This window comes from Enterococcus casseliflavus (assembly GCF_029215545.1).
GTDB classification, from domain to species: domain Bacteria; phylum Bacillota; class Bacilli; order Lactobacillales; family Enterococcaceae; genus Enterococcus_D; species Enterococcus_D casseliflavus.
This window is the reverse complement of the sequence record NZ_CP119393.1, coordinates 2,881,811-2,939,481: the sequence shown is the minus strand read 5'-3', so window position 1 is coordinate 2,939,481 and position 57,671 is coordinate 2,881,811. Positions and strand designations below refer to the sequence as shown.

Here is a 57,671-nt window from a genome sequence, read left to right as displayed (position 1 = left end):
TGCGGCGATCAATGAATTAACTGCTTCAGATCAAGCAGTACTGGCAAACTATGGGGTCAATCAGGTCATTGATTTTCGCTCCATCGCTGAAGCCAATGCACAGCCTGATCGACCGATCGCCACAGCAAAGCAGCTTTTTTTACCTATTTTTAAAGAAGACGAAACGATGGTTTCCTTGTCGCCAGAAAGCTTGAAGCAACGCTTGGAAGATGGGGAAGATGCCGAAGAGCAGATGAAAAAAGTCTACCGTCACTTTGTTGAAAGCGACTATGCCCGCCAACAATATCGGCAGTTCTTTGATCATGTGATCGCTAATGCGGAAGGCGAAGGTGCAACCTTGTTCCACTGTACCGCTGGCAAAGATCGCACAGGCTTTGGCGCCTTTTTATTGCTGCATGTGTTGGCGGTGGCACCAACGACGATCAAAGAAGATTATTTAGCGACCAATCGCTATTTAGCCCCAATGCTAAAAGAAAAATTTGCCCCAATGACCCAGCATTTGCCGCAAGAGCTGTTAACAGCGATCACGGTTTTGATGAGTGCCAAAGAGAGTTTTCTTGATGAAAGCTTGGCTGCGATCGATCAGCATTTCGGTTCGGTCGATCAGTATCTCCTGCAGGGACTAGGGGTGACGAAAGAAGAGCAAGCGTATTTGAATGCCCAACTGACTGAGTAAAGAAAGGGAGATCCGTATGGAGGAAGCATTGTTCGCAGCAATCGGGATGACCGGCTCGCTGACGCCCATCAGTGGTGGGGATGTCAATCAAACGTATCGTTTCACTACAGCAGAAAATCGCTATTTTTTAAAAACTCATCCTCATGTTTCATCGGTGTTCTTTCAAGCAGAGATCAACGGCTTAGCTGAATTAGCCCCTTTCGTGCGGGTGCCAAAAATCGAACGTCTCGGTCAGACTGAAGAGAGGGCATTTTTATTGATGGAATGGATCGATGGTGGGGAAGGACAGCAGCGACGCTTAGGTCAAAGCTTGGCTCGGCTTCATCAGCAGACGCAGGAGTCTTTTGGGTTTTACGAAGACAATTACATCGGCTTTTTGCCGCAAGTCAATCCGAAAACCACCGATTGGCTTGATTTTTACACAGTCTGCCGTTTGGATGTGCAAGTCGAACTAGCGAAGCTAGGTAACCGCTGGCATGCCAAACGGGAAGCTGCTTATCTGCGTTTGAAAGAATTTTTGCATGAGAATTGGCGTGATCGCAGCGTCACACCTGCTTTATTACACGGTGATTTTTGGCGGGGGAATGTGCTGTTCGATCAGCAAGGAGAACCAGTGTTTCTTGATCCAGCAGTCGCTTATGGGGATCGAGAAATGGATATTGCGATGTCCCAGCTCTTCGGTGGTTTTCGTCAGGAATTTTTGGAAGGCTATCAAGAAGTCTATCCATTAGATGAGGATTGGCAAGAGCGACTGCCAGTGTATCAATTGTATTATTTATTGGTCCATTTGAATCAGTTTGGCGAAAGCTATGGACCAAGTGTCGATGAACTATTGAGTCGTTTTTAGGAGGCAATTAGAACTATGGCAGCAAAGTATCAAACCACACATGAAGTGGCGTATTATGAATGTGATGTCAACCAAACGATGACGTTTCCAGCCATGCTAGGCATCGCCATCAAGACATCAGAGGAACAAAGTGCGGCGTTAAACCGCGGACCAGAAGTCATCGCTAGTTATGGCTTGACCTGGATCATCACCAGCTATCACATAACGGTGACTCGTTTGCCGCGCGTAGGAGAGCAGATTCAAGTGGCGACCCAGGCAAGAGAATACAATAAGTTTTTCTGCTACCGTTACTTTTGGTTATTGGCAGAAGATGGAACGGAACTGGTCAAAATCGAGGCGGTTTTTGCGTTGATGGACCCTGAGACGCGCAAAGTCAGCAGTGTACCAGATGAGATCGTGGCGCCTTTTGGCAGTGAAAAAATCAAGCGAATCAAACGCTATCCGAAGATCACCCCTATCACGCAAGGACAATTTTTGCCGTATCGGGTGCGTTTCTACGATATTGATAGCAATCAGCATGTCAACAATGCCATGTATTTCAATTGGCTGATGGACGTCTTAGGCTATGAGTTTTTAACAAAACATGAAGTGACACAAGTGACGATCCGTTTTGATCGGGAAGTGGCTTACGGCCATTTGATCGAAAGCCATTTTCAAATCAATGAAAAGACAGTCGATGAAGCCGGCGAGGCTGTGCCACTGCAAACGATCCACGAGATCAAGATCGGTGAGGATACTTACTGCGAAGCCATCTTTACTTGGCGAGAAAAATAAAACAACCCTTTTGCCTCCATTAGCGGAATGGCAAAAGGGTTTTTGTTTGGTTAATTCTCCATGAAATCAGGCAGTTCATCCATGGTCAACCCACGGTTTTTTGCTATTAGCAATTTGATGCGGGCTTTTTGGCTATTGATGCTATTGCAGAAAATCACCCCAAGAGCTTGCAATTCGATCCCGCCGCCTAAGTAGTCATAGACCGGCTCGGCAACGCCGTTGAAGCAGCGAGAAACTAAGACGACTGGAATGTTTCTAGCGATCAGTTTTTTCAAAGGCTCTATGGTTTGCGGCGGCAGATTGCCAGCGCCTAAAGCTTCGATCACTAGTCCATCGATCAGCGAGTCGGCTAAAGCATCGAACAATTCCCCAGTCATTCCCGCATAGGCTTTGACGATCGGAAACAGACCATCGACACGATCAACATCCAAATGGCGGTTATTTAACAGCTCTTGCATGAACAAGATACGGTGCTTTGTGACTAAGCCGATCGGACCTAATGTCGGGGTGCGGAACGTCGCAATATTGGTGGTGTGGGTCTTCGTAACATAACGTGCGGAATGGATCTCATCGTTCATCACGACTAAGACGCCTTTTCCTAAGGCATCAGGTGATTTCGCCACCCGAATCGCACTTTCAAAGTTATAAAGCCCGTCACTGCCGATTTCATTACTTGAGCGCATGGCGCCAGTCACCACGATCGGTAACTGACCGCCGATCGTGGTATCTAAAAAGAAGGCTGTTTCTTCCAGCGTATCGGTTCCGTGAGTGATCACGACCCCATCGACACCGCTTAAATGCGCCAGCTGGATACGTTCTTTCAACTGCAGCATTTCTTTTGGGGTCATATGAGGACTGGGAATATTAAAAATGTCTTCGACGATCAATTCAACATCGTCGTCAATGTGGATCGGTGCATCCATCAGCGGATTGCTGACATCAGGGCTGACGCCGCCTGTCAGGGTGTCTTCTTTCATGGCGATGGTGCCGCCAGTGTGCAACACGAGAATTCGTTTCATTTTTTCATCACCTGCAATGATTTATTTACTCTTAACTCAAAACTATTGTATACTATTAAAATAAGAAAACAAGGAGCGATGGGAAAAAATGATTCGAATTGGTTGTACCACATTTAGTGAACATGGCAGTCTCGTGCAAAGAAAAAACTCGAAATTATTTGAGTATGCCCGTTATTTTCCGTTAGTTGAGCTGGATACCACCTATCATTTTTTGCCAAAAGAAAAAGACGTGCGCAACTGGTTGACCCAGATTCCCGAAAATTTCCGCTTTGTGTTGAAAGTCCATCAAAGTGTGACCACCCAAGGGGATTTGCCAGATCAGTTGACCATGACCGAAGCACTGCAGCTTTATAAAGAAGCGATCGCGCCAATGGTAGAAGCAGGCAAACTCTTTTGCCTATTGGCGCAGTTTCCCAACAGCTTTAAATGTACGAAAGAAAATGTCGCCTATTTAGACCAAGTGCGAGAATGGTTTGCGGGCTACCCAGTGGCGATCGAGCTGAGAGACAGCAGCTGGTATCAGCCGAAACTGTATCCTGGAATGATCGATTATATGAAGCGAAAACAGTTTTCCTTAGTAGTTGTTGATCAGCCGAAAAAGCTATTGACCACCATTCCCCTTGATCCAACCGTGACCAATTCCGCGTTTGTTTTGTGCCGTTTTCACGGACGCAACGACAGCGGCTGGACAGCGACAGGACCAGATGCCAAAAATCTGCGGACCTTGTATCGCTATGACCAAGCCGAACTAACGGAGTTAAAACACGCAGTCCAAGCCATCGAAGCCAATGCCAAAGAAGTCGCAGTGGTCTTCAATAATAATGCCGGTCGTGATGCCGCTGACAATGCTCGCGCATTGATCGATGCGCTGCAGATCGATTACGAAGCATTAAATCCTAATCAGTTGAAATTATTTTGAGGAGTCATATGATAAAAGCAATTTTTTTTGATATTGATGGCACGCTGATTGCCAGCAACGGCAAGGCGCTTGCCAGTACCCGTGAAGCCATCAAACAAGCCCAAGCCAATGGCGTCCTCTGCGGCATTGCCACCGGACGTGGTCCGGTTGATTTAGAGAAGGTGATCGATTACTTGCTGTTAGACATGTTTATCACCTATAACGGCCAATATGTCTACACGAAGGAAAACTTGATTTATGCCAAACCTTTTCCAAAACAAACGCTGGAAGCGATCGTAGAATACGCAGATGAAAATTACCGCCAAGTCATGTTTGGCGGAGAAACCCAAGTGGCTGGCAGCTTAACGATCCGCTTAAGCCAATCACCCGTCATGCAGCGCTACTTGCGCTATGTACCGAAAAAATTTCCCGTCGGCTTTTTAAAGAAAGTCTTGCAGCGCTTTAGTCCCAATCGCAACGCCAAGCGCTATGAATCGTTGGACATTTTACGAGAGCCCATCTATCAGTGCATTATGCTGAGCCCTGAATCAGAGCGCGAAAAATTACGGTCCAAGCTGCCGCAATGTGATTTTAAGCGATCCAATGCTTATTCTGTTGACATCGTGCCGAAAAACGGTTCGAAAATCAAAGGCATCAAAGAGTTTTTGGCCTATGAAGGGATCGCGATGGAAGAAGCGATGGCATTTGGGGATCATTTTAATGATGTGGAAATGTTAGAAGGCGTGGGGATCGGGGTTGCGATGGGCAATGCCCAGCCCATCACTAAAGCCAGTGCTGACTTTGTGACGGATACCAACGATCATGACGGCATCAAGAAAGCCTTGATCCATTTTGGCATCATTGCCGAGGATGCCCAAGCCAGGGAATAAAAAAATAGGCAAGTAGCCAATCTATGAAGCAACGTAGAAGACAGCGCAGAACCATAAAACAGAACCATGAGAAAAAGCAGAAAGAAGCGAGCAAAATGAGTCCATTTGAAATGACGGAAGAGTTTCATAAAACCTTTGATCCAACGCGACCGCCATATCCACAAGCTTTTTCAGCGGAAAAAGCCCAGTTTCGTGCTGGTTTTAAAATTGAAGAATTAGTTGAGTTCCTTTATGCTGCCAGCAACAATGACGAAGAGACCTTTCAAGCAGGTCTGGAGCATTTGCATCAAGCGATCGATCAAGCCCAAGCCAAGCTGGCTGCCAAACAACAGCCTGTCAGTGATTCCCTAGTAGAACAAGTCGATGCGCTCTGTGATCTGCTGTATTTTACCTATGGCTCTTTTTCACTGGTAGGGGTCGATCCAGCGCCGATCCTGGCTATCGTTCATGACGCCAACATGGGGAAACTTTTTCCAGATGGGCAGCCCCATTATGATCCTGAGACCCACAAAGTCATGAAGCCTAGCGATTGGGAAGAACGGTTTGCTCCTGAACCGCGAATCAAGGCAGAAATCAAACGCCAATTGGCACAAAAACAAGCGCAAGCCCAAGAATCGTCAGAATAATAAAGAAACGTGCCAGTTGCCCGTTCCGATTGCTTATCAGCAAAAGGAGTGATGCAACTGGCACGTTTGGTTTAATCAAAGAAAGTGTAGTAAAGGGTTCTGACAGCGGCTTTTTCTTGTTCTTTGTGGATGCCGAACATGATGCTGACCTCAGAGGACCCTTGGTTGATCATCTCTAAGTTGATATTTTTCCGCGCAAGGGCAGCGGTACTGTCGGCAGTGATCCCGACCCGCTGACGCATCCCTTCACCAACGACGACGACCATGGATAGATCGTGGGTCATTCGCAGTTCATCGGGATCGATCTCGTAGGCGATCTTGCGCAGCAGTTCTTCTTCCAATACTGGATTCAACTGGTTGGAGCGCATAATGATCGAGATATCATCGATTCCTGAAGGCATGTGTTCATAATTTAAATCAAATTCCCGGAAAATCTCTAAGACCCGTAACGTGAACCCAACTTCGCGGTTCATCAAGTATTTGCGGATATAGATCATACAAAAGCCTTCGTCACTGGCAACGCCGATCACCGGCTGATCCAAATTGTCTCTTTGGTTGGTGATCAAGGTGCCGGGATGACTTGGGTTATTGGTGTTTTTGATCACCACGGGAATTTTCGCATGGTATGAAGGCATCAACGCCTCATCGTGCAACACAGTAAAGCCGGCATAAGACAGCTCCCGCATTTCTCGGTAAGTCACTTCTTTGATGGACTCTGGATGATGAACGTAGCCTGGATGAGCAGAAAAAATCCCATCGACATCGGTAAAGTTTTCGTACAATTCTACTTGCAGACCAGCCGCCACGATGGCACCAGAAATATCAGATCCCCCTCGAGAGAAGGTACAGATTTCGCCGGCTTCTGTGTAACCAAAGAAGCCAGGAATCACTAAGATTTCAGGACTGTCGCGCCATTGTGCGATCTTAGCGTACGATTTGTTCAAGATACGGGCGTTTTGGGGTTCATCCGTCACCAGCAACCCAAGTTCTTGTGGATTCATGTAGCGAGCAGCTAACCCACGGCTTTGTAAAATCCCTGCGATCAATTTGGCGTTGTTGTCTTCGCCGCTTGCCAAGACCGTATCATAAAGATGCGGATTGTCTTGGGTAGGCAGCGTTTGAAAAGCCGCCAAAGATTGCCAGATGCGGTCTAAATGGACTTGTTCGATACCAAAAGGGGCGGCGATCGCTGTATAGCGGGCATAGATTTCTTCTATTAAATCAGTAATTTCTTCTTGGGCACACAGACGGGTACAGACTGCTAGTAAAAGATCGGTGACTTTCTGATCGTCGCTGGAACGCTTACCAGGCGCTGAGACAACAACAAACCGTCTTTTAGGATCACTTTCAATTATCGCAACAACTTTTTCGACTTGTTCGGCTGAGGCAAGGGAACTGCCTCCGAATTTCGCTACTTTCATTTGACATTACTCCTGTTCAAGCTTTTTACTAGAGTACAGTTTCAATAGGGAGAAATCAAGCGGTTTCTTGAAAAAAATCGGAAAAATCAGAAAAAAAGTCACTTGTTGATGTAAATTTCACGATTTGTTTTCATTATCGATGGAAAAGCCGTGAATGATTTTATTCAATGCGAAAAAAGTCGATCTTTTTTGCCTCAATCTAATGCTTGATTTTTTTCTTTATGCTATAATCTAGCGTAGATGCTTTTTTATAAAGGGACTGTCTGTCCTTTTTATACTCAACGAACTTATCAATCAATCTGCTGATCAGCAGATTTTAGACGAAACATGTATATTTGAAAATTGGAGGAACCACAAAATGGGAACTAATATCATCTTTGGAATTGTCATTGCCATCATCATTATCGCAGCGGTCTTGTATGCAATTGGCTTTTTCATGCGGAAGAAAAACCAAGAAAAGCTAAATGACTTGGAAAAACGCAAAGAAAATCTGTTTGACTTACCGGTGATCGAAGAAGTCGATGAAGTAAAAAGAATGCACTTGGTTGGTCAAAGTCAAAACACCTTCCGTGAGTGGAACCAACAATGGACAGATATCTCCACAAAATCTTTTGCTGAACTTGAGAGTCAAATCTTTGAAGTGGAAGAACTAAACGAACGCATCCGCTTTTTCAAAGCAAAAGGGGCGATTGTTCAAGCGGAAGCGACCATGGATGAGATGGAACGCCAAGTAGAAGAGATTCGCGCCGGCTTGAAAGAATTACGAGAAAGTGAAGAACGAAATTCACTGGAAGTCCAAAAAGCGTTGGACGTTTACGAAGACTTGAAGAAGAAGCTACGGGATCAAGGCGAAGAATTCGGTCCTGCTTACAATGAGCTGCAAAAACAAATCAAAAACATTGAAATTGAGTTCACCCAATTTGTTACCTTAAATACTTCAGGCGATCCTGTGGAAGCACGGGAAGTGTTAGACCAAGCAGAAAAACACACCTATGAAGTAGAAGACTTAATGAAACGGATCCCAGCGGCCTACGAAGAATTAAACCGTACCTTCCCAGATCAGTTGAAAGAAATCCAAGATGGCTACAAAAAATTATTAGAACAAAAATATGTGTTCCCAGAAGCAAACTTCCAAGAAGAAATCAACCGTGTGAAAAAACGAGTTGAAAACTCCATGAACGATCTAGCGAAAACAGAAGTCGCTTCCGTTGAAGTGGCAAGTCGTGATACTGCAAGTGATATCGATGCCTTGTATACGGTGATGGAACGTGAGATCAATGCCAAGAAATATGTCATGAAAAATCGCCAAATCATTGAAGACTATATTGACCACGCAACGAAGAACAACCGTCAGTTGTTGATCGAGTTGGATCATACGGCACAAAGCTATACATTGAATCATAATGAATTAGGTCGCGTCCGTGGTTTCCAAACGGAAGTCGACGAATTGGCTCGTCGCAATAACGAGTACCTACCACAATTAGAAAAGCACGAAATTCCTTATTCAGAAGTGCAAAGCTTCTACAAAGATGCCTACAAGATTTTGGATGATGTGGAAAGCCAGCAAGTCGAAATCGATGATTCCCTTGCGGAATTACGTCGTGGCGAAAAAGTTGCGCAAGAAAAAGTGGAAAGCTTCGAATTCCGTCTACGCAACTTGAAGCGGTTTGTTGAGAAGCAACGCTTACCTGGTTTGCCAGGTGAGTACTTAGAATTCTTCTTCGTGGCAACAGATCGGGTGGAAGAACTAGGCAAAGAATTGAACAAGATTCGCATCAACATGCAAGAAATCAATAAATTGGTTTCTGTCTGTGAAGAAGATCTTGATCTTTTAGATGAACAAACGAAAGACTTGGTGGATGCTGCGGCATTGACTGAGCAAATGATGCAATATGCCAACCGCTATCGTCATTCTCATCCAGATATCAAGGCAGCAATCGACAAATCACTTTACTTGTTCAGTAAAGAATATCGCTATCAAGATGCGCTAGATGAAATCGGCACAGCGTTGGAACGAGTAGAACCAGGTGCCTTCAAACGGATCGAAAACTTCTACTTCAATAACCGCGACTTAGTATAATACGAAAGCCAGCAGTGAAAAACTGACTGGCTTTTTTCATGGAAAGAATGGCTCGCTGCATGATTAACGCTTACGAAGGAAGGGAAAGTTTCCTTTAAATAAAGCCAAAGCCAGCGAGTCACCTTGAAACTCAGCCCAAGAGCAGTTATAATGGGAAAGAATTTTTTTAGAGAAAGGGTCCTATCATTGATCTATTTTGACAACAGTGCAACAACCGCTATTTATCCACAAGCTTTAAATACATATGTCCAAGTCAGTCAGCGAATCATCGGCAATCCCTCAAGCCTGCATGATTTAGGAAATCAAGCCAATCGCCTGCTACAGCAATCACGTCAGCAGATCGCCGATCTGTTAAACGTTTCTTCCAAAGAGATCGCATTTACCAGTGGGGGGACCGAAGGAGACAACTGGGTCATCAAAGGGACTGCTTTAGCGAAAAAAGCCTATGGGAATCACCTGATTATTTCCAGTATTGAACACCCTGCCGTCAGTGAAACAGCGGCTCAATTAGCCGAATTAGGATTTGAGGTCAGTGTGGTACCTGTTGATGCGCAAGGCTTTGTCAACGTGTCAGAATTAGCAAACATGATTCGCAAAGAAACGATTTTGGTTTCGGTGATGGCGGTCAATAATGAGGTAGGATCGATTCAACCGATCCATGAGATCGCAACCGTGTTGGCGGACTACCCAACGATCCATTTCCATGTAGATGCCGTCCAAGCCATCACAAAGGTCCCGCAAGAGCAATGGTTCAATGAGCGAGTCGATTTTGCCGTGTTCTCTGCACATAAATTTCACGGACCTCGTGGCGCCGGATTTATCTATTGGAAACAAGGCCGTAAGTTGGCGCCATTGATGACTGGCGGTGGGCAAGAGCAAAACCAGCGCAGCGGTACCGAAAATGTACCAGCAATCGTTGCCATGGCAAAAGCCCTGCGTTTAGCGACGGAACACAAGGCTGAAAAGCCGAACCATGTTCAATTATTAAAAGGCTATTTGCAAGAAGCACTGGCTGGCTATGAGAAAGTCACGCTTTTTTCTGGCACTGAAGGGTTTGCGCCACATATACTTTGTTTCTCATTAAAAGGGATCAGAGGAGAAGTCTTAGTCCATGCCTTTGAAGAAAAGCAGATCTATCTTTCGACGACGAGCGCTTGTTCCTCCCGTAAAAAGATGGCCAGCAGTACGCTTCATGCGATGCACGTTCCGGAACAGTTAGCGACATCCGCTGTTCGTATCAGTTTAGATGAGAGCAATACGATGGCAGAAGTCGAGCAGTTTCTAATCGTCTTCCACCAGTTGTACCAAAAATTTTCGAAAATCAATTAAGCACGACATAGCACTATAAAATCAATCCAAATCAAAGGAGTTTTCTCGTGAATTATTCAGAAATCATGGTTCGTTACGGCGAACTGTCAACAAAGGGCAAAAATCGTCGTAGTTTTATTATGCAATTAGCTTCAAACGTCAAACGTACCTTAGCCGATTATCCCCATGTCAAAGTTCATGCCGAGCGAGATCGCATGCACTTGCTATTGAACGGTGAAAACAGCCAAGAGATCATTCCTAAGCTGCAAAAAGTCTTTGGGATTCAAAACTTTTCCCCTAGTATTCGGGTTGAAAAAGACATTGAGGTATTAAAGAAAGCCGTTCAAGACGTTATGGCAGAGATCTACACCGGTGTTGAGACCTTCAAAATCACAGCTAAGCGCAGCGATCACTCGTTTGTGCAAGATAGCAACCAGTTGAATTTGACCTTAGGTAATGCGGTGATCGACCGTTTTCCTGATATCAAAGTCCAAATGAAAAAACCAGACATCAATCTGCGGGTGGAAATACGGGTCGATGGCGCCTATCTGTCCTATGAAACGATCCAAGGAGCAGCCGGCTTACCCGTTGGCACCAGCGGTAAGGGAATGTTGATGCTTTCTGGTGGTATCGATTCGCCAGTTGCAGGCTACTTTGCCATGAAACGCGGTGTTGAGATCGAAGCAGTCCATTTTGCAAGTCCTCCTTATACGAGTGAACAAGCATTACAAAAAGCCAAAGATCTAACGAAGAAGCTTGCGCCTTATGTGGGAAGCATCCAATTTATCGAAGTTCCGTTTACGGAAATCCAAGAAGAAATCAAAAACCGTGTGCCACAAGGCTATTGGATGACCATCACCCGTCGGATGATGCTGCGTTTGACAGATGCGATTCGGGAAGCTCGTCATGGCTTGATCATCTTAAATGGTGAATCATTAGGACAAGTCGCTTCACAAACTTTGCATAGCATGGTCGCCATCAATGAAGTAACCAATACGCCAATCGTGCGCCCAGTGGCAACGATGGATAAATTGGAGATCATTGAAGTTGCCGAAGCCATTGATACCTTTGAATTGTCGGTTCAGCCGTTTGAGGATTGCTGCACAATCTTTGCACCTCCTCAACCAAAGACGCGCCCAAGACTGGATAAGGTACACCAATATGAAGAGCGTCTCGATATCGAAGGGATGATGGAACGGGCGATGGCTGGGTTGAAACTGGAAGTAATCACGGCAAATCAAGAAAAAGCAGCAACGGAATTCGCTGAATTTTTATAATAAACCCCCGATTTTAATGCTACGACCACAACTGTTTTTGAACATTTGTGGTCGTTTTTCATCGAGTGGGAGAGTTTGTGAATATTTTCTTGCTATTGAAAATGGAACATGCTACACTCAATATGTGAATCATTTAACAAGGAGGGTGGATAGGATGGAAGCATTAAGAGATAAAAAACTTCCGAAAGCGACGGCAAAACGTTTGCCAGCTTATTTACGACACTTAAAATTACTGGATGCCTCTGGTATTCAGCGAATCAAATCGAAAGAGTTTGCAGAAATCACGCAAGTTCCTTCAGCCACGATCCGCCGAGATTTTTCTCATCTAGGAGAATTGGGCAGAAGTGGCTATGGCTATGATGTTCCTTATCTGATTGAGGTATTGAGCTATATCTTAGAAACCAATGAAGAGAAAAAAATCGCCTTGATTGGTTATGGAAATTTAGGAAAAGCGTTAGCCAACAACAATTTTCGCAGAAATGAAAATCTTTCCGTGGTCGCGGTTTTTGACAATGATCCAGAAATGATTGGTCAGACCATTAGTGGGCGTTATGTCTATGGAATGGATCAATTGGCGGAAGTCGTAGCAGAAAAAGGGATCACCGTAGCGATTTCGACCGTTCCTAGTCGTTATTCACAAATGGCGATCGATGCGATCGTGGATGCTGGGATTACAGCAATCCTGAATTTTGCCCCTGATCCCGTCATCGTGCCAAAAGAAGTCAATATCCAATACATTGATTTGACAACAGAATTACAAACCTTGATCTTTTTTGATACGACTTACTCGCAAAAATCGAAAGTCTGAGCAAATCCTTTTCGTTTTTTGACAATCTTTCTTATACTGGGAGAAAATGCTATAGGAGAGATGTTATGCAAGTTACACGCAAAGAAACGGTTTATGAGATGCCCGGCAACCAACCAAAAGTAGGGGATAAAGCAGCTGATTTTCGCTTGAAAAGTTTAGAGGACAAGGAATACACACTGACTGATTTTTTAGGAAAACCAACGATCATCAGCGTGGTTCCCGATATCGTGACACGCGTCTGTGCATTGCAGACCAAGCGTTTCAACCAAGAAGCAAGTCAATTGGATGACATCCATTTTGTGACGATCTCTAACAATACAAAAGAAGAACAAGCACAATGGTGCGGCCAAGAAGGCGTCGACATGATCATGCTTCATGATCCAGCGAATACCTTCGGCGAGGCCTATCAAATCATGATCCCAGACTTCGGACATTTTGCCCGAGCAATTTTCGTTTTAGACCGTGAAGGCGTGATTCAACACGTTGAGATCGTGCCTGAGATCTCCCACGAACCGGATTATCAAGCAGCCATTGATGCGGCGAAAGCAAACCTCTGATTGACTTTCAAAAAAGTTCATTGTAGAATGTAGCAAGATGAAACAAGAATCTATGATAGCAAGACAATGTTCAAGAGGAGTATCAGTGACCCTGGCGGTCAGAGAGAAGTCGGTCGGTGCAAGACTTCCCCAGACACTGAAAAGGTAGCTTGAAGGTCTTTGATCCGAACCACGGTTTGTTTCTTGCAGACAAAGCCGCACAGTAAGATCAAGCGCGTCGTGAACGTTACCTCACGTCAAAGTGGCAGAGCAATCTGCAATTTAGGTGGTACCGCGTATCAGCGCCCTAATGCCTCGGCATTAGGGCGCTTTTTGCTGTGAATCACTATGATTGGCTTGCGGAGCAAGACAGAATAGATGATGAACAGTACTAGGCGACCAAAGGGAGCGTAGTAACCATACTAGGAATCACAATGAGTGGCCCACAAAGAGGGACAGAGCAGATGATGAACAGTACTAGGCGACCAAAGGGAGCGTAGTAACCAAACTAGGAATCATAATGAGTGGCCCACAAAGAGGGACAGAGCAGATGATGAACAGTACTAGGCGACCAAAGGGAGCGTAGTAACCATACTAGGAATCACAATGATTGGCTTGCGGAGCAAGACAGAACAGATGATGAAAAGTACTCGAAGTCACCAAAATTGGTTCACGAAGCGAGCGAGATCGTTTGCCAAAAGCCCTAAGACACAATAGAGGATCACGGAAGCGAGCCTTGACCTCTGTAAGCAACTTTTTTACGAACAACAAGCGAGGCGTCAACAAACAGCTGATAATCATCTCTACCACGGAACTAATCCTGAACGATTCAAACCTTGTCATGCTTTACCCAGCAACAGGCACCAAAAACCCGCACCAACCATTACGCTTAAAAAACGTAACTTTAGGAGGACCAACAATGACAGAAACTGAAAATCTATCCACCAAGTACAATCCCCAAGAAGTAGAAGCGGGGCGCTACCAAGATTGGTTAGAACATGACCGTTTTAAACCAAGCGGCAACAAAGAAGCAAAACCTTATTCTATCGTGATTCCACCACCAAATGTAACAGGAAAATTGCACTTAGGTCATGCCTGGGATACCACGTTACAAGACATCATCATTCGTCAAAAACGGATGCAAGGGTATGACACCTTATGGTTACCAGGTATGGACCATGCCGGGATCGCTACCCAAGCCAAAGTAGAAGAAAAGCTGCGGGAACAAGGGATCTCTCGCTATGACCTTGGTCGGGAAAAATTTGTTGAACAAGTATGGGATTGGAAAGAAGAATATGCCGGTCACATTCGGGAACAATGGGCGAAACTAGGTTTATCTCTAGACTATAGCCGTGAACGGTTCACGTTAGATGATGGATTATCCGAAGCGGTTCGCAAAGTTTTCGTGACGCTATATGAAAAAGGCTTGATCTATCGTGGCGAGTACATCATCAACTGGGATCCGCAAGCCCGCACGGCATTATCTGATATTGAAGTGATCCACAAAGACATCGAAGGTGCTTTTTACCATATGTCTTACGAATTAGCAGATGGCAGCGGTGTGGTGGAGATCGCAACGACTCGTCCAGAAACGATGCTGGGGGATACAGCAGTCGCGGTTCATCCAGAAGATGAACGTTATCAAGTTTTGATTGGTAAAAAAGTGATTTTGCCTTTGGTCAATAAAGAGATCCCAATCATCGCAGATGAGTACGTGGACCAAGAATTTGGAACTGGGGTCGTAAAAATCACTCCTGCCCATGACCCGAATGACTTTGAGGTCGGTAACCGCCATGACCTACCACGGGTCAATGTCATGAATGATGACGGAACAATGAACGACTTAGCAGGTACTTATGCAGGCATGGATCGTTTTGCTGCTCGTAAGCAAATCGTGAAAGACTTAGAGGCGTTAGGTCGTCTGATCAAAATCGAAAAAATGGTCCATAGTGTAGGGCACTCAGAACGGACAGGCGTAATAGTCGAACCTCGTTTATCGACACAATGGTTCGTAAAAATGGAACCATTAGCAAAACAAGCCATCGACAACCAAGAAACCGACGATGCGGTGGACTTTTATCCGCCACGTTTCAACCAAACATTCTTACGTTGGATGGAAAATGTCCATGACTGGGTGATCTCTCGTCAGTTGTGGTGGGGCCATCAAATCCCAGCTTGGTACCACAAAGAAACGGGAGAAATGTATGTAGGACTTGAAGCGCCAGCAGATGCCGAAAATTGGCAACAAGATCCAGACGTATTGGATACCTGGTTTAGTTCTGCTTTATGGCCGTTTTCAACAATGGGGTGGCCAGATGAAACCAATGAAGATTTCCAACGCTACTTCCCAACCAATACATTAGTGACTGGCTATGACATTATCGCATTTTGGGTAAGCCGTATGATCTTCCAAAGCTTGGAATTTACTGGCAAACGACCATTTGAAAATGTCTTGATCCACGGATTGATCCGTGATGAACAAGGTCGCAAAATGAGTAAGTCGCTTGGAAATGGGATCGATCCGATGGAAGTCATTGAACAATACGGTGCCGATGCATTGCGTTGGTTCTTATCAAATGGCTCTGCACCGGGACAAGACGTGCGTTTCAGCTATGAAAAAATGGATGCCGCTTGGAACTTCATCAATAAAATTTGGAATGCTTCCCGTTTCGTCTTGATGAATGTCAGCGAAATGACTGCCGAAGACATTGATTTTTCTGGTGAAAAATCAGTGGCGGATCGTTGGATCTTGACGCGCTTGAATGAAACGATTGAAAAAGTCACTGACCTTTTTGAACGCTTCGAATTTGGGGAAGCGGGTCGTCAATTATACAACTTTATCTGGGATGATTTCTGTGACTGGTACATTGAAATGTCGAAAGAAACCTTATACGGTGACAATGAAGCAGCGAAACAAGTCAATAAGAGCATCTTAGTCCATGTTCTTGATCAAATTTTACGCTTGTTGCACCCAATCATGCCATTTGTTACAGAAGAAATCTGGAGCAAACTGCCGCATACAGGGGAATCATTAGTTGTTGCTGAGTATCCACAAGTGGCACCAGAATGGACCGATGAAAAAGCGGCGCAAGGGATGGAAGTGTTGAAAGAATTGATTCGTTCGGTTCGAAACATCCGTGCAGAAGTAAACACACCACTTTCGAAACCAATCACTTTGCTGATCCAAGCAAATGAGCCTGAGATCGAAGAATTCTTGATCGCCAACAAAAACTATATCGAACGCTTTTGTAATCCAGAAGAACTAGAAATCTCTAACAGCTTACAAGCCCCTGAATTGGCGATGTCAGCTATCCTATCGGGTGCGACGATCTACTTGCCGTTAGCTGGGTTGATCAACATTGAAGAAGAAATCGCGCGTTTGGAGAAAGAACTAGCGAAGTTCACCCAAGAAGTTCAACGGGTACAAGGCAAACTGGCGAATGAACGCTTCGTTGCCAATGCACCAGAGGAAGTCGTAGCACAAGAACGCAGCAAAGAAGCCGATTATCTTGAAAAACAAAAAGCAGTCCAAGAACGGATCGAGCAATTGCGCACGATTCAATAGGAAGCGTCGACTGTCTGCAAACAAGCATCTCTTGTAGATGCTTGTTTTTGCGTAATCGATAGAAACCGTCAAACAAATTTCTCGTTTAAAGGAAAGAAATTGGGAAAGCTGTGGGATTTTTGATAAAATAAGAGCGAGGTGAAGGAGATGACAAGCGAAGAAGCAACAGCGTGGATCCATTCGCGTTTGGCATTTGGGCAAAGACCCGGATTGATGCGTGTCGAAGCATTATTAAAACGAATGGGCAATCCTGAAAAAAACATAACCATGATCCATATCGCCGGCACGAATGGCAAAGGATCAACCGTCAGCTATTTGCGCAGTCTTTTAGAAGAATCTGGGCAGCAAGTGGGGACTTTTACTTCCCCGCACATTGAAGCGTTCAATGAACGGATCGAAATCAATGGACAATTTATATCAGATGAGGATTTGGTCGCTTGGGTGGAAAAAATCCAGCCGCTGGTTGCTGAAATCGATCGTGATGAAACCTTGACGGGCATCACTCAGTTTGAGATCATTACTGCCATGGCATTAGGCTATTTTGAAGAAAAAAACGTCGATGTTGCGATAATGGAAGTTGGCCTAGGGGGACTTTTAGATAGTACCAACGTTATTTCCCCGATGTTGACAGCGATCACGACGATCGGCATGGATCATATGGATGTCTTAGGCGATACCATTGAAAAAATCGCTGCCCATAAGGCGGGGATCATTAAACCACAAATTCCCCTTGTGACTGGCAATATCGTTGAAAGTGCGCTTTCGGTGATCGATTTGAAAGCTGCAGAAGCACAGGCACCTGCGTATCATGCAGGGCAAGAGTACCGTGTGACCTATCGTCATCCTGATGAAGAGTGGGGCGAATTGTTTGATTTTGAAAATGAGCATGGCAAAATCAAAGGCTTGAAAACACCGATGTTAGGCCGCCATCAACCAGAAAATGCCGGTGTTGCGATCCAATTGTACAGTCTGTATTGCGACCTACGGCAGCTGCCATTTTCAGCTAAAGAAATTCGCAATGGGCTAAGAAAAGCCTATTGGCCCGCCCGAATGGAACGAATCAGCAGTGAACCACTGGTGATTATCGATGGCGCCCATAACGTGCATGCCATGGCTCGCTTGGTGGATACGATGAAAGAAGAGTTCAGCGACTATCGCATCCATGTGCTGTTCTCAGCCTTAGAAACCAAAAACGTCAATGAGATGCTTCAGCAATTGCTATCGATTCCCCAAGCCGAGATTTATTTAACGACCTTCGATTTTCCCAAAGCACTGCATTTGGCAGACGGCTATCAGGAACTCGATAACAAACGAATCTCGACGGTTTCTTTATGGCAGTTTGGTTTGGCAGAGTTATTAGAAAAAATGACCAATGAAGATTTGCTACTGGTGACAGGATCGTTGTATTTTGTTTCAGAAGTTCGTGAATTGTTGTTGGCAATAGGAGGAAGAAATGGCTAAGTTACGTGGTGTGATTTTCGATATGGACGGCTTGATTTTTGACACGGAGCTGCTCTATTACCAAGCAACTCAAATCGTGGCGGATCAAATGGGGATTCCCTATACAAAAGAGTTGTATTTAGCTTATGTGGGGGTCTCGGATGAAGAAGTCTGGGCAGCTTACCATGAGCGATTCGACGAAGCCTTTGGCCATCAAATGATCGAAGACTTTATCCAAGCGGCTTTTCAGCAAACACTGGAAATGTTCCAACGGGGCGAGGCTGAATTGAAGCCAGGTATCCACGAGTTATTGCATTATCTTGATGAGAAAAAGATTCCCCGAGTGTTGGCGTCTAGCAACCAGCGCAAAGTGATCGATACCTTGCTGGAAGCAGCAGGCTTAACGGCGGAATTTCCTGAGATCGTCTGCTTTGATGATGTCACACGGGCAAAACCAGATCCTGAGATTTTTGAAAAAGCCCATGCATTACTGGCGGTACCAAAAGAAGAATTGGTGATCCTTGAAGATTCGGCTAACGGTATTCATGCTGCTCATGGGGCAGGGATCCCAGTCATTATGATTCCCGATTTGATCGCGCCGACGACCATCATTGAAGAAAAAGTCTTGAAAGTCTTACCATCACTAGAGGATGTCCCAGATTTTCTAGAAACCGCCTTTTCAATCTAACTGCGATTTTTTGCGCACCTGATTCATGAAATACTCTCTCCTTTGCGTATCTTTTATTAGACCGACGCAAAGGAGTTTTTTTATGATCAATGAAACAGTGATTCCCCAAAGCTCGTTTCCCCGAGAGCGTTTAGTAGAATATGGAGTGGATGCCCTTTCGAATCAAGAATTATTGGCCATTTTGCTGCGAACTGGCTCACGTCCTCTGAATGTCCTCGAATTATCGGCCAGTGTCTTGAATCGTTTTCAAGAATTGTATGAACTAAAGCAAGCGACGATCGATGAATTACAAGAAATTCGCGGCGTCGGACAAATCAAAGCCATCGAGATCAAAGCGATGGTTGAATTAGGTGTGCGAATCCAGCGCTCCGCTCAACCAAAGTATGGTAAGGTCAACTCTAGTATGGCGATCGCCCATCAGTTGATCCAAGAGTTGAAGGATTGTCGTCAAGAGCATTTACTAGGGCTATATTTGAATACGAAAAATGAGATCATTCAGAAAAAAACGATCTTCATCGGATCGTTGAATCAGTCGATCGCTCACCCACGGGAGATTTTTCATTGGGCGGTACGCTACAGTGCCGCCCGAGTGATCGTCGTCCACAACCATCCCAGCGGCAGTCCCCAAGCCTCAGAGGCAGATCTGCTGTTTACACGCCGCTTGATCAAGTGCGGAGACTTGATGGGGATCGACATATTGGATCATTTGATCATTGGCGACAATGCCTATGTCAGTTTGCGAGAAGAGGGGCTGTGGCAACAGGAAGACGTGTGAAAATAAGCCGAGTTTGCGAACATTATTAAAAATAAAGGTGAATTGTCTAATCGTCTGTCTTGCAAAAAAATACGGGCAAGTGTAAAATATTATTGTAATTTTGTTTGCTGAATAGATGTTGAAACGCACGTTAGGCCTCTATCGCACAAAGGCAATGTTACACACAATTAAGTGCTTATGCACGAGGAGGTTTTTTTAATGGAACAAGGTACAGTAAAATGGTTCAATGCTGAAAAAGGGTTTGGTTTTATCTCTCGCGAAGACGGTACAGACGTATTTGTACACTTTTCAGCGATCCAAGGTGAAGGATTCAAAACTTTAGAAGAAGGTCAAGCAGTAACTTTCGACGTGGAAGATTCTGATCGTGGACCTCAAGCAGTTAACGTAAACAAAGCGTAAGCTTTCAAACAAACTGCCAGTAAGAGCACTTTGAAATCAAAAACCCCAAAAGACCATCGATTCGATGGTCTTTTTTTTGCTTTTTATAACGGAAAGGAAAAAGGGCTCTATAATTTATGGGACTGATGAATCAGAATTAATTCTTCAGCCCCATTTTCATTTTAGGTATTAAAAAACATATCGTTCTCTAGTATGATTAAATCACCACAAAATAAACAACTGAGAGGACGATATGCTATATGAATGATTCTATCAAAAAAATGCTGAGAATAATAGAGAAAGATTTGATGATTACAGAGGTCTCTTACGAGACCCTTCAGAAGAAAAAGACGTTGGTCGTCGATGCTGTTCTCTCGCCTACTCCTCGTGCTTGTAGAAGTTGTGGTTCTACTGTGGTAGATGGAAACGGGAAAGCAATTATAGTGAAAAATGGGAAGAAGGAAACGATTGTCCGTTTTGAACAATACAATCATATGCCTTTGATTATGCGCCTAAAAAAGCAGCGCTATACCTGTAAAAACTGTCGCACCCATTGGACTGCTCAAAGTTATTTTGTCCAACCCAGACATTCAATCGCAAATCATGTTAGATATAAAATTGCTTCTTTACTGACTGAAAAAGTATCTTTATCTTTTATTGCGAAAAGCTGTCAGGTATCTTTGACCACCGTTATTCGTACATTGAAAGAGTTTAAAAGCTATTTACCAAAGCAATCTAAGAAGATTCTCCCAAGAGTATTGATGGTTGATGAATTTCGTTCGCATGCTTCCATAGAAGATAAAATGAGCTTTATTTGCGCAGATGGCGAAACAGGAAAACTAATAGATGTTTTGCCTACGCGTAAATTACCCCGATTAACAAGTTATTTCTTAGGTTGTACCAATCCGGAAGAAGTAGAATTCTTGGTGACAGACATGAACGCCGCCTACTTCCAGCTCACCAAACGTGTTCTGCCAAATGCGAAAGTAGTGATTGATCGGTTTCATATTGTCAAACACATGAATCAAGCGTTCAATGAGTTGCGTATCCGTGAAATGAATGAACTTCGTAAAGCCGGACAGAAAAGCCATGCAGAAAAACTGAAAAAGAACTGGCGCTTTTTGCTAAAAAATCGTGCAAACATCAACCATTATGAATACAAAACATGGAAAAGTTTCCGAGCACCAAAATACCCATTTCTTACTGAAGCAATGATGATTGATCGATTGCTTGAGTTTTCTCCGCCCCTAAAGGAGGCGTATCCCTTTTTTCATGAATTAGTTGAAGCCTTTCGAGACAAAGACCCTGACTTATTTTTCTCCTTATTGGCAGAACTTCCCGAAACGTTAGATGACAGCTTTCGGGAAAAGCTTCAAAACCTTCTTACCCATGAAGAAGGCATCACCAACGCAATGATCTATCCTTATTCCAATGGAAAAATAGAAGCGAAGAATACCCACATAAAGACAATGAAACGAGTATCCTACGGATTTAAATCATTCGAGAACATGAGAATTAGAATCTTTTTGATCAATCAATTAATCAATGTAAGATAACAAAAAATCTGAGCCAGAATGTGGTTCATTCTGACCCAGATTTGATTTTGCACAACTCATCAGTCCTTATTGACAAAGAGCCGGAAAAAGGGCAGTTCTCAGTAACCTGAGAACTACCCTCGCATGTGAGACTATAAATCGTCCGGCGTCATGATCATCGAAAGGATCATTGGATGACGCTCGGTTTTTTCAAATAGGAATGGCTGTAACGCCGAAGACATCGCTTCTCTTAATTTATGTTCTGTTGGGTCTGGTTGGTTCAAGACTTCCCGCAATGCACGGAAGAGGATCTGCTGTGCTTCGTTGATCATCTCGCCAGATTCCCGCATATAAACAAACCCACGAGAAAGGATATCTGGTCCAGCAAGGACTTCTTTCTTCGCCACATCGACTGTCGCGACAGCTAAGACGAGGCCTTCTTCTGAAAGAATGCGACGATCTCGTAAGACGACATTTCCGATATCACCGATACCGCTGCCGTCAACATAAACATCATTGGCATTGAAATGACCAGCCAAGCGAGCGGTATCCGCTGTTAAGGCCAACATGTCACCATTTTCCATAATGAAACAATTTTCTTTTGGTACACCGACATCTTGTGCCAACTGGGTGTGGATGTTCAGCATCCGAAATTCCCCATGGACAGGCATAAAGAATTTTGGCTTCATTAGACGCAACATCAGTTTTTGTTCTTCTTGGCCACCGTGACCAGAAGTATGGATGTTGTTCAATTTGCCATGGATCACGTTTGCGCCAGCTTCCAACAACAAGTTGATCAGCTGATTGACACTCGTGGTATTTCCTGGGATCGGTGAGCTTGAGAAAATCACGGTATCATCTGGGTGAATTTGGATTTGACGGTGAGTCCCGTTGGCAATCCGACTCAAAGCAGCCATTGGCTCTCCTTGAGAACCCGTACAAAGGATCATGGTTTCGTTTGCAGGCAAACGGTTGATCTCATGAGATTCCACAAAGGTTCCATCTGGCACCTTGATATAGCCAAGGCGCTGTCCGTTGACGATTGCATTTTCCATACTGCGTCCAAAAACGGCGATTTTACGTCCAGTCGCAACCGCCGCATCTGCAGCTTGTTGGAGACGGAAAATGTTGGAGGCAAAGCTGGCAAAAATGATCCGACCATCGATTTTTTCAAAAATCTTTTGGATCGAGCTGCCGATCGTTTTTTCTGATTTGGTAAAGGTCGGAATCTCTGCATTGGTACTATCGGAAAGGAGGCAAAGGACGCCTTCTTCACCAATTTTTGCCATTTTGTGCAAGTTTGCTGGTTCGCCCACAGGCGTAAAGTCAAACTTGAAATCGCCAGTTGCGACGATATTGCCAGAAGGCGTTTTGACAACGACACCTAAAGCATCAGGGATACTGTGGGTCGTTCGAAAGAAGCTGATGGATGTTTTACGGAAACGAATCACCGTATCTTCATTGATTTCGTGTAATTCCGCATCCCGCAATAAGCCATGCTCATCTAATTTGTTGGTGATCAAAGCAAGTGCCAAGGGTCCCGCATAGATCGGGATATTAGCTTCCCGCAACAAGTAAGGGATTCCGCCAATATGGTCTTCGTGACCATGAGTGACGATCAAGCCTTTGACTTTCGGTAAATTTTGAACGATGTAGCTATAATCGGAAATGACATAGTCGATCCCAAGCAGTTCATCTTCGGGGAATTTGATTCCCGCGTCAATTAAGATGATCTCATCTTGGAATTGAACCCCATAACAGTTTTTTCCGATTTCGCCAAGTCCACCGACGCCGAATACGCCAGTCTCATTATTTTTCAGCGAAACTTTCATCTTAAAACTCCGCTAATTTGAAATCAGCGTTTTCTTTTTCGTAAGCTAAATGTTTTTCATCTAGTTCTTGAACGAACTCGATGTTGTATGGGGTATTTTGTTCAACCAGACGGCGTGCGATCACTGCATCGTCTGCTTCAATGTACAAAGAGTGGGTTTGTTCTCTCTTTGGGTTGCGGTCTTTTGTTTCTTGGTAATAAATTTTGTAAATCATATCTTTTCTCCTTTATCTGCTTTTCGCAGTAGTCTATTTGGTTGATGAATTCGCTGCATCACAAAATCGAGGTCCGAATAAAGTGACCTGAAAAGAAGGCTTCGAGAGCCGCTGCATGCTTTTTTCAGACAATCGTTGTGAGAAAAAAGAGAAAGCCTCGTCTTTGCTTTCCAAATGTCGTCATAAAAAATTCACCGGGTTTGTAAGTCGTTCCACTACAAGTATCCCTAGTTTATCACAGAAAAACGAATAAGTATAGAAACACGTCATTTTGAAAAGGCTTACTGAAAGAAAATGAAAGGACTATCGCTGAAGTTTGCTTTTTTTCGTTGAAAGTGCATTACAATAAGAATATTCCTATGCTATAGTAGAAGTAATGAAGTAAAAAAGGAGGGGATTTTTTGAAATTAATGTGGCACTACACGATGAGAAACAAGAAACTGCTGGTTTTTAATTTCATCTGTGTTTTTGGTTTTATTTTGATTGAATTAGGTTTGCCGACGTTATTGGCAAGAATGATCGACAAAGGGATCGCCGCTGGTGATCGCGACTACATATGGAAAATGGGTGCGGCGATGATCGCGATCACCATTGTGGGGATCACGATGAACATTTTGTTAGGCTATTTCACGTCACGTATCACCACTAACATTGTGGCAGATATTCGTGACGATCTTTTTGAAAAAGTCCAAGGCTATTCACATACCGAATATGAAAAAATCGGGGTTTCATCATTGATCACCCGTGTGACCAATGATGCGTATCAAATCATGCTGTTTATGCAAAGCATCTTACGGACAGGTTTGATGACACCCATGATGTTTGTGGTCAGCTTGTACATGGTCATGCGGACAAGTACACAACTAGGGTTGTATGTTTTGGGGGCATTGCCGATATTGCTGATGGCCGTCATCGCCATTGCCAAAATCTCGGAACCCTTATCCACTAAACAACAAGCCAATCTAGATAAAATCAATGGCATCTTGCGAGAAAATCTCTCTGGTTTACGAGTGATCCGTGCCTTCGTCAATGAAAAATTTGAAGAAAAACGCTTTGGCAAAGTCAACCAAGCCTATGCTTCTAGTTCTCGCAGCTTGTTTCGCTTGATGGCAACGGCACAACCAGGCTTTTTCTTCTTATTCAATATCGTGATGATTTTGATTATTTGGACGGGAAGTATTCAAATCGATCAAGGGCAACTGCAGGTCGGTGACTTGATTGCATTTATCGAATACATCTTCCATGCGCTGTTTTCTTTCATGCTGTTTGCGACTGTCTTTACGATGTATCCACGAGCGGCGGTTTCTGCTCGTCGAATCCAAGAAGCGTTAGATGCGACTTCTGAAATCAAAGAGCCAGAACAGCCAGTGACAGAAACTAAGACGAAAGGCTTCTTGGAATTCAAAAATGTTACCTTTGCTTATCCGGGACATGCGCAAAGTCCAGTGATCCGTAATGTTAGCTTTACCGCTTCACCAGGGGAAACCGTGGCGTTTATCGGTAGTACTGGAAGTGGAAAATCAACCTTGATCCAATTGATCCCACGTTTTTACGACGTCAGTGAAGGCCAAGTCTTGGTGGATGGTGTTGACGTTCGGGATTACAGCTTAACGACGTTGCGCAACAAGATCGGGTTTATCCCTCAAAAAGCGTTGCTATTTACAGGGACGATCGCAGAAAACCTACGCTATGGGAAAGAAGATGCCACGCAAGCAGAGCTGGAACGAGCAGCCGAGATTGCGCAAGCGGCAGATTTCATTTCTCGCACACCAGATGGCTTTGATGCTCACTTGGCAGAAGGCGGAACCAACTTCTCTGGCGGACAAAAACAACGCCTAGCGATTGCCCGTGCGGTGATCCGCCAACCAGAGATCTATATTTTTGATGATAGTTTTTCTGCATTGGATTACCAAACGGATGCAAAATTGCGGGCACGCTTGAAAAAAGAAACCACAGAATCGACCGTTTTGATCGTTGCTCAACGAGTAGGAACGATCATGAATGCCGATAAGATCGTCGTCTTGAACGAAGGCGATGTGGTTGGCATCGGCACCCACAAAGAACTGCTGCAAACTTGTCCAGTATACTACGACATTGCGGCGTCACAATTATCAGAGGAGGAGTTGGCACAATGAAAGCAATCTCTTCTTTAAAACGGTTAGGTGCTTACATCAAACCGTACAAAGTACAATTTATCCTAGTCTTGCTGTTTACTGTTGCAACCGTCGGCTTCAATGCGGCAATGCCGTATGTTTCTGGATTACCGACGACAGAGATCAGCCGCAACATCGCTGCAGGCGAAGGCGTTAATTTTGATTACGTGATCCTTTGCTTGATCTGGATCGCAGTCGTCGGTGTCGGTTACTGTTTCTCACAATTGATGTCAGGGCTGCTGATCACCAACGTTGTCCAATCTGCGATGCGAGATTTGCGGCAAGACATTGAAGAAAAAATCAATCGTCTGCCCGTTTCTTACTTCGACCGCAACCAGCAAGGGAATATCCTGTCAAGGGTGACCAATGACGTGGATGCCGTCAGCGGTGCGATGCAGCAAGCCTTGATCGGGATCGTCAATGCCTTCTTAGGAATCATTATGGCGGTTTCTATGATGTTTTATATCAATACTTACATGGCATTGGTTTCATTGATCATGATCCCAGCCTCCTTATTGATTTCTCGCACAATCGTCAAAAAGTCGCAAAAAGACTTCCAAGGCATGCAAAATGCGTTAGGAGATCTGAACGGCTACGTACAAGAAAACATGACTGGATTCAGTGTCTTGAAAGTGTATGGACGGGAAAAGCAAACACTTGAAGGGTTTAAAAACGTTAACCACCAGTTGCGCTATTACGGCTTTCGTTCTGCCTTTGTGTCAGGATTGATGATGCCACTGGTGCAAATGACCGCTTACTTTACCTATATCGCAATGGCAGTCATGGGGAGCTTTTACGTGATCAGCGGCGTGATCGTTGTTGGTCAGCTGCAAGCGTTCATTCAATACATTTGGCAAGTCAGTCAGCCAATGGGGAACATTACCCAGCTGTCTTCTGTCTTGCAAAGTGCCTCAGCAGCAGCAAAACGGGTTTTTGAAATCCTAGATGAGGAAGAAGAGCCCGTCAATCAAACGGATATCCAATTGCCAGAACAAATCAGAGGCGACGTGACCTTTGAACATGTCGGCTTTGCCTATGATCCGAAAAAACCGTTGATCAAAGACTTGAACTTTGAAGTCAAAGCTGGACAAACCGTGGCGATCGTGGGACCAACAGGTGCTGGGAAAACCACTTTGATCAATTTATTGATGCGTTTTTATGATGTCAATGAAGGGGCCATCAAGATCGACGGCATCGACACGAAGAAAATGGAACGTCACGATGTTCGGTCTCTATTTGGGATGGTCTTACAAGATGCATGGTTGTACGAAGGCACGATCGGCGACAACATTCGCTTTGGGAAATTAGATGCCACCGATTATGAAGTCGTTGATGCAGCGAAAACCGCCAACGTCGATCACTTCATTCGCACGATGCCAGACGGCTACGAAATGATCATCAATTCTGAAGGGGACAATGTCTCCTTGGGACAAAAACAATTGTTGACCATCGCTCGGGCTGTCATCTCTGATCCGAAGATTTTGATTCTCGATGAAGCCACCAGTTCGGTGGATACCCGCTTAGAAGCGCTGATTCAAAAAGCAATGGATAAAGTGATGGAAGGTCGTACCAGCTTTGTGATCGCCCATCGTTTGTCAACGATTCGTGAAGCAGATCTGATCTTAGTGATGGATCAAGGGTCGATCATTGAAAAAGGCAATCACGAAACCTTGTTGGCAGCTGGCGGCTTTTATAGCCAACTGTACCAAAGTCAATTTTCAGAAGAAGCAGAGTAAGCCCAAAAGAGCGTCCAGTCAGACTGGCGCTCTTTTTGCATTGTCGCAAGGGTGGTGCTATAGTGAAAAAAGAAAGTGCAGATCCGTTTATGGATTGGAAGGAGAAGTTGATGGACAAAGAACAATCAGGGAATGAAACCCACAAAACAGTTTCGCCAGCCTCGTTGCAAGGAACACCTTGTTTTGTGGCAAAAAATGCGACGATCGTAGGAAACGTGACACTAGGAAAAGAGAGTACGGTCTGGTTTCAAGCAGTGATTCGAGGCGATGCCAATCGCATCGAAATCGGCGCGCGTACCAATATTCAAGATGGAACGATCATCCACGTTGATCACGATGCCCCGACGATCGTTGAAGACGATGTGACTGTTGGGCATCAGTGTATGCTTCATGGCTGTACCATCAAAAAAGGGGCGCTGATCGGCATGAGCTCGATTGTTTTGAATCATGCAGTGATCGGTGAAAATAGTTTGTTAGGTGCCGGTTCATTAGTGACGGAAGGAACCGTCATTCCGCCCAATGTGTTGGCATTTGGTCGTCCGGCACGAGTGATCCGCCCGTTGACAGAGGAAGAAATCGCCAAAAATCAGGCAAACATCACGCATTACGTGGAAAATGGGTATGCTTACCAACAGGGCGAATATGGTGAAGTCTGATGATGAACCAAAAGACGAAAAAAGGTGTACGAATTGCTTCGTGCACCTTTTTTTATGCAAGCTTATTTCAATTTGTTTGATTCCATGATCTCGTCGATCAAGCCGTAATCTTTGGCTTCTTGTGCGGTCATGAAGTTGTCACGATCGGTGTCGCGTTCAATCACTTCGATTGGTTGACCGGTACGTTCTGACAAGATTTTGTTCAGACGTTCGCGGGTTGCCAAAATGTGGCGGGCAGCAATTTCGATCTCAGTTGCTTGTCCTTGTGCGCCACCTAATGGTTGGTGGATCATGATCTCTGCATTTGGTAATGCAAAGCGTTTGCCTTTTTCACCAGCGGTCAATAAGAATGAACCCATAGAAGCAGCCATCCCCATAACGATGGTTTGAACATCGGCTTTGATAAAGTTCATCGTATCAAAGATCGCTAGACCAGCAGTAACGCTTCCGCCAGGCGAGTTGATGTACAAGTAGATGTCTTTTTCAGAATCTTGCGCGTCCAAGAATAAAAGCTGAGCAATGATCGAGTTTGCTAAGTCATCGGTTACTTGACCACTCAACATAATGATCCGGTCTTTTAATAGACGAGAATAGATGTCATACGCTCTTTCACCGCGAGATGATTGTTCAATGACTGTAGGAATTAAATTCATAGTGATAGTCCTCCTAAAAATCGTTATAGATATAGTTTAGCATAAAGTTTTCGCAATATCTAAGAGATAGTATACCGATTAGGTCAAGAAAGGTCAAATAAAAAGTTCGTTATCTTTTTTGCGAAACTTTCAAATATGATACAATATGAAAAAAGGAATGAGGAAGGATCGAAGAATGGCAGTAGCAATAGCAGGTTTGATCGGCGTCTTAGTGGGCGCATTGTTAGTAACCATCATTTTTAATTTACGCATTCGGTATGAGGAGCAAAAAGAAAAACAACGCCGTTTGTTGGAGCATAAAGTCAAAGAAATCGAAACGTTGGTTTTATTGAATCAAAAAATCAGTGAGATTCTACAAAAACGGGTCATGCTGATGGATGAGTATGTCAGCTTTGATGCCTTTGACGACTGTTATATCACCATCGATGATTTTGCCTATCTACAATCTTTTGCGGCGCAAAATAGTTTTTATCTACCGAATTTTTTCTTGGAAGAATTTTTCAAAAAAATCGGGACACGTCGGGTGATTTTGTCGCCAGAGGAAACCGTTAAGATCGGTGGGTATACGTATAAAGGCGGTCGGATCATTATGGAAAATTTCCTTGATCAATTGGTTGAAATGGTCAATGAACGTAAAAACCAAATGAAAAATATGACGAGCGAACCGTTGACCTATTTTTCAAAAACGATTTGATTCTTCTGGTCAGTCGGTCGCCTTGGTTAAGGTAACCAAACCAGAGTATCGACGATTGCACTTTTTCAACTGATCACACACACTCTTACTGCGATCATAGTAAGGGTGTTTTTCTTTGACCGAAACAAAGCGTTATTATTCATTAAGAGTATCGAAACAAACAGAGGCTTTTTGGTTCTAGGAGATTCCATGGTAAAATAAAGAGTGAGAATGGAGTGAAAGAATGATGGTACAAATCGTTGCCCACCGCGGGAGTAGCGGCAACCGACCTGAAAACACGCTACCAGCATTTGCGGAAGCGGTGCGGGTCAAAGCTGATATCATTGAGTTAGATGTACATCTATCAAAAGATGGCGGCTTGATCGTCATGCATGATGAAACGGTTGATCGAACGACCAACGGCAAAGGTCGGATCTGTGACCTGACGGTTGTTGAACTAAAAGACCTCAATGCTGGCAGCTGGTTTTCTGAGGAATTCCAAGCCGCCAAAATCCCCACGCTAAAAGAAGTGTTGGATTTACTTGCAGCGAAGAATTATCGTGGCATTTTGACGATCGAATTAAAAACCGATCATTATGAGTATGAAGGAATCGAAGCCAAAGTATCCGACTTAATGAATAGTCAAGAATGGCCCTTTACTCATTGGTATTGTTCCTTCAATATCGAGACCTTGGATCGGATGCATGCGATCGAACCGGATGCGACCCTTGATTTTATTATGGGACGCGGGGAAGACAAACCACCGTTGGCGCTCAGCCGACCGTATATCGAAGGAATTCATCCTGCCTATCGCTGGGTTCAAGAGACAGCAACGGTCTTAACTGATTTTCCGATCGCGATCCGTCCGTGGACTGTCAACGAAGAAGCGGCGATTCGCACCTGCTTGGCTCTGGGGTTGACGGGGATCATCACCGATTTTCCAGAAAAAGCTCGGGCAATTGTGCAACAGGTCCGCGAGGAAACAAAAGGATGAAAAAAGTCTTAGTAATTGTGGGACCGACCGCAGTTGGCAAAACCGCCTTGAGTATCCAGTTAGCCCAAAAATACCAAGGGGAGATCATCAGCGGGGATTCCATGCAAATTTACCGTCAGTTAGATATCGGTACCGCCAAAGTGACGAAGGAAGAAATGGCAGGGATTCCTCATCATTTGATCGATATTCGTGCAATGACGGAAGCATACTCTGCCGCTGATTTCCAGCAAATGGGGCGTGAAGCCATCGAGACGATCCAGCAGCAAGGAAAGCTGCCGATCGTTGTAGGGGGAACAGGGCTATACATCCAAGCGCTGCTGTATGACTTTCGTTTAGGGGCAGAAGAAGGCGACCCAACGATTCGTCAGCGTTACGAACAAGAAGCAGCAGCCATCGGCAAAGAAGCTTTATGGCAAAAGCTGCAGGCGGTCGATCCCTTGGCAGCAGCGAAGATCCACTACAACAATGAGCGGAAAGTGATTCGTGCGTTGGAGGTTTTTGAAACGACTGGCGAAAGTATCGCTGCACCAAAAGAGACACCACAAGCTTTGTACGATTTCTTCATGATCGGGTTAACCACTGAGCGAGAAGTGTTATACCAGCGAATCAATCAGCGGGTGGACTTGATGATGGATCAAGGCTTGATCGAAGAAGCAAAAGCTGTTTTGCAGTATCCAGAAACGCAAGCCGCTAAGGGGATCGGCTACAAGGAATTTTTGCCCTATTTACAAGGGCAGGCCACATTGGAGGAGACCATTGAGCAAATCAAGCAAAACTCACGCCGCTACGCCAAGCGGCAGCTGACGTGGTTCAATAACCGAGCACAGCCCCGATGGATTGATTTAGTGAGGCAACCTGAAGAACAACGTACCCTTGAAACAGAAATCGACCAATGGTTGGAGGAGAAAAGATGAGCCAAGAACGTGTGATTCTTGTCGGAGTAGAAACGGAGAAAAACTATCTTCATTTTGATTCGTCAATGAAAGAATTGAAAAGCTTAACAAAAACCGCCAATGGTGAAGTTGTTTTTTCACTGGTGCAAAAACGGCAGCAAGTCGATCGACAAACCGTGATTGGCAAGGGGAAAGTTGCGGAATTGCAGCAGTTGGCAGAAGCACATGAAGCAGATCTAGTGATCTTCAATCATGAACTGACACCAAGGCAAAGCCAGTTGATCGGTGATGCGCTAGAAGTGCCAGTGATTGATCGCGTCCAGCTGATCCTCGATATTTTTGCGATGCGTGCCCGTTCCAAAGAAGGAAAGCTGCAAGTAGAATTGGCGCAGCTGGATTATTTGCTTCCACGTTTGATAGGGCAAGGAAAGAACATGTCTCGGCTGGGGGGCGGAATCGGAACGAGAGGGCCAGGGGAAACCAAGCTGGAGACCGATCGTCGACACATCCGCAACCGCATCACCATCATCAAACGGGAATTGAAGGAAGTGGCCGCCCATCGAGACCGGACACGCCAAAAGCGCAAAGACAGCCAAGTCTTTCAAATGGGCTTGATTGGTTATACCAATGCCGGAAAATCAACCATTTTAAATATTTTGACCAGTGCGGATACGTATGAACAAGACCAGCTGTTCGCAACACTCGATCCGTTGACGAAACGCTGGCGGATGCCGGAAGGATTTGAAGTCACCATTACCGATACGGTTGGCTTTATCCAAGAATTGCCGACCCAATTGATCGATGCGTTTCATTCCACACTGGAAGAAAGTCAAAACATGGACTTCTTGCTGCATGTCGTCGATGCCAGTTCCGAAGAACGGGTCCAGCAAGAGGAGACCGTCTTAAAATTAATGGAGGAACTTTCTTTGACCCAATTACCGATGTTGACGGTCTACAATAAGGCGGATCGCATCGACGCCGATCAGTTTGTCCCAACGCTCTTTCCCAATGTCTTGATCTCAGCAAAGAGTACCAAAGGCAAAGAACGCTTGACTCAGGCGATCAAAATGGAATTGATGCAGATCATGCAGCCTTATCATCTAGTGCTGCAAGCCGATGAAGGCAATGCGCTGAATCGTTTAAAACGGGAGTCACTAGTGTTGAGCAATGCCTTCGATGAAGCAACACAGACCTATCATATCAAAGGATTTGCGCTGGAGGATACCTATCCACTACGCAGAATGGCGCAAGAACAAGAATAAACAGAAGCGGTGCAGCTGATGCACCGTTTTTTTTGTGGTGACAAAATTATGGAAGTATAAGTGGTTTGGCTTCCTTCGAGTGCAAAACCCGAACATTTTTGTCTAAGGCACCATTTCTTCCAGAAAAAGGACTGCTTGAACATGCGATCAAATCAAGGGCCCAATGAAAAAATCAAAAAAATTTGCATTCATGTCACTTTTTCTAACATGAGGGGTTGACACGCAAAAAAAGAATTGGTATAGTTTCCATAAAGTTACGCAGCATCATTGAAACGGAGGGGAGCCAAGTTATGCGGGAAAAAGAATTGCGGCGCTCAATGTCAGTCTTTCCTATCGGAACAGTCATGAAATTGACCGATCTCACCGCCCGTCAAATTCGTTATTACGAAGAACAAGAATTGATCCACCCGGAACGCAGCGATGGCAATCGACGAATGTACTCGCTGAATGATATTGATACCTTGCTTGAGATCAAAGACTATCTTTCCGATGGACTGAACATGGCGGGAATCAAACGAGTTTATGAAATGAAAGTTGCCAAAGAAAAAGAAGCGAAGAACAAACCGCCGCTGACCGATGAAGATGTACGTCGAATTTTTTATGATGAACTCTTGGCTCAAGGTGGATTGAATCAACAACAGCCATACCAGCAAAAAGGTCCACGAATGTAGAGCACTTGTAGATCATTGCTGTGATATAAAAAAAGAATTGGGAAAAAGGAAGGGATACTATGCCAAAATTTGAAAGAACTGCCGAAGACATCAAACAAATCGTAAAGGATGAGAACGTGCGCTTTTTACGCTTGATGTTTACTGATATTTTAGGAACGAACAAGAACGTTGAAGTACCTGTAAGTCAATTAGATAAAGTACTGGAAAACAAAATGATGTTTGACGGTTCTTCTATTGAAGGATTTGTCCGTATTGAAGAAAGTGACATGTATCTGTATCCTGATTTGTCGACCTGGATGATCTTCCCTTGGGAAAGTGAACATGGCAAAGTGGCTCGCTTGATCTGTGATATCTACAATCCAGATGGCACCCCATTTGCAGGCGACCCTCGCGGCAACTTAAAACGGGCATTAGCTGACATGCAATCCCTTGGTTTTACTTCTTTCAATCTTGGACCAGAACCCGAATTTTTCCTATTCAAATTAGATGAAGCAGGCGAAATCACAACGGAATTAAACGACAAAGGCGGCTATTTCGATTTTGCCCCAACCGATCTAGGGGAAAACTGCCGTCGCGATATCGTATTAGAATTAGAAAGCCTTGGCTTTGAAGTTGAAGCGTCTCACCATGAGGTGGCACCAGGGCAACACGAGATCGACTTTAAATATGCGGATGCAGTGGAAGCATGTGACAACATCCAAACCTTCAAGCTTGTCGTGAAAACCATTGCTCGTAAACACGGCTTGCATGCGACCTTCATGCCAAAACCATTGTTCGGCATCAACGGTTCAGGCATGCACTGCAACATGTCCTTGTTCAAAGGTGATGAAAATGTCTTCTTTGATGAAGAAGGACCAATGCAATTAAGCCAAACAGCGTATCACTTCTTAGGCGGTTTGATCGAACACGCCCGTGCTTACACAGCTGTCTGCAACCCAACCGTCAACTCTTACAAACGCTTAGTGCCAGGTTACGAAGCGCCTGTATACGTGGCATGGTCAGGACGCAACCGTTCACCATTGATTCGGGTACCAGAATCAAGAGGCTTGTCAACGCGTTTGGAATTGCGTTCAGTTGACCCATCCGCTAACCCATACTTAGCAATGGCTGTTTTATTACAAGCAGGACTTGATGGCGTTAGACGTGAGTTGACACCACCACCAGCTGTCGACCGCAACATCTACATCATGAACGAAACAGAACGGGCAGAAGCACAAATCGAAGATCTGCCATCAACGATCCACAATGCCATCAAAGCATTGCGCAAAGATCAAGTGATGATCGACGCTTTAGGCAAACACATCTATGCCAACTTTGTCGAAGCAAAACGATTAGAATGGGCAGCCTTCCGCCAAACAGTCTCCGAGTGGGAAAGAGAACAATACTTGGAACTCTATTAAAATTGCAAAAAAAGCCGCTAGAGATAAACAATCTAGCGGTTTTTTATGATGAAACCAGCGTTTATCCTATTGACTCTGGTTTTTATTTATTTCCGATCGTCAATAGCTGCTTGATCAAAATTTGAGAAAAAAACCATTGCGAAGCTAGAGCGGTTTTGTCTATAAGAAGCGTAACTCCTGACCATTGGGAAAAATCAAAAAATACCAGTCGGGCGAGGACTGGTAAGAGGAAGAAAAATAGTTTTGGTATAAAGCTAGCATAGTCGGTCAAAGTAAAATGAACCTTAAAAAGTAGAAAGTTTCTTGTAAGAAGTTCTCATTCGTCAAAGGTTTCCAGCTCAGACAGTATTTTTGCGGGGACTTCTGATTGAGGGACTTCGTTGGGACCAGAAATGATGCGGGTCTTACTGATTTCTGCTTTGACTAAAGTATTTGGAGCCAATGGTTTTACATTTTCGCCCGTCAGGTCATAGGTCATGAGTTCTTTTTCACCATTTTTCTTTACGAATTCAAAGGTGTATTTGTAGGTGAAAGAGCCATCGATTTTTTCACCAGAATCGCTGTAGGTCTGTGTCTTTTCAGGGACTTTGTTGGGCGTGATAGCATAAGCCGTGATGCCGCGATACGTTGTTGCGTAGTACGTGTAGCCAAAATAGCCGGCTACGACAATAATCAAAACGCCAAGCGTTACTAGTAGTTTTTTCATGGGTGTCATTCCTTTCCATTACTAGCATCACTATAGCATGTGGCCACTAAAAGCACTCATCGAAAGGGATAACAATATTGTAAGTTTAGCATTTTTGAATAAAAATCCTGTAACTTTCTGTTTAACAATTGTGATAATGAAAAATATTTCTGAAACCTTCCTGCAATATTGTAATGTTATTCTCTTACTTGTGCCCGATAGCGGGACAAATAATCAAAAGAGAGGTTTTTTCATTTGAAAAAATTTGCATTTACAGTTGTTGCAGGATTTGGTTTATTCGTTGGCGGAACAGTTGTTTCAGCAGCAGAACAAACCCATGTTGTCAAACCAGGGGACACTCTATCTGGGATCGCTGCTACTTATCAAACAACGGTCGAAGACCTTTTAGCTTTAAATAATTCGATCGAAAATCCAAATATGATTTTTGATGGCGAAACATTGTTGGTTTCTAACGATGGCCAATCAGTAGAAAACAAAGAAACAAATACGAAAGAAAGTACAGAAAAAAGTGAATCTACAGCGACTGCTAACGTGAGTCAAACTCGTTCAAGCGTTCCTGGTGCTGGTTCTGGTGTCTTGAATCCAGTGGATGGGATCAACTACTTCAATGGTGTGAGAGAATCGTACTACTCACAAAAAGTCTTGCCAGGAGGCGGATTGAATATCCCAGGTCGCCATGTAGCATCAGACGGAACCATCCGTGATGCCGATGGGTACATCGTTGTTGCCAGCGATAATCAACCGAAAGGATCGACTGGTCAATCATCTTTAGGTGCCTATAAAGTCTATGACACAGGTGTCGGTCATAGCGGTATTGATGTTTATACAAATTGGTAAGCAAGTAGAATACGAGTAGAGACGAGCGCATTTTAGAGCTCGTCTTTTTTTGATTGGCGAGAAAAAATCGTCATCTGGTCTAGACTAATTATTGTAATCAAACACAACCTGTGGTATTATTGGACTATACCAAATAGAAACGGAGCGCTGATCATGGAAATTATTCGCGTTAAAGATGCTGCTCAAGGCGGAAAGAAAGCTTTTGAATTGATTCAAGAAGGTATGGCAAATGGCGCCAAGGTCCTAGGCTTAGCAACAGGAAGCACGCCAGAAACCCTTTATGCAGAAATGACTGCCAGTGATGTCGATTTTTCAGAAATGACTTCAGTCAACTTAGATGAATACGTAGGACTAGGCGGCGAAGACGAACAAAGCTATCGCTACTTCATGAATGCTCATTTATTCAATAAAAAACCATTCAAAGAAACCTTCGTACCAAACGGCAAAGCGGAAGACTTAGAAGCAGAATGCCAACGCTACGATAGCGTGATTGCGGATCACCCAGTTGATATCCAAATCTTGGGTATCGGTCAAAACGGACATATCGGCTTCAACGAACCTGGTGCATCTTTTGAAGGAACGACCTCAGTCGTTGATTTGACTGAATCGACCATCAATGCCAACAAACGCTACTTTGATAAAGTCGAAGACGTCCCAACGACGGCAATTTCAATGGGGATCGGTTCGATTATGCAAAGCAAAAAAATCATTTTGATGGCATTTGGCGAAGTCAAAGCGGATGCGATCCAAAAAATGATTGAAGGACCCGTAACCAACGAATTACCGGCTTCTGTTTTACAAAAGCATGATGACGTGATCGTGATCATCGATGAGGCTGCTGCCAGCAAGCTGTAAAACAAAATCAGCCCTTTTCAGAAATAAGTCAGAAGGAAAAATGAGCCATCCTCGCAGCTTCCCCCTGCGCTTGTGCAGTAGCGCCAGCGCAGCTGCGAGCAATGGTTTGTAGCTTACTTGCTTATTTTCTGAGGGGGCTTTTTTTATTTGACTGATTCGGCGCTGTTTTTTTCTTTTTTTCATCAGAGATGCTATAGTTAAAAGAGAGAATACGAAGAAAAGAGGGATGCAAATGGTTGATATGCATTTATCCATTCCTGAAGTAGCGCTGAGATTGCTGCTGGCAATGATCATGGGAGGAGCGATTGGGTACGAGCGGCAATACAAAAGCCGACCAGCTGGTCTTAGAACCCATATCTTGGTTTGCATGGGGGCTTGTGTCATTGCCTTGATCCAAGTGGAGATCGCCACAGGTGCCATGCGAGATGCGCTGGATCATCCAGATTTAGCAGGCGTGATTCGTTCAGACGAAGCACGATTGATCGCACAAGTCGTCAGCGGGGTCGGTTTTCTAGGCGCCGGAACGATCATTGTGACGAAGCGCTCGGTGACGGGGTTGACGACGGCTGCTTCCTTATGGGCGATCGCAGGTTTAGGAATTGCCATCGGGATGGGCTTTTACACCATCGCATTAAGCAGTTTTATCGGGATCTTCTTTGCATTGACGATCGTTAAGCGGATCGTCCGTGTACCAACAGCAAAAAAATTAGAGATCCAGTACATCCATCGCACCGAGACCAAAGAGTTTTTGACGGAGTACTTCCAAGAGAAAAATATCGTGATCGAAGATGTCAATTTTGATGTCAAATTTATGGAAGACTATCGCATTTATACCAACATTTATACGATTGATCTCCCCCGAGGGCTAGGCTTTTCTGAAGTGATCGAAGAATTGTCTGTCTACAAAAATGTCACGAAGATCCGCTTAGTGGATATTGCTTAATCGGTATTGAGCAAAAAAGCAGCAAGACACCTCACATTAGTGACGTGCTTTGCTGTTTTTTTTATGATGCGGTAGACATTTTTAAGTAAAAGAAACATACAGTCAAAGTAACGATCACTATTGAACTCAGCAAATTGACCCCTTCATTCGTTACAAAGGTAAGACCGCCGACTTGCTTGGTTGCAACGTCGTGGTGGACTTTTTTTTCGGTGTATTGGTGACAGACAGGGCATTGATAGCGCACCTGAATCGTTGCGCCCAGTAAGCTGTCCAAGAGACTACCGCCAAAGCCTAAAGCAGTCAAGGTCAACCAGAGATCAAAGGAGAACGGCTTGCCGTTCAACCATAAGGCTGCTGCGAATAAACCAGTGATGGCGAGACTCCCTGCTAGGGAAGCGGCAGTTCCCAACCAACTGACACCGCCGGAAAGTCCCGGTGGTAATTTTTTTCCCGTTAGTAAGTGACGCGGTGAACTTGGACTCAGCACGCCGATTTCTGAGCCCCAAGTGTCAGCCGTACAGCTAGCGATTCCCGCCACAAATCCCCAAAGGAATAGCGGTTCTTTCGTCCAAAAGGCAAGCAGTAGAGCAAAGATGCTTGGTGCGATGTTTGCAAAGACTTGTTTTGCATCACGGCGAGCACCTTTGGCAAGCACAGCTGACTCTGGCTGACTGCGCATTTCCTTTAAAAGACCAATGATGCCAGAGCTGGCAAAGAAAAAGCCAATCAAAAAGATGCTGTACCACGGACCAAAGCCAATGACCAGTGTGCCGCAAAGAATCGCAGCCAGTGCGCCAGAAACAGTTAGCCACTGAAAGACGAATGCTGCCGCTGCAACGAATATGCTGGCAAACAATCCCAGCAGGAATTGATAAAAGAAAACCATTTGAACACTCCTTTTTGCTGAATAGACTCGACGTTTTATAAATCACTTCGCTATCGAAAAGGCAACCCAAGGGACCAGAATCAGGTTGCAGAAGTGAGGAGGACAATTCTCGAAATCTGTCCGTTGTATATTAATATATGAGAAGTTACTATTATCAATAAGCAAACGGTCATAGAAAATTGCTCTTCCTAGATAGAAAGCAATTATTTTTTTTAGTGTAAGTGAAAGCGATTTCTAAGTCCGTTTTTGTGACAATCGTTTAAGGAGGTATATATGAAGATTGCAACAAGTGTCATCGATAGTCAAGAAAAAAATCACTGTTTTTTGATTCGAACAAATGGTTGTTTAGTGAAGATCATGTTCTTGACTGACGAAATTATTCGGATTCGTGCCAGCTTTGATGAGGAATTTGATGAGGCGTCTTACAGTTTAGTGTTGACAGGCTGGGAAGATCGCTTCGATCAGTTGATTGGAGCAGAGCGTCAGCGAGTCGATTTACAAGAATTTCAGGTCATTGAAGAAGAAGACAAGATTGAGTTAATCGGCAAGAAATTGAAAGTGTTTCTCTACAAGGATCCCTATCAATTGGTGATTTACGACCAAGAGGATTTGGTTTTGCACAAAGATATCGTCGATCTTGCATTGATGGAAGATGCGAATAAGCGCAAAATCCACACCAGTGAAATAGTAGAGGGAGATTGCTTTTACGGATTTGGGGAAAAAACAGGTGCTATAGAGAAAAGTCATACTTTTATGGTTATGAGTCCTCGCGATACGATGGGCTATGACCCTAAAAATGCCGATTCTCTTTATAAGCACATTCCCTTCTATGTAAAAAGCAATAAGCGAACAAAAGTTGCCAGTGGTTACTTTTATCACACCACATATGAATGTGATTTTGATATGGGGCGCTCACATAGTAATTATTGGAAGAAACACAGTCGTTTTCGAGTAGACGGAGGAGACATTGACTTATTTTTTATTGCAGGACCAACGATCAAAGAAGTGGTTCAGCGCTATACCTCGTTGACTGGACGGTCGGCGATTCTACCTAAATATGCATTGGGCTACCTAGGTTCATCCATGTATTATTCTGAACTGTCTAAAGATTGCGATCAAGCGATCATTGATTTCATTGATACCGCTAAAGAAGAATCGGTACCGATCGATGGCTTCCAGTTGTCTTCAGGCTATTGCAATCATGAGGGGCAGCGCTACTTTTTTACGTGGAACAAGGAGCGATTTAAAGACCCTAAAGGATTCTTCGCTGAGATGGAGAAACGGGGCGTCACGACCTCGCCTAATGTCAAACCCGGGATTCTCTTAACGCACCCATTCTTTCAGGCACTTCAAGAAGAACAAATTTTTGTGAAAGACAGCATGGACAAAGGTAAAAATGCTTTAGGTACTTGGTGGGGAGGAAAAGGAGTTTTCGCTGATTTTACCAATCCCCATACACGGAGGATTTGGAAAAAGTATTTAAAGGAACATGTCTTATCTTACGGTGTAACCAGTGTTTGGAATGATAATTGTGAATATGAAAGTATTGTCGATCAAGATGCTCGTTGTTTTTATGATGGGAAAACCGGTACCATTGGTCAGCTGCGTCCAATCATGGCAAATCTTATGTGCCAAATCACAACCGAAGCCATCATAGAAGAGCACCCGAACACCCGACCCTTTGTGGTTTGTCGGGCAGGGCATGCGGGAATTCAGCGTTTTGCCCAATCTTGGTCTGGGGATAACCGAACGAGTTGGGAGTCGCTAAAATACAACATCGCGACAGTTTTAGGAATGGCGCTTTCTGGGGTGACCAATTATGGCTGCGATATCGGTGGCTTTTATGGGGATGCTCCTGAAGAAGAGTTGTTTGTCCGCTGGGTCCAAAATGGAATTTTCCAGCCCCGCTTCTCGATTCATTCAACCAATACTGATAATACGGTGACTGAACCCTGGATGTTTTCAGCAAGTAAGCAACGGATTGCGGAGGCGATCCAATTTCGATACAAAATGATTCCTTATTATTATTCATTGATGGTGCGGGCGGCTGAGACTGGTTTGCCAATTATTCAACCAACCTTTATGAAATTTCAAGAGGATGCCAACTGTTATGACAACGGCATTGATTTTGTTGTCGGAGAATCATTACTCGTAGCGAATGTCGTTGAAAAAGGCCAAAAAGTCCGTGAGGTCTATTTGCCAGAAGGGGCAGTTTATTATGACTTTTATTCACGACAGAATTACCAAGGGGGCCAAACACTAGCCATTCCTGTGACGATCGATAGTGTACCGTTGTTTGTGATTGGTGGGGCGATCACCCTTTTTGCAGCGAATGAAGTAAGAAATCTTCATTCTGAGGCGGTCACTGATCTAGAGATTTTAGTGGCACCAGATCAAGCTTGTCACTTCACCCATTATGAAGATGACGGGAAATCATTGGCTTACAAGACAGGCGCCTACTTGAAAGAAGAGATTTATGTGGAACCTGGAGAACAGGTCAAAGTGACAGTGAAACGAACGGGTGACTATCCAACGCAGATCGAAAAGATTCTTTTAAAAATCATCAACCACGAAAAAGCGCCTTTTTGGGTAACGATTGATGGGCAGCTTGTTCCTCATTTTCAGCATCGTAAGCAATTCGAGGCTGCGAAGGAAGGCTGGTACTATAGTCAAACCATGGGTCAAGTCTTTATCAAATACCCAAATCCAAAAGCAGATTATCAAGCGGTGATCTCCTTTGAAAACTTTGATTTGTTAGGGATGTAAGAAAAAGAAATGTAAAAACGAGGAGGAAAATAAATGATTACACAGGTATTAGGCGGATTGGTCATTTTGTCGATTTTATTTATGGCTTTTTATTGTATCAAGGGCTATAACATGACCGTTGGCTTTTTCTTAATGAGTGCGATTTGGATCGCCATTAGTTTTGCAGGAAATATGATTGAGCCCAATAGTGCTATGGAGGGATTGACCGCAGTTGAAGTGCTGACGGATGTCTTCCAAGCGGGACCCGAAGCATATGGACGAAATGTTTTAGTCAATGTGTTGTTCGGGGCATTCTTTGGTACCGTTTTGATTGAAACAGGGATTGCTTCTACTTTGATTCGTAAGACCGTGGAATTAGGGGGCGATCATCCGCGAGTGACCGTCAACTTGCTGTGCTTGGTTACAGCTGTATTGTTCACTTCGTTAACTGGTGTCGGACCATACATTGCTATCGGGGTAGTTGTTTTACCAATCATGCTGGCATTAGGTATCTCACCACTTGTTTCCGTTTTTGCTTTTATTGGTTCAGCGGGAGTGAGTGCCTCCTTCTTGAATGTAGTGAATTTCCAACAGTATCAAACGATTTTCGAAACGACGAGTCCAGAATTTGCGAATTATAGTTACAATGATTATTTCCCATTTGCGATCGTGGCAGCGACGATTTCTTTGATCGTGATCTTGACGATCGTTAATGTGAAGATCGGGAAAGCCAAAAAAGTCTATTCTTGGGATGCAGGTCAGTCCACAGCCAAAAGTGCTCCTGCTCTTTCACTGATTTCCGTTGCTATGCCTGTGATTTTGTTGATCGCATTTAATCTACCCGTGATCCTTTCCTTTATTTTATCCAGTTTGTTTGCACTGATCACTACAGGGCATCTAAAAGGTGGCTTTGTGGAGGCCAGTCGGAAAATTGCCAAATATGGGTCTGATGGGGCGATCAGTGTTGCACCGATGATGGCGTTCTTGTTAGCCATCGCCACTTACAATGCGGCAGCTGCGTATGTTGCTCCCTATTTAGGCGCATTATTAAGCCCAGTGATTCCTGCAACCACATTAGGATTGGCGATCGTGTTTGGTGTCTTTGGTGTCTTAGGGCATTTTAGAGGGCCGATGAATTTAGTAGGAAGCGGTCTTGCACTTTTACATGTCGTAGCTGCGGTAACAAGTTGGCCGATTCAATTTCTCTATCCATTGTTTATCGTGACAACGATCATTCCCCAAGGACTAGACATTACCCTTTCAGGAGCAGTCTGGGCATTGGATTATGCCAAAGTACAGTCCAAAGATTATATGCGTCTTGGGATCCCAACATCAGCGACCCTATGTGTCATTATGGCAATCGTTGTCTATCTCATGTACGGATCTTTAATGTAAAAAATCAGCACAAAAGGCTAGAAAAGAGTGGTATAGAACATGACAAGAAGAGTACGGATGGGAATTGACGTGGGTGGAACCCATACAAAAGCGGTAGCGATCGATAATGCGACGCATGAGATTATTGGGAAATCTTCCGTCAAAACAACCCACGATGATGTTTCAGGAGTGGCAAAAGGTGTCATTCAGACCTTTCAAAATTGCTTAAAAGAAAACAATATTGCTCCGGAAGAAGTGATTTTTGTTGCCCATAGTACCACGCAGGCGACCAATGCATTAATTGAAGGTGACGTGGCGAAAGTAGGGATTTTAGGGATAGCCAAAGGCGGCTTAGAAGGATTTCTCGCAAAGAAACAATTAAACATAAAAAATATTGTTTTAGGAGAAGGCAAAGAAATTCAGATCGCTAATGAATTTCTGAAACTAAAAGAAGTATCAGAAGACAAAATCGGTGACAAAATTGCTGCGCTAAAGCAAGAATCTGCGGAGGTCATCGTTTCTTCCATGGCGTTTGGGGTAGATGATATCGGTCCTGAGGAGCTGGTTTCCAATGTAGCGAAGCAAAAAAATATTCCTTCTACGATGGCATCAGATATCACGAAGCTATATGGCTTAACGCGGCGAACCCGTACGGCAGTGATCAATGCCAGTATTTTACCAAAAATGCTAAATACCGCAACATCAACCGAAAATGCCGTTCGACAAGCAGGCGTAACTGTTCCGTTGATGATCATGCGTGGTGACGGTGGGGTGATGGAAATCACTGAAATGAAGCGTCGTCCCGTATTGACGATGTTGTCAGGACCGGCTGCTTCGGTCATGGGTTCATTGATGTATTTGCGGGCTTCAAATGGGATCTATTTTGAAGTTGGTGGAACGACCACCAATATCGGTGTCATCAAAAATGGACGGCCCACGATCGATTATTCTATCGTGGGTGGTCATGCTACGTACATCAGTTCATTAGATGTACGAATCCTCGGCGTTGCAGGTGGTTCAATGGTTCGCGCGGATAAAAATGGGATCATTGACGTTGGCCCACGTTCTGCACATATCGCAGGACTTGATTATGCCGTATACACCGATACTGAGAAAATCAATCAGCCAAAGGTCGATTTCTTTTCGCCTAAGCCTGGTGATCCTGCCGATTACGTCCGAATTCTTATGGAAGACGGTTCAGCTGTCACCATTACAAACTCTTGCGCAGCCAATGTCTTGGGTCTGGTAGAACCGAATCATTTTTCTTATGGAAATATTCCTTCTGCACGTAAAGCAATGCAAGTATTGGCGGATTATTGCAAGACGACAGTGGAAGATATCGCGAACCAAATCATGGAAAAATCTTACCAAAAGATTGCACCGGTCATCAACGAACTGGTAGATAAATACAAGCTAGAAAAAGACCAAATCTCCTTGGTAGGAGTAGGTGGCGGTGCCTCCTCCTTGATTACGTATTATTCCAATAAAGATCAAGTGAAATATGATATCCCAGAAAATGCGGAAGTGATTTCTTCCATCGGTGTTGCTTTAGCCATGGTGCGTGATGTCGTTGAGCGGATCATCCCATCGCCAAGTCCAGAAGACATTCGTGCCATCAAACAAGAAGCACTAGATAAGGCCATCGATAGTGGAGCAAGTGCAGAAACGATCGAAGTTCATATTGAAATCGATCAACAGACGTCAAAAGTGACCGCGATTGCGACTGGTTCCACCGAAGTCAAAGCCATGGATCTATTAAAAGAATGTTCGGAAGAAGAAGCATTGGCTTTGGCTGCCAAAGACATGCGCTTGACGGAACAGCAAACGACCTTGTTGGCGAAAACAAATGCCTTCTTCGTGTTTAGTGAAGCGACACATGACGGTCCCACTCAAGTTCGCATCTTAGATAAAAAAGGCTTTATCAAAGTGCAACGAGCGAATGCTTTGGCAGCAAAAGCAACGATTGCCACTTACCGAGAGGCAGTGGCGAAATTGTGGGAAGAAATGTCTGTTTATCAAAGTGAGATCATTGTTCGACCAGAGTTTTATGTCTGTTTTGGTTCACGAGTGATGGACTTCTCTGCTTCAACGCTTGAACAGTTAGCATTATTGATGGGCATTGAGCTAGATGATTTACAAGGGGACACAGAAGTTTTACTGGTCGCAGGAAACATCAAACAAACATGATCAGGTGATCAATGATGAATCCCACGACTATTTTAAGACGACCATTGCAGGAACTAACGCAATACGATGACGAATTTTGGGCGAATTATCTATTCATGACCGATCCCTTTGCCTGCAAATACCAAGGATCAGATCATGTGGAGCTGATTGAGCAAGCACGACAATGTGGCGAAACTGCTGCCAAAGAATTTTTAGAAATGTATGGTCACCCCTTTGATAGGGGGACCATCTGCAAACAAAACAAGCTATTGTTGCGAAATCAAGTGCCCTTAAATGCTAGTGGAATGATCTTAGGGCAGTTTCAGCCACCTAATCAATTATTCATCAATGAGGCAGCAATCACACAGATAGCAGCCTTTTTAGAAAACAGGGCAATCAAGAGCACCGACACAGAAATTGCGAACCTGGTTTTCGGACATGAATTTTTTCACTGGATCGAAGAGCAGCAACAAGCATCGATCTACACGAGAACGAAAAAAGTTCAGCTCAGAAAGTTTTTAGGGATACCGCAAATCGTTAACTTGCGTGTCTTGAGTGAAATCGCTGCGATGGTTTTTACGAAAGAAATAAATGATTCAAAATTCAATCCCTGTCTCTTGGACTGTGCATTGATTCAGGGAAAAGGGGACTATTATGAGAGTGAAAACATTTCTTTATCTTGAAAAACGACCCGATGATTACTTGATCCATACCGAAGAAGCAACGATTCAACTACTATTTCTCACGGAAGATATTGTCCGAATCCGCGCCTCTTTTGATCGGACATTTATCGAAAAATCGTATGCCTTAGTAATGACCGCTTGGGAGGATCGCTTGGATTCCTTATTGAAGGAGGAGCGTAAGCGAGTCGCAGCGGTTACTGTCCCGTGTGAAGAAACGGAAGATACCTTGATTTTTCCTGCCAAAAAATTAAAGGTGATCATCCACAAAGCACCTTTCCATTTCAGAATCTACAACCAGAATGACGAATTGATTTACTCTGATTTGCCAGAACGGGCTTTTGAGATCGACCAGCTAGGCAGAGCGTACCATTATAATAAAATCGAACCAAAAACCGATCATTTTTATGGTTTTGGCGAAAAGACAGGGCACCATGATAAAAAAGGCAGACGAATGCGCATGTCCGCCAAAGACGCAATTGGTCACGATCCAGAGTTTGGTGATCCGTTATACAAGCATATCCCTTTCTATATTCGTCTGAGTGAAAGCAACCAAACAGCGATTGGTCTCTTTTATAACAATTCTTATGAGTCTGTATTTGATATGGGCAATGAGATCAGTGGTTATTGGGACCCCTATAGCTATTATCAAACAGATGGTAACGAGATTGATCTCTTTTTTATCAACGGTCCTTCAGTAAAAGAAGTTGTCAATCGCTACACCGATCTAACCGGCAAGCAAGCTATGCCGCCTAAACACAGCCTAGGTTTTACTGCATCTACGATGTATTATGCAGAACTTGACAAAAATTGTGACCAAGAAATCTATGGTGTGATTGAAAAGCATCGTGCCAATGGTATGATGATCGATAATTTTAAGCTAGCTTCGGGCTATTCCTCTGGTGAAGAAGATAATCTGAGGTATGTGTTTCATTGGAATAAAACGCGTTTTCCTGATCCAAATGCGTTTTTTAACAAAATGAACCAGCTAGGAATCAATGTTATCGTGAATTTGAAACCGGGTATTTTAGAAAAGCATCCCTTTAAAGAGGAATTTGAAGCAAATGATGTGTTTGTGAAAGACTGCGACGGTGAACAAGATTACTATGGTCGCTGGTGGGGTGGTGAAGGTCGTTTTGTTGATTTCTTAAAAGCATCAGGGCGCAATACATGGAAAAAAATGTTGAAAGCATCGATTTTAGAAAAAGGGACAACTACCGTCTGGAACGATAATTGCGAATACGATGGGATCGAAGAGAAACAAGCGCTTTGTGGCGAAGGAGCAGAACGAGGTCAAATTGCAGAATTAAAACCGATCCAAGCCAACATGATGGCCTATACGGCAAAACAAGCGATCAAAGAAGTTTTTCCCAATAAGCGACCGTATATCATCAATCGAGCAGGCTATGCCGGGATTCAGCGTTATGCGCAAACTTGGGCGGGAGACAATCTCACTGACTGGCGGACGCTCCGATACAATATCGATACGATCATCGGGATGGGTTTGTCTGGGGTAGCAAATACTGGCTGTGACATTGGTGGTTTTGCTGGCGGTGCACCAGATGCAGAATTATTACTGCGCTGGATTCAAAATGGTATTTTTCAACCGCGTTTTTGTATCAATTCTGCCAACGATGATAACACAGTTACGCAACCATGGATGTATGACAAAATGAATCCATTGATTCGAAAAGCCTTTCGCTTGCGCTATCAAATGCTTCCTTACCTCTATTCCTTAATGTATCAAGCCCATCGAACGGGTGATCCGATCCTCAGACCGTTGTTCTACGAATTTCAAGAAGACCCTAACTGTTATGCAGATCCTTTTCATACCTTCATGGTTGGTTCATCGCTTTTAGTTGCCAATGTTTTGGAAGCAGGTGCGACAACGCGAACCCTTTACTTGCCAAAAGTTAGTCAATGGTTCCAATTAAACGAGCAATTCACATGCTATGAGGGTGGTCAAGTGATCACGATTCCAGTCGGCTTAGAAGATATCCCGATGTTTCTTAGAGCAGATGGTATCTTTGTGACAAGTGCTGATGAGCATCAACGGGCGACTGATACGGTGAAACAGATCGAACTACTAATAGGTGAAGGAGAAAATCAACGATTCGATTTGTACGAAGATGATGGACACAGCAATGATTTTGAACAGCAGCATTACAAGCTAACGACGATCAAGACAACTGGCAGAGAAAGAAAAACCATCCACTTTCAAACAACAGGTACTTTCGACAGTACTATCGAGTATTATCGCTTGAAGGTGATAACAAAAGAAAAAGGTGCTTATTGGGTCACCTTAGATGGGCAAAAGCTGCCACAATATCTAAGTCGTCAAGATTTTGAAGCAGCAACAAATGGCTGGTATTACGATCTTCAAGAACGGACAAACTGGATAAAATTCCCACGACCAAGCAGGCCATCTTTTGAAGTGATCGTTTCAACGGAAACGTTTGATCTGATCGGAATGAGTAATGAGTGAAAGCTGAAAAAAATTAGGCAAATGATTAAAAAGTGTTATGTTACTTTTATAGTAATTTTTTAGATATGATTTAACTGTTTGTTGGACCGGATTGTTTCAGAACCCTAGAAACCAGCTCTATCAGCACAAATAACGATTGGTTTCTTATCAATGGGAGGAAATGCAAAAAACAGCTGTCAATATTCATTATTTGTTATTGTAAACAGACAATAGCTTAGATAGAATACTCGTATAGCGAAGGCAGGAAGGTTCATCTTATTAACCGAACGAGTCGAAGATCTATCCATTAGGGAAGCATCAGAAAAATGGAAGATTCGTTTACTAGATAAGGGTGTTTAGATGGCAGAATCAATGATCGTAAAGAAAAAAATTTCCAAAGCATTTAAACAATTAGTAGTGGAGATTGGTTTCGAGAAAGTAACTATTTCAAAGATTATGCTAGCAGCCAATATACGTCGTCAAACGTATTACAATCATTTTCAAGACAAATATGATTTGACCGATTGGATTTTTCAGCAAGAAGCCATTGAAAAAATAGCAGATAATTTGGCTTATGAAGACTGGATGACGACATTACAAGACTTGTTCGTTTACTTTGAAGAAAATAAGCGATTCTATTGTAATGTGTTATCTTTTCAAGGTCAAAATTCTTTTCAAGAGTATTATGTCGAACACTTAAAGGGCTTGATCAGTAAGATGTTGGATATAAAATGGGGCTACAACAGTAAAAAGAAAGAAAATCGTGAGTTTATCGAAGAATTTTATGCGACTGCGTTTATGGCGATGACGACAAAGTGGATGTCAGAAGGCTGTAAACCAAGTGGACGAGAATTTGCGAATAATATGAGCAGCTGTCTATTTGATTAAGCAAATAGACAGCTGTTTTGTTTTATCGAGGCAAAAGAGGCGAGACTTAATGCCAACCAAAGGCATCGGTCGGAAGATGCAAGTACTCTTGCCACTTTTTGTTTTTCAAGGAAAAAAAGGAAAGCGAGAGACCATCCGTATCATAGGCGGTCAAAAAGTTGCCCATTTTTTTAAAGGAAGCACGAATCTCTTCAATTTCTAGTAATTGTTGGACATCGTTCATAAATATTGCCAGTTCCAAAAGAGGGATCGCCCCTAAGCCGTTGACCAGCAGAGCGATGTCTTTTAGCTCTGCTTTGGAAAATTGCTTGCTGAGTTTGTTGACTAATTCAATAGCGATTCGTTCAGAAGAATGGATCTTTTCAGTTCGGTAACCAGACTCTCCATGAATACCGATGCCAAATGCTAGTTCGTCCGAAGCTAAATGATATTGCTGACGAATGTGTGCGATAGGTGAGGGCGGAGCAAAAGCAACCCCTAGTGTTTTGATCCTTGGGACGATCTGTTCCCCTAATTCTTTCAATTGTTTTAATGACAGTAGTTCTTCTGAAGCAGCCCCCAATAGCTTGTGGACAAAAATCGTTCCAGCAACGCCTCTACGGCGTTTGATAAAGGTATCACTTTCAATCGAACAATCGTCGGAAACAAGCAAATGATCCACTTTCATCCCAGCTTCGGTAGCCCATGTTTGCGCCTGTAAGAAATTTTGAACATCTTTAGCAAAGTTTTTAATGATCAAGATGGTCCCATGTCCGTTGTATGATGCCTTGATACCACGAAAAATCTCCTCTGCTGAAGGAGGCTCAAAGATTGATCCCATAATAGCACCATCCAACATGTTTTTTCCAATATAGCCTATGTGGGAAGGTTCATGACCACTACCGCCACCACTTAATAAAATAACTTTATTAGTTGGCAATTCTCTTTTTAGGAAAATCCCTGTGCGGGGAATCCAGCGCAGGCGATCATGATAGGTATAGGCAAATCCAGCAAGAATCTGTTTCTGTATCTGTGGTTTTGATCGAATAAAACGATTCATTGACGCCAGCTCCTTTTACTTAAATCGTAATTCGATTATACGCTTTTTTTGAGTATCGAACTACTATAAAGGTAGGGTTGAAAGCGGACACATTAGTGTTTCTGTCCGTTGTAAACTCAACGGGATAACAGTAAGATTATAGATAAGAAGATCAACAAAAAAGCATGAATTCCATTAAAAAATTGGAAAGCTATGTGAAGTGGAAAGACGGTTTTTTTTACAAAACAGTAATATCGATTTTTTCAAGAATGCTTTTTGTTTTTAAAAGGAATAATTAAAAATAACAAACGATCAAGATGGACTATGAGAAACTTCTAGTGGATGGTTTGGATGACAGCTTGAGTTTTCCATAGTGTTCTGTTCGTAGCCGAAAGGAAGTAAGCGATGAAAAAAATTATGAATCAACCGACAGATGTTTTGGCAGAAATGATCCGAGGAATTGTTCAAGCCAATGAATCAACGATTGAACAAGTCCCAAATACATTTGTCGTAAAACAAAAAGAACTCGCCAAACAAGTTTCTTTAATCAGTGGTGGCGGAAGCGGGCATGAGCCAGCTCATGCAGGCTTTGTCGGTGAGGGAATGTTACAGGCAGCTGTTTGTGGGCAAGTGTTTACTTCACCTACGCCGGATCAAATTTACGAAGGAATCAAAAGTGTGAATACCGGCAATGGTGTCGTTTTGATCGTGAAAAATTATTCTGGCGATATTATGAACTTTGAGATGGCAAAGGAACTCGCTGAACTAGATGGCATTGAAGTTGGTACAGTGGTCGTTGATGATGATATTGCTGTCGAGGACAGCACCTTTACGCAAGGAAAACGTGGTGTCGCTGGCACAGTTTTTGTGCATAAAATTTTAGGTGCTGCTGCCAAAAAGGGATTGTCCCTCGATGAGCTAGTGGCACTTGGCAATCAAGTTGTCCGTCAATTAAAAACCATCAGCGTCGCACTGAGTGGTGCCACCGTACCAGAAGTGGGAAGTCCAGGCTTTACACTAACAGAAACAGACATCGAGTTTGGTGTGGGGATTCATGGTGAGCCTGGTTATGCTCGGGAAACGATGTGTTCTTCAAATGAGATCGCTCAAAAAATGATTGAGAAATTAGAAAAGGCTTTTTCTTGGGAAAATGGGGAGAAATTTGCTGTGATGGTTAATGGATTGGGCGGTACACCATTGATGGAGCAATATATTTTCTATCAAGATGTACGGAAACATTTGGATCGTGAGCTCGATGTGGTGTTTTCAAAGGTCGGCAATTTTATGACGGCAATCGATATGGCAGGTATCTCATTGACCCTATTAAAATTGGAACCGGAATGGGTGGCTTATTTAACGGAGCCGGTAGCACATACCGCTTGGTAAGAGGGGGAAAAGAATGTTTACAAAAGAAAATTCATTAAAAACACTTCGTCTTTTTCATCAAACGATTCAAACAGAAAAAGATTATTTGAATGCACTAGATACAGCAATCGGTGATGGCGATCACGGAAGTAATCTAGCTCGAGGAATGACAGCAGTCATAGAGACGTTAGAAAAGGAACCTGTAGAGGAGGTGTCAGAGGTTTTTAAAAAGACAGCGATGACTCTGATCAGTAAAGTGGGTGGCGCATCCGGACCCCTCTATGGCACGGCTTTCTTGGAGATGGCGAAAACGAGCGCCATGATGGAAAATCCCAAAGCGATTCTTGAAGCAGCGCTTAGTGGTATCAAACGTCGAGGACAATCTGAAGCTAAAGATAAAACGATGGTAGAAACTTGGGAACGAGCGATCGTAGTTCTGGAAGCAGAAACCTTGTCCTTTGAAGTCGTGAAAGAAGCTGCCGAAAAAACAGCGGATCTTGTTGCCAAAAAAGGTCGTGCTTCTTATTTGGGGGAACGATCTTTGGGACATATTGATCCCGGCGCAATGTCCAGTGCCTTTCTTTTTGGCGCAATGATCGAAGCAGGTGTTTTTGATGAATAAAATCGGCATTGTACTCGTCTCTCATGTTTATGAAATTGCTTTTGGCTTACAGCGTTTGATCAAAGAAGTTGCTCCAGATGTTCCCATTACTTTAGCAGCTGGCTTAGAGGACAATGGAATCGGGACAAATGCAGAAACGCTCGTAACTGCGTTTGAAGAGAACCAGGGCCAGATACTGTTCGCTTTTTATGATTTAGGCAGTGCCAAAATCAATTTGGAACTTGCGGAGGAATTGACCGATAAAACAGTTCACTTATTTGATACTGCGCTGATCGAAAGTGCCTATACTGCTGCTGCATTATTGCAAGTTGCTGCTTCTGAGCAAGAGATCATAGAACAATTGACTGCACTAAAAATAAAATAAAAGAAATGGAGTGTCGTGTAATGAGAAAAGCTTTTATCAGTCCAGCAAAATATGTGCAAGGAGAAGATGAATTGCTTCGCCTAGGGTATTTTGTAAAAACCTTTGGGAAAAGTGCCTTATTGATTGCCAGTAAAGAAGATGTCGCAAGGGTCAAAGAAAAATTAGATCAGACGGCAAACACCTATGAAATTGTTTTGGTCGAAAGTGATTTTCACGGCGAAGCGACTCGGGGAGAAGTGGCTCGTTTAAAAGCAATCGCTGCTGCAAACGCCTGTGACTGTATTATTGGTTTAGGGGGCGGAAAAGCTATTGATACGGCAAAATGTGTGGCAGAGGGCCGCAACTTGATCATCGTTCCAACGATCGTTGCAACCGATGCACCAACCAGTCATTCTGCAGTTTTGTATACAGAAGAGGGCGCATTTGATGACTACGCGTATTTTGTCCAAAGTCCGAGCGTAGTTTTGATCGATACAGTCGTGATCGCGCAAGCACCGACACGTTTTCTTGTCTCTGGAATCGGAGATGCCTTATCAACTTATTTTGAGGCAAGAGCTACTCAACGTTCTTTTTCTAATGTCAATGCTGGATTGCCTTGTGGCGCACAAGAAGGCTGTCCACCGGCGAAAGGAACCAAAGCCGCTTATGCGTTAGCGAAGCTGTGCTATGAAACGATTTTAGAAGATGGTGCCAAAGCGAAGCAAGCTTGTGAGCGTAATGTGGTCACGCCAGCATTGGAAAATGTGATCGAAGCCAATATCCTCCTTTCTGGATTAGGCTTTGAAAGTGCCGGATTAGCAGCGATCCATGCCATTCATGATGGCTTGACTGTTCTTCATGCTGCCCATGACGCCACCCACGGAGAAAAAGTCGCTTTTAGCACGATCTGCCAACTCGTTTTAGAAAATGCACCTCAAAAAGAGTTGTTTGAAGTAATCAACTTTGCGCTATCGATTGGCTTACCTGTTTGCTTGAGAGACTTAGGGGTAGAAACGATCAGTGACGAGGAGTTAACAGAAGTAGCCGAAAAGGCTTGTATCCCTGAAGAATCGATTCATTCGATGCCGTTTCCAATTACGGTTGAACAAGTCAAAGCAGCGATCGTCGTAGCAGATAAGATTGGTAGTGCTTGTAAGCAAGATTCTCAGCCTCAATAACACAGATAAAACGATAACAAAAAAATAAACCATTCAATCAGGAAGTAGGTTGCATGATCCTAGTGATGATGCAACCAAGTCTCGATTGGCTGGTTTTTTTTTGCATTTTTCTTTTTTTAGCGAATTTTTTAATGAGCGCTGTTTGGCTGATGACAGCGGAACCTCAAGGTACGGTCATTCAGATTTTTTTTGATTTGAAAACATCTTACTATATCTGGTGCAAAAAAATAGTCAGCCTGATAGCTTTTTACTCGTCAAATGAGAGCGTTTCATTTAAGCTAAGGGAGAGAGGTGATCCAATGAAAATCGTTATCATAGGCGGGTCCTTTGGGGGTGTCAGCTGCGCCCGTGAAGCACGCCGATTATACCCTGACGCAGAGATTTTATTGATAGAAAAAAAAGCCCATCTTGGGTTTGTTCCAAGCGGTTTGTTATTGCTGATCGAAGGCAGGATCGCATCGCTGGAAGAAGCATTCTTTTGTACGAAGGAGCAGCTTGAGGCAGAAACGATCGACGTTGCCTTAGAAGAAACGCTTCTGGAGATTTTTCCTTCGGATCATCGGATTCGAACGGATAAGCGAGAACTAAGTTATGATCGACTCGTCTTGGCAGCAGGCTCCAGTCAAGATTCCACTGTTTTGCCACAACCAGAAGAAGCACTACTGACCTACAAGGAATATGAGGCAGCCAAGCATTTCTTGCAGCAATTGCCCCAAGCAGAGTCGATTACCATCGTAGGTGCTGGTCAAGCGGGGATGGAAGCGGCGAATACCTTGACTGCGATCGGAAAAAAAGTCAGTGTGATCGAATCAATGTCATATCCTTTATTCAAGTACTTTGATCACGATTTTTTGCAGCCCTTTTTAACGGAGATCGAAAAAATCCCCAACTTGCAGCTGCATTGGTCCAAGCCAACTTTGGCAGTCGTTAAAACGGAAACAGGCTTTCGGATCGAAACCGCCGATCAAGGCTATGAAAGCGATCTGGTATTGACGACAGTCAACGTTCATCCTCGCTTGCCAGAGGCATTTGCGGTCTTTGAATTACACAGTGATCAAACCATCTGGACAGATGCTTACTTGGAAACTTCTGCCACGGATATTTTTGCGGTCGGCGATTTGATCCAAATTCCCAATGCTATTACGAAAGACACGGTCTATATGCCCTTAGTCAACAATGCCGTTCGCTCAGGGATCGCAGCAGCTCGCAATCTGGCAAGCAAAACCATCCCGTTTCGTGGCGGATTGCGGACAGTCGGTACGCAACTGTTTGGGTGGTACTTAGCAAGCACCGGCTTGACCGAGTCGGATCGGTTTTTCTTCGAATCTCCGATCGTCTGTCATACGTTTACTGCCGCCAGTTCCTTGTTTGATCCAACACAGGTTCATGGAAAAGTGATGATCGAACAAGCCAGCGGCCGAATCGTTGGTGCGCAGCTTTTATCAAAAGCCAATATTTTGGAAAAAATCAATTTACTAGCGTTTGCGATCGAGCAGCAGGCAACGATGGAGGAGTTGACCCAAAAAGACTTTTTCTTCCATCCACGGTTCACTAATGTAATCGACGAAACTTTTCTATGGTCGGGAAGTGATGCCGATGAGACTTGATCAGTTATTAGAAAAAAAAGAAGCAAAGCAATTGCAGCTGATCAAAAAGCTTTTACTGGTGGGCGGAAAAATGGAGCTGCACGAGCTGGCGAGCTATCTTGGCATCAGTAAGCCTTCCTTGGAAAAATATGTGGAGGAGTTGCAAGATGAGCTGGCTCACTACCAAGAGCAGTGTCAGTTGTATTATCGAAAAGGTGTCCTGGTCTTTGAAATGAGTCCCACTTTTTCCCTCAATCAAATCGAATGGGCGTTTTATCGTTCAGCATTGAAATTTCAAATCCTCGAGCATCTTTTGCAGCATCAAGAGGTGACCACTGTCCAGCTGGCACAAAAATTAGCGGTCAGCGAGTCATCCTTGTTTCGCAAAATCAAAGAGCTAAATGGCTTGCTAGCAGAATTCGAGTTAGAGATCTGGCAAGGAAAGCTGATTGGGGAAGAAACGCAAATTCGTTATTTCTATTTTGAACTCTTTTGGTATGTCCATTCTTTCGACAGTCAGCCGCTGCCGATCGATGAAAAATACGTCGGTCTGATCACACGAGGTCTGAACATGACCTTCACGAAAGAAGCACAACAGCGCTTGTCCCTATGGCTGAGGATCATGAAGGCGCGACTGAAAATTGCTACTCAATCCTTTCAAGTCTTACGGGAGAAAATGGTACCCTACACGAAAGATCCTTTGTTTCAGCAATTACGGGAGTTGGTATTTCGTGGGTTTGGCCATTACGCATTAGAAGTCAGAGAAGAGGAGGCGATGCTGCACTTTGTCTTTTTACTGTCGTTCTCGGTGTTATCCGAACACGATCTGCAAGTGTATATGCTGCAGCGTTCTCGGTTTACGCCAACTGCCTTGACGGATACCTTGATTTTGGAACATATTTTGCATCTCTACCGCCCATCGTTTGTTCCCCGTGAAATCGAAGCCACTTGTTATGGTCACCTGCTGCAGATCCACAGCCGCGTGTATTTTTTCAAAGGGGATGTGGAGGTTTTTGATCGAGAAAATATTTGGCAGTTAGAAGCGCAGCTATCCAGTCGTAACATCCAGCAAATCAGTCACGAACTATTGGATAAGGCTTTAGCAGAGCTTGATATCAAGCCATCTGATAAAAATAGTTTGTTGATGATGACGATGGTCAAATACTTGAGTGTGATCACGATCATCGATTATCAAATCAATCGGGAGTTTCGCGTCGGGATCGCTTTGAAAATGGATGAACTGTTTAAAGAAGCCCTCTACTACATGTGGCTGCTGTATCTCAAAAATTTGAATGGCGTAGTCGTAGAACGCTATCGCCCAGAACAAGAATATGACTTGATCTTGGCAAATTATGCTATCGAGACGAAAACACCGACTTATCGAATCAGTGAACTAGGTACCGCTTATGATCGGGAAACGATCAAAAAAATGATCCGCGAACGCTTTCAATAGTGGATTTCGTCAATTTCTTAGAAATTTGAAAAAAAATTGACGAACCACATAGCGAAAGTTCAGCTAAAATAAAAGCAAGTCAGAAAGCGCTAACAAGAAAAGCGTATAAAAAACTAAAGGGAGCGAATCAAATGGCAGAAAAAAATTATGTAATGGCGATCGACCAAGGAACCACTAGTTCAAGAGCAATTATTTTTGATCGTAATGGGAAAAAAATCGGTAGTTCACAAAAAGAGTTTCCGCAATACTTTCCAAAATCGGGTTGGGTAGAACACAACGCCAACGAAATTTGGAACTCTGTCCAATCAGTCATCGCAGGGGCATTTATTGAATCAGGTATCCGACCAGAAGCAATCGCCGGCATCGGGATCACCAACCAGCGTGAAACGACAGTGGTTTGGGACAAAACGACAGGCCAGCCGATCGCAAATGCAATCGTTTGGCAATCCCGCCAATCTTCACCGATCGCTGACCAATTAAAAGCAGATGGCCATACAGAGATGATCCATGAAAAAACTGGGTTAGTCATTGATGCGTATTTCTCAGCGACCAAGGTGCGCTGGCTTTTAGACAATATCGAAGGGGCACAAGAAAAGGCGGATAATGGTGAGCTACTCTTCGGAACGATCGATTCATGGCTTGTGTGGAAACTGACAGATGGACAAGTCCATGTCACCGACTACTCCAATGCTAGTCGGACGATGCTTTACAACATTCATAAATTAGAGTGGGATCAAGAAATTTTGGATCTTTTGAACATTCCAAGCTCGATGTTACCAGAAGTCAAAAGCAACTCAGAAGTCTATGGTCACACCCGCAGCTACCATTTTTACGGCAGTGAAGTACCAATCGCTGGAATGGCTGGGGACCAACAAGCCGCCCTC

Annotated in this window: 50 protein-coding genes and 1 other annotated feature (2 of these 51 running past the window's edge); of the genes, 42 read left to right on the top strand and 8 right to left on the bottom strand. The window is 43.9% G+C overall.

Annotation, left to right across the window (positions count from 1 at the left end; all coding sequences use genetic code 11):
• The 3 genes in view from P0G38_RS13925 to P0G38_RS13915 are tightly spaced (at most 16 nt apart) and all read left to right on the top strand, a layout consistent with a single transcriptional unit that may run on beyond the window.
• Nucleotides 1-676 carry the 3' portion of a tyrosine-protein phosphatase gene (locus P0G38_RS13925; RefSeq protein ID WP_010747448.1) on the top strand. 104 nt of this gene lie to the left of the window's left edge, so the window shows 676 of its 780 coding nt (coding positions 105-780); its start codon lies off the left edge, out of view; its stop codon occupies nt 674-676.
• A 16-nt stretch (nt 677-692) separates the two neighbouring features.
• Nucleotides 693-1,523 (top strand): fructosamine kinase family protein, encoded by an 831-nt coding sequence (locus tag P0G38_RS13920; RefSeq protein ID WP_167827229.1) that lies wholly within the window; start codon nt 693-695, stop codon nt 1,521-1,523.
• Nucleotides 1,524-1,538: 15 nt separating this feature from the next.
• Complete coding sequence (locus P0G38_RS13915; RefSeq protein ID WP_015509041.1) at nt 1,539-2,297, top strand: acyl-ACP thioesterase domain-containing protein; 759 nt, start codon at nt 1,539-1,541, stop codon at nt 2,295-2,297.
• A 50-nt stretch (nt 2,298-2,347) separates the two neighbouring features.
• Here P0G38_RS13915 and P0G38_RS13910 read toward each other — a convergent pair whose 3' ends face one another.
• The gene (locus P0G38_RS13910; protein ID WP_005225140.1) at nt 2,348-3,316 is read right to left on the bottom strand and encodes an asparaginase; all 969 of its coding nucleotides are present in this window, start codon (nt 3,314-3,316) and stop codon (nt 2,348-2,350) included.
• Nucleotides 3,317-3,404: 88 nt separating this feature from the next.
• Between P0G38_RS13910 and P0G38_RS13905 the strand changes: the two genes are divergently transcribed.
• The 3 genes from P0G38_RS13905 (at nt 3,405) to P0G38_RS13895 (ending at nt 5,730) form a co-directional block, all read left to right on the top strand.
• Nucleotides 3,405-4,235: a DUF72 domain-containing protein gene (locus tag P0G38_RS13905; RefSeq protein WP_275852185.1), complete on the top strand. Its 831-nt coding sequence runs from the start codon at nt 3,405-3,407 to the stop codon at nt 4,233-4,235.
• Nucleotides 4,236-4,243: 8 nt separating this feature from the next.
• Nucleotides 4,244-5,104 (top strand): Cof-type HAD-IIB family hydrolase, encoded by an 861-nt coding sequence (locus tag P0G38_RS13900; protein WP_275852182.1) that lies wholly within the window; start codon nt 4,244-4,246, stop codon nt 5,102-5,104.
• Between the two features lie 95 nt (nt 5,105-5,199).
• The gene (locus P0G38_RS13895; RefSeq protein WP_275852178.1) at nt 5,200-5,730 is read left to right on the top strand and encodes a pyrophosphohydrolase domain-containing protein; all 531 of its coding nucleotides are present in this window, start codon (nt 5,200-5,202) and stop codon (nt 5,728-5,730) included.
• Nucleotides 5,731-5,801: 71 nt separating this feature from the next.
• Here the strand turns inward: P0G38_RS13895 and P0G38_RS13890 are convergent, their stop codons facing one another.
• Nucleotides 5,802-7,151, bottom strand: coding sequence for an aspartate kinase (locus tag P0G38_RS13890; protein WP_005237529.1), 1,350 nt, complete (start codon nt 7,149-7,151; stop codon nt 5,802-5,804).
• A 358-nt stretch (nt 7,152-7,509) separates the two neighbouring features.
• Between P0G38_RS13890 and ezrA the strand changes: the two genes are divergently transcribed.
• The 11 genes from ezrA (at nt 7,510) to P0G38_RS13835 (ending at nt 21,562) form a co-directional block, all read left to right on the top strand.
• Nucleotides 7,510-9,231, top strand: a complete 1,722-nt coding sequence (gene ezrA / locus P0G38_RS13885; protein ID WP_016611694.1) for a septation ring formation regulator EzrA — start codon at nt 7,510-7,512, stop codon at nt 9,229-9,231.
• A 186-nt stretch (nt 9,232-9,417) separates the two neighbouring features.
• Nucleotides 9,418-10,560, top strand: coding sequence for a cysteine desulfurase family protein (locus P0G38_RS13880; RefSeq protein ID WP_034872411.1), 1,143 nt, complete (start codon nt 9,418-9,420; stop codon nt 10,558-10,560).
• 47 nt (nt 10,561-10,607) lie between these two features.
• On the top strand, nt 10,608-11,816 hold the full coding sequence (gene thiI / locus P0G38_RS13875) for a tRNA uracil 4-sulfurtransferase ThiI (RefSeq protein WP_194188745.1): 1,209 nt from the start codon (nt 10,608-10,610) through the stop codon (nt 11,814-11,816).
• 154 nt (nt 11,817-11,970) lie between these two features.
• Entirely contained in the window at nt 11,971-12,624 is a 654-nt protein-coding gene (locus P0G38_RS13870) for a redox-sensing transcriptional repressor Rex (protein ID WP_275852161.1), read from the top strand.
• 65 nt (nt 12,625-12,689) lie between these two features.
• Nucleotides 12,690-13,181: a thiol peroxidase gene (tpx, locus tag P0G38_RS13865; RefSeq protein ID WP_010747457.1), complete on the top strand. Its 492-nt coding sequence runs from the start codon at nt 12,690-12,692 to the stop codon at nt 13,179-13,181.
• Between the two features lie 57 nt (nt 13,182-13,238).
• Nucleotides 13,239-13,473: a binding site (T-box leader), on the top strand.
• Between the two features lie 606 nt (nt 13,474-14,079).
• On the top strand, nt 14,080-16,725 hold the full coding sequence (locus P0G38_RS13860) for a valine--tRNA ligase (protein ID WP_275852157.1): 2,646 nt from the start codon (nt 14,080-14,082) through the stop codon (nt 16,723-16,725).
• A gap of 147 nt (nt 16,726-16,872) precedes the next feature.
• The gene (locus P0G38_RS13855; protein ID WP_275852154.1) at nt 16,873-18,186 is read left to right on the top strand and encodes a bifunctional folylpolyglutamate synthase/dihydrofolate synthase; all 1,314 of its coding nucleotides are present in this window, start codon (nt 16,873-16,875) and stop codon (nt 18,184-18,186) included.
• Nucleotides 18,179-18,853: an HAD family hydrolase gene (locus P0G38_RS13850; RefSeq protein WP_275852151.1), complete on the top strand. Its 675-nt coding sequence runs from the start codon at nt 18,179-18,181 to the stop codon at nt 18,851-18,853. The genes P0G38_RS13855 and P0G38_RS13850 overlap by 8 nt, the downstream gene beginning before the upstream one ends.
• Nucleotides 18,854-18,935: 82 nt before the next feature.
• Complete coding sequence (gene radC, locus P0G38_RS13845; RefSeq protein WP_275852148.1) at nt 18,936-19,628, top strand: RadC family protein; 693 nt, start codon at nt 18,936-18,938, stop codon at nt 19,626-19,628.
• Between the two features lie 198 nt (nt 19,629-19,826).
• Complete coding sequence (locus tag P0G38_RS13840) at nt 19,827-20,027, top strand: cold-shock protein (protein ID WP_005225155.1); 201 nt, start codon at nt 19,827-19,829, stop codon at nt 20,025-20,027.
• Between the two features lie 239 nt (nt 20,028-20,266).
• The gene (locus P0G38_RS13835; RefSeq protein ID WP_275851878.1) at nt 20,267-21,562 is read left to right on the top strand and encodes an ISL3-like element ISEfa11 family transposase; all 1,296 of its coding nucleotides are present in this window, start codon (nt 20,267-20,269) and stop codon (nt 21,560-21,562) included.
• 131 nt (nt 21,563-21,693) lie between these two features.
• Here the strand turns inward: P0G38_RS13835 and rnjA are convergent, their stop codons facing one another.
• Both rnjA and P0G38_RS13825 read right to left on the bottom strand, forming a co-directional pair.
• On the bottom strand, nt 21,694-23,373 hold the full coding sequence (rnjA, locus tag P0G38_RS13830; protein WP_005225156.1) for a ribonuclease J1: 1,680 nt from the start codon (nt 23,371-23,373) through the stop codon (nt 21,694-21,696).
• A 1-nt stretch (nt 23,374) separates the two neighbouring features.
• A complete protein-coding gene (locus tag P0G38_RS13825) occupies nt 23,375-23,587 on the bottom strand; it encodes a DNA-directed RNA polymerase subunit epsilon (RefSeq protein ID WP_005225157.1) in 213 nt (70 codons plus the stop codon).
• 401 nt (nt 23,588-23,988) lie between these two features.
• On the opposite strand from P0G38_RS13825, the gene P0G38_RS13820 reads away from it, so the two are divergent.
• From P0G38_RS13820 to P0G38_RS13810, 3 genes are all read left to right on the top strand, one after another.
• Nucleotides 23,989-25,722 (top strand): ABC transporter ATP-binding protein, encoded by a 1,734-nt coding sequence (locus tag P0G38_RS13820; RefSeq protein WP_010747462.1) that lies wholly within the window; start codon nt 23,989-23,991, stop codon nt 25,720-25,722.
• Entirely contained in the window at nt 25,719-27,476 is a 1,758-nt protein-coding gene (locus P0G38_RS13815; protein ID WP_142967895.1) for an ABC transporter ATP-binding protein, read from the top strand. Before P0G38_RS13820 ends, P0G38_RS13815 begins: the two co-directional genes overlap by 4 nt.
• A gap of 62 nt (nt 27,477-27,538) precedes the next feature.
• A complete protein-coding gene (locus P0G38_RS13810; RefSeq protein WP_005231095.1) occupies nt 27,539-28,132 on the top strand; it encodes a gamma carbonic anhydrase family protein in 594 nt (197 codons plus the stop codon).
• Between the two features lie 62 nt (nt 28,133-28,194).
• On the opposite strand, the gene clpP is transcribed toward P0G38_RS13810, so the two are convergent.
• The gene (clpP, locus tag P0G38_RS13805) at nt 28,195-28,785 is read right to left on the bottom strand and encodes an ATP-dependent Clp endopeptidase proteolytic subunit ClpP (RefSeq protein ID WP_005225161.1); all 591 of its coding nucleotides are present in this window, start codon (nt 28,783-28,785) and stop codon (nt 28,195-28,197) included.
• 175 nt (nt 28,786-28,960) lie between these two features.
• Between clpP and P0G38_RS13800 the strand changes: the two genes are divergently transcribed.
• From P0G38_RS13800 to glnA, 6 genes are all read left to right on the top strand, one after another.
• Nucleotides 28,961-29,479, top strand: a complete 519-nt coding sequence (locus P0G38_RS13800; protein ID WP_008377057.1) for a hypothetical protein — start codon at nt 28,961-28,963, stop codon at nt 29,477-29,479.
• 223 nt (nt 29,480-29,702) lie between these two features.
• Nucleotides 29,703-30,452 (top strand): glycerophosphodiester phosphodiesterase, encoded by a 750-nt coding sequence (locus P0G38_RS13795; RefSeq protein ID WP_275852128.1) that lies wholly within the window; start codon nt 29,703-29,705, stop codon nt 30,450-30,452.
• Nucleotides 30,449-31,366, top strand: coding sequence for a tRNA (adenosine(37)-N6)-dimethylallyltransferase MiaA (miaA, locus tag P0G38_RS13790; RefSeq protein WP_151195713.1), 918 nt, complete (start codon nt 30,449-30,451; stop codon nt 31,364-31,366). Before P0G38_RS13795 ends, miaA begins: the two co-directional genes overlap by 4 nt.
• Nucleotides 31,363-32,607, top strand: coding sequence for a GTPase HflX (hflX, locus tag P0G38_RS13785; RefSeq protein ID WP_005225165.1), 1,245 nt, complete (start codon nt 31,363-31,365; stop codon nt 32,605-32,607). Before miaA ends, hflX begins: the two co-directional genes overlap by 4 nt.
• A 290-nt stretch (nt 32,608-32,897) precedes the next feature.
• Entirely contained in the window at nt 32,898-33,278 is a 381-nt protein-coding gene (locus tag P0G38_RS13780; protein ID WP_005225166.1) for a MerR family transcriptional regulator, read from the top strand.
• A 59-nt stretch (nt 33,279-33,337) separates the two neighbouring features.
• Nucleotides 33,338-34,678 (top strand): type I glutamate--ammonia ligase, encoded by a 1,341-nt coding sequence (gene glnA / locus P0G38_RS13775; RefSeq protein ID WP_005225167.1) that lies wholly within the window; start codon nt 33,338-33,340, stop codon nt 34,676-34,678.
• 316 nt (nt 34,679-34,994) lie between these two features.
• Here the strand turns inward: glnA and P0G38_RS13770 are convergent, their stop codons facing one another.
• Nucleotides 34,995-35,384 (bottom strand): YxeA family protein, encoded by a 390-nt coding sequence (locus P0G38_RS13770; RefSeq protein WP_060792935.1) that lies wholly within the window; start codon nt 35,382-35,384, stop codon nt 34,995-34,997.
• A 234-nt stretch (nt 35,385-35,618) separates the two neighbouring features.
• Here P0G38_RS13770 and P0G38_RS13765 point away from each other — a divergent pair, with 234 nt between their 5' ends.
• The 3 genes from P0G38_RS13765 (at nt 35,619) to P0G38_RS13755 (ending at nt 38,019) form a co-directional block, all read left to right on the top strand.
• Nucleotides 35,619-36,221 carry a LysM peptidoglycan-binding domain-containing protein gene (locus tag P0G38_RS13765; RefSeq protein ID WP_194193828.1) on the top strand — a complete coding sequence of 201 codons (603 nt, stop codon included), beginning with the start codon at nt 35,619-35,621 and terminating at the stop codon, nt 36,219-36,221.
• Between the two features lie 153 nt (nt 36,222-36,374).
• Nucleotides 36,375-37,076 carry a glucosamine-6-phosphate deaminase gene (gene nagB, locus P0G38_RS13760; RefSeq protein ID WP_275852110.1) on the top strand — a complete coding sequence of 234 codons (702 nt, stop codon included), beginning with the start codon at nt 36,375-36,377 and terminating at the stop codon, nt 37,074-37,076.
• Between the two features lie 232 nt (nt 37,077-37,308).
• Nucleotides 37,309-38,019: an MgtC/SapB family protein gene (locus tag P0G38_RS13755; RefSeq protein ID WP_034858162.1), complete on the top strand. Its 711-nt coding sequence runs from the start codon at nt 37,309-37,311 to the stop codon at nt 38,017-38,019.
• 61 nt (nt 38,020-38,080) lie between these two features.
• On the opposite strand, the gene P0G38_RS13750 is transcribed toward P0G38_RS13755, so the two are convergent.
• Nucleotides 38,081-38,905: a DUF92 domain-containing protein gene (locus P0G38_RS13750; protein ID WP_275852104.1), complete on the bottom strand. Its 825-nt coding sequence runs from the start codon at nt 38,903-38,905 to the stop codon at nt 38,081-38,083.
• A 273-nt stretch (nt 38,906-39,178) separates the two neighbouring features.
• Between P0G38_RS13750 and P0G38_RS13745 the strand changes: the two genes are divergently transcribed.
• From P0G38_RS13745 to dhaS, 6 genes are all read left to right on the top strand, one after another.
• Nucleotides 39,179-41,671 carry a glycoside hydrolase family 31 protein gene (locus P0G38_RS13745; protein WP_275852101.1) on the top strand — a complete coding sequence of 831 codons (2,493 nt, stop codon included), beginning with the start codon at nt 39,179-39,181 and terminating at the stop codon, nt 41,669-41,671.
• A 33-nt stretch (nt 41,672-41,704) separates the two neighbouring features.
• Nucleotides 41,705-43,045, top strand: coding sequence for a hypothetical protein (locus P0G38_RS13740; protein WP_060792931.1), 1,341 nt, complete (start codon nt 41,705-41,707; stop codon nt 43,043-43,045).
• A gap of 39 nt (nt 43,046-43,084) precedes the next feature.
• Nucleotides 43,085-45,211: a hydantoinase/oxoprolinase family protein gene (locus P0G38_RS13735; protein WP_128432723.1), complete on the top strand. Its 2,127-nt coding sequence runs from the start codon at nt 43,085-43,087 to the stop codon at nt 45,209-45,211.
• Between the two features lie 14 nt (nt 45,212-45,225).
• Nucleotides 45,226-45,873, top strand: coding sequence for a hypothetical protein (locus P0G38_RS13730; protein ID WP_128432722.1), 648 nt, complete (start codon nt 45,226-45,228; stop codon nt 45,871-45,873).
• Nucleotides 45,845-48,355, top strand: a complete 2,511-nt coding sequence (locus tag P0G38_RS13725; RefSeq protein ID WP_016620562.1) for a glycoside hydrolase family 31 protein — start codon at nt 45,845-45,847, stop codon at nt 48,353-48,355. The genes P0G38_RS13730 and P0G38_RS13725 overlap by 29 nt, the downstream gene beginning before the upstream one ends.
• 339 nt (nt 48,356-48,694) lie before the next feature.
• A complete protein-coding gene (gene dhaS / locus P0G38_RS13720) occupies nt 48,695-49,222 on the top strand; it encodes a dihydroxyacetone kinase transcriptional activator DhaS (protein ID WP_016620563.1) in 528 nt (175 codons plus the stop codon).
• Nucleotides 49,223-49,268: 46 nt separating this feature from the next.
• Here dhaS and P0G38_RS13715 read toward each other — a convergent pair whose 3' ends face one another.
• Entirely contained in the window at nt 49,269-50,261 is a 993-nt protein-coding gene (locus tag P0G38_RS13715; RefSeq protein WP_016620564.1) for a dihydroxyacetone kinase subunit DhaK, read from the bottom strand.
• Nucleotides 50,262-50,645: 384 nt separating this feature from the next.
• Between P0G38_RS13715 and dhaK the strand changes: the two genes are divergently transcribed.
• From dhaK to glpK, 7 genes are all read left to right on the top strand, one after another.
• Nucleotides 50,646-51,626, top strand: a complete 981-nt coding sequence (gene dhaK, locus P0G38_RS13710; RefSeq protein ID WP_275852088.1) for a dihydroxyacetone kinase subunit DhaK — start codon at nt 50,646-50,648, stop codon at nt 51,624-51,626.
• A 13-nt stretch (nt 51,627-51,639) separates the two neighbouring features.
• Nucleotides 51,640-52,227, top strand: a complete 588-nt coding sequence (gene dhaL, locus P0G38_RS13705) for a dihydroxyacetone kinase subunit DhaL (RefSeq protein ID WP_275852084.1) — start codon at nt 51,640-51,642, stop codon at nt 52,225-52,227.
• Nucleotides 52,220-52,591, top strand: coding sequence for a dihydroxyacetone kinase phosphoryl donor subunit DhaM (dhaM, locus tag P0G38_RS13700; RefSeq protein ID WP_275852081.1), 372 nt, complete (start codon nt 52,220-52,222; stop codon nt 52,589-52,591). Before dhaL ends, dhaM begins: the two co-directional genes overlap by 8 nt.
• 20 nt (nt 52,592-52,611) lie before the next feature.
• A complete protein-coding gene (locus P0G38_RS13695) occupies nt 52,612-53,748 on the top strand; it encodes a glycerol dehydrogenase (RefSeq protein WP_060793023.1) in 1,137 nt (378 codons plus the stop codon).
• A 299-nt stretch (nt 53,749-54,047) separates the two neighbouring features.
• Nucleotides 54,048-55,355 carry an NAD(P)/FAD-dependent oxidoreductase gene (locus tag P0G38_RS13690; RefSeq protein WP_275852076.1) on the top strand — a complete coding sequence of 436 codons (1,308 nt, stop codon included), beginning with the start codon at nt 54,048-54,050 and terminating at the stop codon, nt 55,353-55,355.
• Nucleotides 55,345-56,787: an AcpB/EbpR/MafR family transcriptional regulator gene (locus P0G38_RS13685; RefSeq protein ID WP_074536363.1), complete on the top strand. Its 1,443-nt coding sequence runs from the start codon at nt 55,345-55,347 to the stop codon at nt 56,785-56,787. The genes P0G38_RS13690 and P0G38_RS13685 overlap by 11 nt, the downstream gene beginning before the upstream one ends.
• Before the next feature lie 131 nt (nt 56,788-56,918).
• Nucleotides 56,919-57,671, top strand: partial view of a glycerol kinase GlpK gene (gene glpK / locus P0G38_RS13680; protein WP_005225176.1) — the 5' portion only. Its footprint extends 768 nt past the window's final position; the window shows 753 of its 1,521 coding nt (coding positions 1-753); it begins with the start codon at nt 56,919-56,921; its stop codon lies off the right edge, out of view.

What these genes read in the sequence shown, in the direction of transcription:
- P0G38_RS13685 (WP_074536363.1), top strand. Translation starts at nt 55,345, where the DNA reads ATGAGACTTGATCAGTTATTAGAAAAAAAAGAAGCAAAGCAATTGCAG.
- P0G38_RS13745 (WP_275852101.1), top strand. Translation starts at nt 39,179, where the DNA reads ATGAAGATTGCAACAAGTGTCATCGATAGTCAAGAAAAAAATCACTGT.
- P0G38_RS13905 (WP_275852185.1), top strand. Translation starts at nt 3,405, where the DNA reads ATGATTCGAATTGGTTGTACCACATTTAGTGAACATGGCAGTCTCGTG.
- P0G38_RS13780 (WP_005225166.1), top strand. Translation starts at nt 32,898, where the DNA reads ATGCGGGAAAAAGAATTGCGGCGCTCAATGTCAGTCTTTCCTATCGGA.
- rnjA (WP_005225156.1), bottom strand. Translation starts at nt 23,373, where the DNA reads ATGAAAGTTTCGCTGAAAAATAATGAGACTGGCGTATTCGGCGTCGGT.
- P0G38_RS13915 (WP_015509041.1), top strand. Translation starts at nt 1,539, where the DNA reads ATGGCAGCAAAGTATCAAACCACACATGAAGTGGCGTATTATGAATGT.
- P0G38_RS13695 (WP_060793023.1), top strand. Translation starts at nt 52,612, where the DNA reads ATGAGAAAAGCTTTTATCAGTCCAGCAAAATATGTGCAAGGAGAAGAT.
- P0G38_RS13795 (WP_275852128.1), top strand. Translation starts at nt 29,703, where the DNA reads ATGATGGTACAAATCGTTGCCCACCGCGGGAGTAGCGGCAACCGACCT.
- tpx (WP_010747457.1), top strand. Translation starts at nt 12,690, where the DNA reads ATGCAAGTTACACGCAAAGAAACGGTTTATGAGATGCCCGGCAACCAA.
- P0G38_RS13920 (WP_167827229.1), top strand. Translation starts at nt 693, where the DNA reads ATGGAGGAAGCATTGTTCGCAGCAATCGGGATGACCGGCTCGCTGACG.
- P0G38_RS13730 (WP_128432722.1), top strand. Translation starts at nt 45,226, where the DNA reads ATGAATCCCACGACTATTTTAAGACGACCATTGCAGGAACTAACGCAA.
- P0G38_RS13860 (WP_275852157.1), top strand. Translation starts at nt 14,080, where the DNA reads ATGACAGAAACTGAAAATCTATCCACCAAGTACAATCCCCAAGAAGTA.
- P0G38_RS13825 (WP_005225157.1), bottom strand. Translation starts at nt 23,587, where the DNA reads ATGATTTACAAAATTTATTACCAAGAAACAAAAGACCGCAACCCAAAG.
- dhaM (WP_275852081.1), top strand. Translation starts at nt 52,220, where the DNA reads ATGAATAAAATCGGCATTGTACTCGTCTCTCATGTTTATGAAATTGCT.
- P0G38_RS13815 (WP_142967895.1), top strand. Translation starts at nt 25,719, where the DNA reads ATGAAAGCAATCTCTTCTTTAAAACGGTTAGGTGCTTACATCAAACCG.
- P0G38_RS13735 (WP_128432723.1), top strand. Translation starts at nt 43,085, where the DNA reads ATGACAAGAAGAGTACGGATGGGAATTGACGTGGGTGGAACCCATACA.
- P0G38_RS13910 (WP_005225140.1), bottom strand. Translation starts at nt 3,316, where the DNA reads ATGAAACGAATTCTCGTGTTGCACACTGGCGGCACCATCGCCATGAAA.
- dhaK (WP_275852088.1), top strand. Translation starts at nt 50,646, where the DNA reads ATGAAAAAAATTATGAATCAACCGACAGATGTTTTGGCAGAAATGATC.
- clpP (WP_005225161.1), bottom strand. Translation starts at nt 28,785, where the DNA reads ATGAATTTAATTCCTACAGTCATTGAACAATCATCTCGCGGTGAAAGA.
- P0G38_RS13835 (WP_275851878.1), top strand. Translation starts at nt 20,267, where the DNA reads ATGAATGATTCTATCAAAAAAATGCTGAGAATAATAGAGAAAGATTTG.
- glnA (WP_005225167.1), top strand. Translation starts at nt 33,338, where the DNA reads ATGCCAAAATTTGAAAGAACTGCCGAAGACATCAAACAAATCGTAAAG.
- ezrA (WP_016611694.1), top strand. Translation starts at nt 7,510, where the DNA reads ATGGGAACTAATATCATCTTTGGAATTGTCATTGCCATCATCATTATC.
- P0G38_RS13755 (WP_034858162.1), top strand. Translation starts at nt 37,309, where the DNA reads ATGGTTGATATGCATTTATCCATTCCTGAAGTAGCGCTGAGATTGCTG.
- P0G38_RS13890 (WP_005237529.1), bottom strand. Translation starts at nt 7,151, where the DNA reads ATGAAAGTAGCGAAATTCGGAGGCAGTTCCCTTGCCTCAGCCGAACAA.
- hflX (WP_005225165.1), top strand. Translation starts at nt 31,363, where the DNA reads ATGAGCCAAGAACGTGTGATTCTTGTCGGAGTAGAAACGGAGAAAAAC.
- P0G38_RS13715 (WP_016620564.1), bottom strand. Translation starts at nt 50,261, where the DNA reads ATGAATCGTTTTATTCGATCAAAACCACAGATACAGAAACAGATTCTT.
- P0G38_RS13850 (WP_275852151.1), top strand. Translation starts at nt 18,179, where the DNA reads ATGGCTAAGTTACGTGGTGTGATTTTCGATATGGACGGCTTGATTTTT.
- P0G38_RS13770 (WP_060792935.1), bottom strand. Translation starts at nt 35,384, where the DNA reads ATGAAAAAACTACTAGTAACGCTTGGCGTTTTGATTATTGTCGTAGCC.
- P0G38_RS13750 (WP_275852104.1), bottom strand. Translation starts at nt 38,905, where the DNA reads ATGGTTTTCTTTTATCAATTCCTGCTGGGATTGTTTGCCAGCATATTC.
- P0G38_RS13900 (WP_275852182.1), top strand. Translation starts at nt 4,244, where the DNA reads ATGATAAAAGCAATTTTTTTTGATATTGATGGCACGCTGATTGCCAGC.
- P0G38_RS13725 (WP_016620562.1), top strand. Translation starts at nt 45,845, where the DNA reads ATGAGAGTGAAAACATTTCTTTATCTTGAAAAACGACCCGATGATTAC.
- P0G38_RS13840 (WP_005225155.1), top strand. Translation starts at nt 19,827, where the DNA reads ATGGAACAAGGTACAGTAAAATGGTTCAATGCTGAAAAAGGGTTTGGT.
- P0G38_RS13895 (WP_275852178.1), top strand. Translation starts at nt 5,200, where the DNA reads ATGAGTCCATTTGAAATGACGGAAGAGTTTCATAAAACCTTTGATCCA.
- P0G38_RS13740 (WP_060792931.1), top strand. Translation starts at nt 41,705, where the DNA reads ATGATTACACAGGTATTAGGCGGATTGGTCATTTTGTCGATTTTATTT.
- nagB (WP_275852110.1), top strand. Translation starts at nt 36,375, where the DNA reads ATGGAAATTATTCGCGTTAAAGATGCTGCTCAAGGCGGAAAGAAAGCT.
- radC (WP_275852148.1), top strand. Translation starts at nt 18,936, where the DNA reads ATGATCAATGAAACAGTGATTCCCCAAAGCTCGTTTCCCCGAGAGCGT.
- P0G38_RS13855 (WP_275852154.1), top strand. Translation starts at nt 16,873, where the DNA reads ATGACAAGCGAAGAAGCAACAGCGTGGATCCATTCGCGTTTGGCATTT.
- P0G38_RS13870 (WP_275852161.1), top strand. Translation starts at nt 11,971, where the DNA reads ATGGAAGCATTAAGAGATAAAAAACTTCCGAAAGCGACGGCAAAACGT.
- dhaL (WP_275852084.1), top strand. Translation starts at nt 51,640, where the DNA reads ATGTTTACAAAAGAAAATTCATTAAAAACACTTCGTCTTTTTCATCAA.
- P0G38_RS13800 (WP_008377057.1), top strand. Translation starts at nt 28,961, where the DNA reads ATGGCAGTAGCAATAGCAGGTTTGATCGGCGTCTTAGTGGGCGCATTG.
- P0G38_RS13690 (WP_275852076.1), top strand. Translation starts at nt 54,048, where the DNA reads ATGAAAATCGTTATCATAGGCGGGTCCTTTGGGGGTGTCAGCTGCGCC.
- dhaS (WP_016620563.1), top strand. Translation starts at nt 48,695, where the DNA reads ATGGCAGAATCAATGATCGTAAAGAAAAAAATTTCCAAAGCATTTAAA.
- miaA (WP_151195713.1), top strand. Translation starts at nt 30,449, where the DNA reads ATGAAAAAAGTCTTAGTAATTGTGGGACCGACCGCAGTTGGCAAAACC.